Here is a 57,671-nt window from a genome sequence, read left to right as displayed (position 1 = left end):
GGTCTTCCAGGTCGATCTGGCGAATCTGGGAAAGAAAACCCTGACTAGGCATCAGGGCCGTGAGCGAAGGCAAGACCATCGCCTTGACGCCAAGGCGCACGCAGAGCGTAGCGAGGCGTCGCTGCGTCTCCATCGGCGCGGACGGGATCGCGATGATCACATGCTCGACCTTGAGCGTCTCCGTCCAGTGCGCGATCTCGTCGATCGTGCCGAGGACCTTGTAGCCATAGATCTCGCGGCCCCGCTTCGCGACGTCGTCGTCGAGCAGACCAACCAGGCGCCATTCACCCGAGCGCGACAACTCACGCGCGAGGCTCGCGCCCGCGCCCCCTGCGCCGAGAATCAGCACGGGCTTGCCGCGACCGACAAGGCCGCCGTACAGGTAGAACTCTTTACTGGCCCGGTAGATCGCTCGCGCACCGCCCATTGCGAGGAACAGCAGCATCGGCGTAAGCAGGAGAACCGAGCGCGGAATGATCGGCTTCGGCTGAAACATGACCGCGCCAATCATGACGACGAGCGCACCGACCACGATCGCCTTGGCGATGCGCATCAGGTCGGGCAGGCTCGCGAAGACCCACAAGCCACGATACAAGCCGAAGGTGCGAAACATCGCGCCGTAGACGGGAAGGACCCAGAGGAGCGCAACGCATGCGCCCTTAAAAAAGGCAACCGGTATTTCACCGTTGAAGCGGACGACGTACGCGACGAGCCACGCCGCCACTGCGGCTAGCATGTCAAAGAAGAAAACACCGAACGACAACCAAGATGCCTTGGATCGCAACATTGGCGGCAAACCTCGAAATTATTTCGCGTCGGATTCTGGGGAGCCTTCCCTATGAAGATCGATGACGATCTCCCGGGAGGCAAATCTCCATACCACGCACCTAAACTTGGCCATTGCTGCCACAGGGACCCGCTCCATGCCGCGGCGCCGCAGCAGTTATTATGCCTGCAAGCCTGACGGGGTACCAAACGATCGGAGCGCACCGCGCGCTGATCTTAATGCTTGTGCCGCGCGGCAGGAATTTCCCTGAAGAAACAAACGTCTCAGCCGTGTTACAGATGCGTCAGCATTTAAAGGGAAGAATCAACCGCAAAGCTCGGCTATCTCTCGTTAGAATTCTGAAAGCTTCGCCAACGCCTATCGATGACGACGGCACAGCACCCCAGAACGCCGTACCACGCCGCAAAAATCAGCCATTGCTGCCACATTGGCCGCCCCAGCGCCCATAACGCGACGATGACACCCGCGAACATCACGGCATACCAGTAGATTGCGGTGCGACTGTGACCGATACCCGAGCGCACCATGCGTTGATAGTAGTGCTCCCGATGCGCTTGCCAGAATCTTTCCCCACGACAGACGCGCCTCAGCAATGTAATCGACGCATCCGCAATAAACGGGGAAAAAATCAAGGCTGGAAACCAGAGCGGCCAGACGGCGCCGCGCCAGCCCCAGTAGCCGAGTGCGCCCGCCAGAAAGCCGAGCGTGATCGAGCCGGCGTCACCCAGGAACAATTTCGCCGGGTGAAAATTGAGGAACAGGAAGCCGAGTGATGCCCCGGCGAGGGCGGCGCCGGTCTGCGCCAACGCCAACGAAGGATGCCCTGTAGCCAGCGCCGCCGCCGCATAGGCCCCGAAACCAAACAGTGCCATGCCGCCCGCGAGGCCATCGGCGCCGTCCATGAAGTTGTACAGGTTGATCAGCCAGAGCATCAGGAAGCCGATGCCTGCGAGCAGCCACCAAGGTGCGTCCGCCGGCCAGATGACTACCAGCGCGACCACTGCCGCGAAATGGACGGCAAACCGGATGCGCGCGGGCAAATCGCGACGATCGTCGATCTGCGACACCAAGGCGAGCGCCACCGCTCCCGCCGCGATCAACCACATCTGCGATGCGTGCCATAAGAGCGCCGCGAGGCCGACCGGTACGATCCCCCAACCGCCCACGCGCGGAATCGGCTTGACGTGAAGCGAGCGATGATTCGGCACATCCGTCGCGATACGCCAGGCGAGACCGGTCGAAAGCAAGCCCCGCAGGATCAGAAAACTCGCCAGAGCCGATACCGCGGCAATGAGCAGCACAGTCGAACCGGATGTTCCGAATACGTCAAAAGCCTCCCTCATGCGCGCCCCTGCTCCTTGCGACATGCGCGATACCAGTCGGCCGTCGCGCGCAGCCCCTCGTCCAGCGTGTACGGCGGATGCCAGCCCGACAACTGTCGCCGGATCCCGGATGCATCGAGAACCAGACTTTCGGTGAGACGCTCGATCTGCGCGGTTCTTCCCGTGAGCCTGCCGGCGAGTTTGAGTAGTGACACGGGCACCGGTATGAGCCGTGCCGGGCGGCCGAGATGCCTGCCAATGGCACGCAGCAGGTCCGCGACGGAAGGCGCAACATCGTCTGCCAGATGAAAACAACCGTTTGCTGAGCGTGCGTCGGATGCGCAATGCATGAGCGCATCGGCCAGATTGTCGACGAACAGCAGGCTGCGCTGGGCATCCACGGCGCCCAACGGCAACGGCGTCCCGCGCCAGACGGTATCGAGCATCTTGCGGAAGTTGGCGCCGACGTCCGGGCCATAGACGAGCGGTGGCCGTACGATGACGACATCGAGCCCCGTATCCGTGCGCAGATCGGCCAGTGATCGTTCCGCGGCAAGCTTCGAGCGGCCGTAGGCGTCGTCGGGTTGCGCGAGCGCGTCTTCCCGCAGCGGTTCGCGCGTGCCCCCGCTCCCCGCGATTGCCTTGATGCTGCTCACGTAGATGAAACGCCCCACGCCATGGCGCTGCGCGGCGCGCGCGACGCGCAGGGTGCCTTCGACGTTGGTCGCATTGAAGGCTCGCTGCGTCTCGTCGCTCTCCGTTTCATTCATGACGTGCACGCGCGCGGCAAGATGCACGACACAGTCGACATCGCCGGACGGCGCCGGCCAGTGCATGTCGATATCGGCGAATTCTGGCGTGCCATGAACCCATTCCACGACGCCAGCCGGTGCCGTGCCGGCCCGGCGAACGATACCGGTTACGCGGTGTCCGTTTTCGACTAGGGTACGGCATAGGGCGCGGCCCACGAAGCCATTCGCGCCCGTTACCACGACATGCATCAGCGATGTTTCCAAGCAAGGCGGTTGAAAAAGGGACGAGAAGCCACCGACGACGACGTTGGTCCAACTCGACTATTCGATGCTCGATCAGCGAAGCCGTTAGTCTACAGGGCAATTCCTAATGCCTCCGCAAAACGCAAGAAAACCTCTAAACCGGCGCTCGAAGCGGAGCCTCACTCTCAACGGGCGCACGATCGCTCCAACTCCAGCCATCACTTGGTTCACATCTCACACACATTTATCATACATATCGGCAAACGATTGATATATCACGCTGTTTACTGCACAATATCGACCGCTTCGATCTGTTACTGCTGTTCCGACCAAACCGGACGCAATGACCATTTCAGAATAAAGCCGATTCAGGGGGTCTATGTTGGACGCAATCGAAAAACACCAATCAATCAAGAGTTTTGCCGCAAATAATACATATATTCTTGATTTATTGATTTTTTCTACCATTGCATTCATCTTACTCTGGATTAACTGGACTCTGATTAATGTGACTTCGCACGAAGTCGGGGATTTTGCGGCAAATAGTCTTTTAATTCAGAAAGCGAAGAAACTCAATCTTTTTGTTGGAAACTATTCCCGGGTCGGATTTAACCATCCTGGCCCCGCAATTCTTTATGTGCTCGCAGTAGGCGAACTGCTTTTTTTCGACTGGACACATATTCTCCCCTCTCCGCTTTCCGGCCAATTGGTTGCAGTTATTCTATATAACGCCGCCTGGATCACGATTTTTTTTCGGATGCTCAGGAAAATTCTCGGATCGACTCGTGACGCAGGTTTTGTAACCGCCGCCTTCTTGTGCATCGTCGCTTATCAGAATTTCCAGTTCTTTGCTGGAATGTGGTTTCCCGAACTCTACTTTTTCCCGTTTGCAGTCATGCTGATCTCTGCCTCTAGATTCGCATCGGGGAAAACTGACATGCTCATGCCGCTGAGTTTGAGCACTGGATTCCTGATTAACGGACATGTGTCGTTCGTTTCCACGCTTGGTGTCATCTTTGTGCTGCTCGCTCTCTATAACCACCTCGCCCATAACAAACTCGAACGCAACCAATATATTTTCGACCAAGAATACTGGAAGACGAATGCGCGGCCGGTCATTCGTGCAATTTTGGTGTTATTTTTATTTTTTGTTCCACTTATTGTCGAGACCGCTCGCCACTTCCCCGGCCCAATTGCAGATTATATAGCATTTGGCAAACAACATCATGCCAATACGCTAGATGTATCAATCGGATATACCGGACAATTTTGGGGACACGTTGCCATATTCGATTCGGCCATGTTAATCATGGTTGCGCTTCTCGCTGTCGGTATCTATGCAAAACGCCGCACAATTTCCGACGGCATTCTGGCCTTGTTGGCCACGCTGCTTTCGGCCACGGTGGCCATGCTTGTTTATTCGAAGTTCGGCGTGGATCAACTCGACCAGAGATATATCGGCTATTTTTATTATTCCGTTCCTGCCCTCGCTGCGAGCCTCGCGGTCGTTCTGGTCATGCGTGCCTCTACGTCCGCTTTTTTTGCGTTTTTGTTAATAATTGCAATACCTGCACTGCTGATCGTTACCGCAAAGAAGATAGACAACACTCCCGATTACGCGGGCTCCTATAACCAGCCAGATATAGTTAATCTGTATAATTCGCTCGAACAAATAAAGCAGAAAGGACGAATCGTACTCAACCTTGATAGCGGCGCAAACTGGGGCGATATATGGTCCAAAACCGTAGGATTGGCAATCTACTCGAAACGGCACGACAACGAATTAATTTGCATCAGAAAAAACTGGCATATTCTTTTTACGAAAGACGCGAAGTGCACACCGGATGAAATTGCAAACAACCAGCAATACGAGGTTTCCAGTCTGTCGACTGGCAATCGTGCCCCGACCGACATTGAAGGCGCCGGCCTGCTGCTGAGAAAATATCCGGACGATCTTTCAGGACTTGGTTTCGTCTCTGTCGGTAAAACACCGGACATCTTCGACTCCGTCCTCAATGACGGCTGGTCTTCGGTCGAGTCGGAATTTGTCTGGATGCAATCGAACGAGGCGCACCTGATGCTCAAAGTAAGAAAGGGATTCTCGGGAACATTGCAACTGGATCTCGGCGTATTTCTCCCTCGTCCGAGTTACGCCCAGCATCTCTCGATTTACGTCAACGATGCGCCGGCATACCGCACCATTTTTGACGCAAGTGCCCCCCGGCAGATGATTCGCATCCCACTCGGAACCGTAAAGAGTGATCGACTGGATGTAAAATTCGTCGACCCTGATGTCGTCTCGCCCAAGGCCGCCGGAGTTTCCAGCGATCCTCGGACACTTGGGATCTCGTTATATGGATTCGGCCTGGCTCATTGAGGACGGTTTACAAGCGCTTTCACAAACGTCTGCTAATGGTGTCCGTTTTCAGTAAACCACCGGTGGCAATTACATATGATCAGCAGACCGCTCGTTGTTGACCTCGATGGGACTTTGCTTCGCTCCGATGTCCTGATCGAATCCGGCTTCGCTTACCTGAAGTCCTCCCCGCTGCGCTTCCTCGATCCGCTTCGATGGCTGATGCAAGGAGGGAAACCTGCACTCAAGTCGAAGCTTGCCACCGAAACCGAACTCGACGTCAGCGTGCTCCCGTACGACCCTGAAGTCATCGAATGGCTCAAGCAGGAGCGCGCAAATGGCCGCACGATCGTGCTCGCGACCGCAAGTCACGAGAAATACGCGCAGGCGATTGCTCAACATCTCAAACTGTTTGACGAAGTCTTTGCGACGGACGATCAAGTCAATCTGTCCTCGCACAGGAAAAAAGACAAACTCGTGGCAAGATTCGGCGAGCAAGGCTTCGACTATGCGGGTAACTCCCGGGACGATCTCCCCGTCTGGCAAGCAGCCAGCCGGGCCTATATTGTCAACGCCCCGAACGTCGTCAGACGCTCGGCGGAGAAAACCGGCAACGTCGAGCGCGTATTCGAATACCGCCCCCCGGTCCTCAAGACTTGGGCGAAATCCCTTCGCATGCACCAGTGGTTAAAGAACCTACTGATCTTTGTGCCTCTCCTCGCCGGGCATATGCTGTCGTCGCCACATCTGATCGGAAATGCGGTACTAGCCTTTGTGGCTTTCGGCTTATGCGCTTCAAGCGTATATCTGCTCAATGATCTGCTTGATCTTGAAGACGACCGGCACCATCCGACAAAGTGCCGGCGGCCGCTCGCTTGCGGCGCGCTACCGCTCGTGTGGGGTCTCGTCGCCTTTCCGGCCCTACTCACCGGCGCTTTCGCGCTGGCTATCGTCGCGCTGCCGTGGCGCTTCTCGGTCGTGTTGCTTGGCTACTATGCAATGACGCTCGCCTATTCGACCGCACTCAAGAGACTGGTGATGGTCGACGTGGTCGTGCTTGCGATGCTCTACACGGTTCGCATCGTTGCGGGCACAACCGCGATCGGCACCGAGTTGACGTTCTGGCTACTGGCCTTCTCGATGTTCATCTTCCTCAGTCTCGCTCTCGTCAAGCGCTACGCGGAGCTACTGTCGATGAAGAAGCGCGGGCTAAGCCAGTCACGCGGACGCGGCTACGTTGCCAACGACCTCGAGATGGTCTCGTCTCTGGGTTGTGCTTCAGGATATCTGTCGGTGCTGGTGCTAGCTCTGTACATCCAGGATCCGAACACTGCACATCTCTACAGCCGCCCTCAACTGATCTGGTTAGCTTGCCCCCTCCTGCTGTACTGGATCAGCCGCACATGGATCATCGCGCATCGAGGTCACATGCAGGACGACCCCATCATTTTCGCGGTGCGCGACCGGCTTAGCCTCGTCGTGGTCGGGCTGTGCGGTTTGGTTTTCTGGGCCGCCGTCTAAGCGATGAGTACAGTGCTTTCGTGGGGGCGCTACCCCGTCCAGCCGCAGACGCCACATAATATCGTGTGGCGAAACGACTTGTTCAAGACATGGGCGGACGTCATCCGCGGACATCGGACGACGCTCGCATTCGGCAACGGCAGAAGCTACGGCGACAGTTGCCTCGCCGCTTCGGGCCATGTCCTGCGCTCCCGGTCACTGGATCGGCTGATCAAAGCGAATTGGGAAACCGGCGTACTGTGTGCAGAACCTGGAATCACATTAGAGCAGATTCTGGAAGTCGCGATACCGCGAGGCTGGATGCTGCCTGTCACACCCGGAACTAAATACGCGACCTTGGGCGGCGCAATCGCGAATGACGTACACGGCAAGAACCATCACCTGCGCGGCACGTTCGGTCGCCACGTGCGCCGCTTCATGCTGGCCCGGAGCGACGGAGCCATGCTCGAATGCGGACCCAGCACATATTCCGAACTCTATGCCGCGACGGTCGGAGGCCTGGGTCTCACTGGATTTATCCTGTGGGCGGAGATTCAGTTGATGCCCATTCAGTCCAGCCAGATCGACGTGACCAGCATCCGATTTGACAACCTGGACGAATTCTTCGCGCTCTCTGAGAAATTCGACCCCTCGCATGAATATAGCGTCGCCTGGGTGGACTGTCTGGGGCGAGGCGAACATCTCGGTCGCGGCATCTTTATGGTGGGCGATCACGCTGGACGGGGCCCACTAAAGGTGGATCGACGGGGAAAACGCACGGTGCCATTTACCTTTCCGGCGCCAATATTCAACAAGGTGACACTACGCGCCTTCAATGGCCTGTATTATCATCGCCAACTGACGCGTGAAGTCCGTACGAGCGTCAGCTACGACCGCTACTTCTACCCGCTTGATGGCCTGCTCGAGTGGAACCGGATTTACGGGCGTAAAGGCTTCCAGCAATATCAATGCGTCGTCCCGCGCCCGGTTGCCCGCGATGCCACGCACGAAATGCTGCGCGCGATTGCTGCAAGCGGAAGCGGGTCGTTTCTCGCCGTGCTCAAGCGTTGTGGCGATATCCGATCGCCGGGGCTGCTTTCGTTCCCGATGGAAGGCACATCGCTCGCACTCGACTTTCCACAGCGAGACGAGCAGAACCGGAGGCTGTTCTCCACCCTCGATACGATCGTACGCGATGCCGCGGGCAGAATCTATCCCGCCAAAGATGCGCATATGTCGGGCGAGGACTTCCGAACTGCTTACCCGAATTGGGAACAACTCGAAACACTGCGCGATCCCGCGCTGCTTTCTAGCTTCTGGGCTCGAGTAGCCCACACATGAGTATGCAGAACAAAATACTGATAGTAGGTGCAACTTCAGGCATAGCGATGGCCTGTGCACGAATCTGGGCAGGACGCGGCGCCCAGTTGTTTCTGGTCGCCCGCAACGTGGATCGCCTGCAGCAAGTGGCCGATGATTTGCGAGCCCGCGGCGCGGCGCTCGTGACCACACACGCACTCGATATTAACGACCTGGGGCACTCGCACGCAGCCATGCTCGAATACTGCCAGCACACGTTCAGCGGCGCACCCGACATCGTGCTGATCGCACCCGGCACGCTACCTGACCAGGCGCGTTGCCAGTCCGATCCCGCCATAGCCGTGCAGGAATTCAATACCAATGCCACCTCGGTTATCGCCTTGCTGACCCTCATTGCGAACACGCTCGAAGCAGCGCGGCACGGTGTAATCGGGGTGATTACGTCGGTTGCTGGCGACCGTGGTCGTCCGTCCAACTACTTGTATGGAAGTGCTAAGGCCGCATTGTCCGCGTTCTGCGAAGGCTTGCGTGCCAGGCTCTACAAGGTAGGGGTGCATCTTGTTACGATCAAACCCGGCTTTGTGGCGACTTCCATGACTGCCGGGTTACCATTGCCCGGCCCGCTGGTCGCCTCGCCCGACAAGGTTGCAAAAGACATCGTTCTTGCAATCGAGCAGAAGAAGGACGTGCTTTACACGCCCCGCTTCTGGGCGCTGATCATGCTGATCATTCGCTCGCTGCCGCAGTTTGTCTTCAAGCGCCTGTCACTGTAAAGGTTTGCAGCGAGCCCGCACTTCTTACGCAATAGCACGAAATCATGAATGACACCCGTATCGTCCTCCCCGGGGGAGCTGGCCTCGTCGGTCAGAATCTCGTTGCTCGCTTGAAGCAGCACGGATACACGAACATCGTCGTGCTGGACAAGCATGAAGCAAACCTGAAGGTACTGCGAGAGGTTCATCCAGACGTCGACGCTATTTACGCCGACCTCGCAGAGCCCGGCGAGTGGCATGAGTACTTTGAGCATGCGGACACGGTCGTCATGCTGCAAGCCCAGATCGGCGCTCCGACACGAGAACCGTTCGTGCGCAACAACATCACTTCCACGAAGAACGTACTTGAGGTGATCAAGCGCTACGCTATTCCCCATACGGTGCACATCAGTTCATCGGTGGTCAACTCTGTCGGGGACGATTGGTACACCGAGACCAAACGTGAACAGGAAGAGATTGTTGCCGCTTCAGGCATCAACTGCGTCATCCTTCGGCCGACCCTGATGTTCGGATGGTTTGACCGCAAGCACCTTGGCTGGCTGTCACGATTCATGCGTCGCATGCCTGTATTCCCGATTCCCGGCAGCGGCCGATATATGCGGCAGCCTCTCTACGTGGGCGACTTCTGCAACGTCATCATCAGTTGTATTCGATCCGCGACGGTCGGCCGTGCATTCAACATCACCGGGTTAGAGCGCATCGATTATATCGACCTCATCCGGCAGATCAAACGCGCGACGCACGCGCGCTGCGCGATCGTCAAAATCCCTTACAGCCTGTTCTATGTGCTGCTCAAGATTTACGCACTCTTCGACAAGAACCCGCCGTTCACCGCGGACCAGTTGAAAGCACTCACTGCCGGCGATGAATTCGAGGTCATCGACTGGGAAGGTATTTTCGGCATCAAGGCTACGCCGCTGGACAAGGCTATGACCGAAACCTTCAACGACCCGACCTACAGCCATATCGCCCTGGAGTTCTAACTCGATGAGTGCAGACCGCATTGCCGTTCTCGGAGCTGGCCCGATGGGGCTCGGCGTGGCCTATCAGCTCGTCAAGGATGGTCGCAAGCCCGTCATCTTTGAAGCGGACGACCGTGTCGGCGGTATGGCCGCATGCTTCGATTTCGGTGGCCTCTCGATCGAACGTTACTACCACTTTCATGCCATTTCCGATCACGCGTTCCTGCAGGTGCTGCAGGAACTTGGCCTCGAGGAAAAGATGCGCTGGCGCGAAACGAAGATGGGGTACTTCTACCAAGATCGCGTGCAGCCTTGGGGCAACCCCATCGCGTTGCTGAAGTTCAAAGGGCTCAGTCTAGTTGCTAAGTTGCGGTACGGACTGCATGCATTTCTATGCACGCGGCGCGACGACTGGAAACCGCTCGACAAGCTCGAAGCTACCGAATGGATCCGTCGCTGGGTGGGAGAAGAAGCCTGGGAAGTGCTGTGGCGCAGATTGTTCGATTACAAGTTCTACGACTACGCACGTAGCCTTTCCGCAGCATGGATCTGGAGCCGTGTTCGCCGTATTGGACGGTCGCGCTATAACATCTTCAAGGAAAAGCTGGGCTATCTCGAGGGCGGCTCCGATACCCTGCTCGAAGGCATGCGCCGGTATATCGAGGCGAATGGCGGCGAATTCAAACTCGGCACGCCCATCAGCAAGGTTTCCATTGAGCATGGCAAGGTTACTGGCGTCGAGGCAGGCGGCAAATCGTACGCCTTTGACAAGGTCATCAGCACCATTCCTCTCCCCTACGTTCCCCGCGTAATGCCCGATCTTCCCAAAGACATTTTGGCAAAATTCGCGAGTGTGAAGAATGTCGCCGTAGTTTGCGTAATTGCGAAGTTGCGAAAGTCTGTTACCGAGAACTTTTGGCTCAACACCAATGATCCGGACATGGATATTCCAGGGATAGTCGAATATACGAACCTGCGTCCGCTCGACAATCACATCGTCTACGTACCGTACTACGTGCCCGGAGAACATCCAGTCTATCAACAGCCGGACTCGGTATTTATTGATAAGGTGAAGGGCTACCTGATGAAAATCAATCCGACCATCACGCCAGACGATTTCATCGATGTTCGCGCAAGCCGTTACCGCTTCGCGCAACCGGTATGCGAGCCCGGGTTCGCCGATCGCCTGCCGCCGATCCAATTGCCCGTACAGGGCCTGCTCGTCGCCGATACTTCGTATTACTACCCGGAAGACCGTGGCATTTCAGAAAGCATTGGGCTGGCGCGCAATATGGCAAAAATGGTATGACGGAAATACTCCAATCGACGAAACACGGCATGGTCTCCAGAAAATTTCTGCTCTTCCTGCTGACTGGCGGCTTTGCTGCGGCTGTCAACTGGGGAAGCCGGATGGTGTACAACATATGGATGCCTTACTCAGCGGCGATCGTCGTCGCCTATTTGACGGGTATGGTCACGGCCTTCATCTTGGCCAAAGTGTTCGTCTTCACGGAAAGCACGCAATCCACAGTGCGCTCGGCGCTCTTCTTCACCCTGGTTAACCTGGTCGCGGTATTTCAGACTTGGGTAGTCAGCGTCGGTTTAGCCTACTACGTCTTTCCCAGGATCGGCATGCATTGGCATGAGCGAGACTTTGCCCATCTGGTGGGTGTCATTGTTCCAGTGTTTTCCAGTTACATCGGGCACAAGAAGTTTAGTTTCCGGCGTCAGGGCATTTGATCCTTCGCCCGCGTGTGCGGTCCGAGCGATATATCGTATTGGCGGCAGGCGCTCGACCAAGGACTGCTTATTTCCCGCCAGCCGCGCTCTTGCTTGATCAGCATTCCTCCCCCAGCTTCAATGACCGTAAGCAATTGAATAGTCACGTTTTTTGAGGTAAGTAATCAGAATGAGGTACGTAACTGTCTCCACAACGGGATGGCTGCTTTTGGTCGATTTACAGTCAGGCCGCGTTCAACCGTTGGAACACAGTCGTCCGGAGTATTACGGCATTTCTTGGTTTCCCGAAAATGAGGAACTTGTGCTCTCTCATAGTGGCTTGAACAACGCAGACCTAGTTGGGATTGCTGACTATGCGCAGTCTGAAAGAGGTTGGCTATCTAAAGGGGCGATGTCGAGTCGTCTTTTTTTGTCGCAGCCACATCAAATAGTTTGCGCCCCAGATGGTCATGTTATTTGCGCCAATACGGGGCGGAATGTCATCAGTGTCTTCGACTTCAAGAAGCCGAATCTGTTCCAGGAAGCCAGTATCAGTTCAGCACGTTGGGACCGCATCTCCCTAGACGACATCACCGGAGATCATCTGAATTCGGTCTTCTTGCGAGGCAACCATCTCTATGTTGTGGCGCATGCTCACTCCCGTGGTTCAAAGCTTGCGACCTTTGCATACCCGAACCTGGAACTGCTCTCAGTTGAGCCGCTGGGGGCAAGGACAGGCTTGCATAATATCTGGATCACCTGCGACGGTCAGCGCATCAGCTGCCATTCCGAGAACGGCAGCCTGATTGATCTGGATAGTCAAACGCCACTTTGGGAATCCGGCTCTGCAATGTACACGCGCGGATTGGCAGCAACCCGCGATTACGTTCTCGTCGGAGAGAGCCAGAAAACGAATCGCGATCTCAGGCGAAGCTCTCTTAGCGGTCTCTGGATTCTTGACAAACGTAACTGGCAAAGCGTTGACTATATCTGCCTAGGTCCCTATGGTGCAGTCCATGAAGTAAGAATTTTGGATGAGGCCGATGACGCACATCACGGTCATCCACTCAAAGATCTTGAATCACTTCTCGCAAAAAATGCGCACCAAGACCTAGCAAGGACGCGGCTGTCAGCGGCAGCCACGGTTTTTCAGAACAGACAGCTATGGTCGGACTACGAAGCGATATTCGGTTCGCCAGCCATGCAGGCCGACGGTGCAAAACAAGCAGGAGTCGATCAACTGTGTTTACTAATCAAACAAACACCATGCGAGTCAGAGTTAAGTTTCACGTTTGCATTTGAATCCCCTTCCGGCGCCCATGTATCAGCCGTTCTTGGTTACCATGGCAAAGGTAGCGATCAATGCATGGCTGCGTTTTTGTTGCAGCCGGCAGGGGAGACATCTACTCTTTCAGTCTGGCGACATGACGGCGGAAAATGGTTTCGCTTGCCCGATATTCAGGCTCACAATCTGCCGCTCTCGGGAACAATGCAACTAGCCACCACTAAAAATCAATCGATCTTGTCGATTAATAATGCAGAGACCATTACCTTGAATGCGGAAACTCTTGGCCTAGCGCGCTGTGATGAAGGATTAGGAATTCGATGGACTGGTGCATCAGTTCGACCAACGGTAGGCGAGCAGCGATCCTTGCAATTACCCACTTCCCTTTAGCGCGAACTCATAGCCAAGCTGGATATCGGTCAAACGTCGCATTCCTCTCCACGTGACAGTATTCCTACGATAACCACCGAACTTGGCGAGCTTGCTTACGTTGCCGCGGCGCGGTCGAGCCTGTGCGTTGCGGGATGTAGTGGACGATCCGTTCTTTCAGTTCAATTTCAGTCTGCGTGAACGCTATCTGCCGTACAGGTAACGGGATTCAGCGGTCCGGCTAGCGTGTGCACCTTGCCACACCTAGGCAGGAACTCACCGCTGCGGATGATTTTGTGATTGGCGATCTGGGTTAGCGCCTAATCCAAATAGGCGCGTGAACCGATTCAATGCGCAAGTGTCCTCAATTGATGCGTGCACGGCGCGGCTGTCTCTTTGCCGCTCCCTCAGCCACCGTCCATAACGGTCGGCGCGAGCAACTTATTAAAGCTGCTGCATGTCTCTGCCAGTGTAAGCAACTTCTTGTTCCATTCAATACGTCAACCTTGCCGAAGGCGTCTCGCTCGCCAATAGCGGACTTCGCGTCATCGAAGAGCACACATCCGGACTTGCCGGCCCTCAAACGCATATGCTCCCGCTCGTGCCGGATGCGTTCATCTCCAGACTCGCGTGTGGTACGTAGGCCGCCCGCCATTCGATCCGCCTGCGCGGAGGGGCGCAATGCCGAGTACTGGGTCGTCATCACCCACGACCGTGCTAACCAGCGCATGCATCTCTACGATCCCAACGCTACCCACTTCGCCAAGTCATGACGGTTCGAGTCAGAATACGACGCCAACCGCCTCGGCGCACATCGACACGATCGGAAACAAGAATCCGAGCCGCGCGAAACCGTGCGACCCTGAACGTCCGCGGTCGTCAGCGATGATTTCACCTGAAGCAAACCCATGGCGCGGGCAGAATCGGCTAGCGCGTGCTAACGGTTCCGGCTCTCAGTGTGCAACACGACCTAGCTCTTGGTTGTTCGTGGACTCTTGTGCATTTTGGGGCCCCGCTCAGATCGTTTGCCCAGGCAGATCCAGTGTCTGGTCAAACCAGCGATGATCAGGACTGGCATTCCAATCCGCGAGAACCTTCGCAAAGAATGCCCTTGCAACTGCAACGGGGCGCTCCTCATGCACGGCGCCGGCCAGTTCCACCAGGCTGCGCGCGTATTTTTCTGCAGAATACGTTTCAGTGGCCCACTGCCAGGCGCGTCCGCCCATTGACGCACGTTCGGAAGGCGACTTGGCTAACCGATCAAGTGCGGCGCCGATATCCGAGACTTCGTCGGTAACAGAGACCTTTGTAACGAAAGCATCGGGAATTTCACGGTAGAAGCCCGTGTCCGTCACGATAATCGGCTTGCGCCAGAGCATGGCTTCGATGGCGGACGCGGATGCGGCTTCCAGACTAGGCCAGCGCAGACAACTAACTATGTCGGCTCGCGCAAAGGCGTGTGCGAGCGTGTCATCGTCGACGGCCCCTGAGATCAATAGCTTCACCCCGAGCGCGTTTGCCAACCCCGAAAGCTCTAAAACGGCTTTGTGACTAATGGGTCCGACCAACCGGTAAGTAATCATGCGCCGGAGCGACGGACTTCTGGCAATTGCGCGGATGACGCTTGCGACGCGCTTGTTTGCGTTGATGTGGCCGACCGTAAGCAGAGAGAGGCGATTTTCGTCTCCCTCATTGCCGGCTTCCGGCAGCTGAGTGGCTGTCTTATTATAGGGCAGAGGAACGACCCTGATGGGGCCCGCGCACGCCGATTGAACACGCGGGAGGCCCCATTTGCTGTGGGTAATTACGGCGAGTGCCTGTGATGCAACCCACTCTGTTAGGGGAGCCTCGTCGGCTGTCTGCTCAATGAAATCCGAGCATTGCGCCATCTCGAAGAAACGAGACGCAATTGATTCCCCGCACCAATGCCGTAGAACACTTCTCCCTTTATCGGGGTTCTCTGAAGCCCAGGAGTGAAAAAGATGCGCGATGTAGAAGTCATGCAGGCAGACTACACCCGGTAACTCACTTAGCCATTTGATTGCGCCACAGTGAAAGTTGTAGTTGTCTCCGATTTGGTAGACACAAAAATGAGCTTGCGACGACTCACGTACAATCCGCTCCTCGTCCGTCCAGGGTACGACTTCTGCTGCGAAGTCGCGCCGATCCCCGCGCTCAGACGGTGTCCGCTCAGTCGCGACGACAATGACATGATGCCCCTGGTCAAAGAGTTCCTGCGTAAGCAGGCACGATACGCGAGCGATAGCCGATGCCTTATTGACTGGCGTAAAAAGGAGGAAATTCATTGCAGAAGAGCCTCCACAGTAGAGGGCCAGGTAATGCCAAAGCTCGTCCAGATGTCATTCGCGCCCTCGCCGTAGCTTTGGGTCACCGACGGCTTGGCAACGATCTCGTCAATAGCGCCTGCTAATGCATCTGGCACGGGTTCCGTCACCCATCCCGATCGCCCGTCTTTCGCCAGACCAAGAATTCCACCGCTGTCAGTCGTCGTAAGCAAAGCCTTTTTTGCTGTCGCCGCTTCCATCGCGACGTAGCCGAGCGAATCTTCGTCGAATGGTAAGTATGCAACGGCCGCCGCATGATTCAGGTACTCAGCGTATGTCTCGCGCGGCAGAAAGCGAAGGTCCAGCTTGACGCGATCGCTAAGGCCGTACTCACGTACCATTCGCTCGAGCTTTTGCGCATCTGCAGGGGTATCAGGCGGACCCGCGACAACGAGCTTCGCATTTGGACTAGCGTGTCGCATCGCCTCGATCAGCAAATGCTGTCGCTTCATGCCGTTAACACGGCCGCCTGCGAAGACGTAGCCTCGGTTTTCCTTATTGGAGAACAGCTCAGGATTGTTAATCGGCGGCAACAAGACATCCGCATCAAATCCGTTATATTTACTGAGGCGCTGCCTTGTCACTTCAGAATTGGTAAAAATCCGGCGACTCTCCGCGAAGGCCTGATTGTCCGCGTTCGTAATGAGCGCTTTCAATTCCTCACCGGCGGAACCGGGTGGAAGGTTTGTCTGACCGGCATCGAAAAGATCATAGGCTTGCCTGTATTGATGCAGGAGCCAAAGTGTCTTCTTCGGGTGCCTGATGTAGAAGGCTGGAAATTTAAGCGCAATAACGTGGTCGACATTCCACAACTCAAAAGCTCTGACCATCAGCATTTGAGAAGGGATGCGTGTCGCAGGCTCCCATTGAAACGGAATCCGCATGACCTCCGCATCATGTCCATTGATGATCAGATTGCGCTGCAAATTGGCCGCAAGCTCTTCGGCACCACCCCATACGAACGGCGCCATGTTGTTGACGATCAACACCTTCATGCGAGAAGTCTCTCTATAACGTGAGACCACGAGATTTTCACTTCTTCAAGTCTATTCTGTGCGTTTTGTCCCATCGTTCTTGCGAGTTGCCGATCAATGAACAGCCGGTCCATCACGTTGGCCAGTGCTTGCGGCTCCGGCTCGCACACGAATCCATTCAAGCCGTCGGTAACGAGTTCGACAACGCCCCCTGAATCTGTCGTGGTGATGATGGCCTTCGACGCGTGGCTCGCTTCAACACTTGGATAGCCATATGAGTCCTCGTCTTCCGGCAAGTAAGCTGCTGCCAGGCAATCGGCGAGAATCTCCGCCTTTTCGTCTTCCGTGATCCATCGATCTTCGAACGAGACCTTATTCTCGACTTGCAGCGACGCAATTTGCCGGCGGAGTTCATCTGGATAGCCGGGGCCCGCACTGGAGCCGCAAATTCGCAACCGTACGGGCGTCATCGTTTGCGCTATTGCGCTGATGAGCAAATGTTGACGCTTGTGGTGCTCCACCCGACAGACATAGACGATCTCGTCGTTGTAGTCCCGACAGAAGAAGCGCTCAGGTTTGAATACAGGAGGGTACAAAACCTCGCTGCTCACGTTGTTGTAGCGTTTTAGTCTTTCGGAAACGACCCTAGAGTTCGTGAAAACGTGCTTAGCCTCCAGAATGGCTGCCGTGTCGGCTTCGTGAAGCGCCTTCCTGAACCCTCTATGCTTCTCGTCATCCGGACAACCTCTGTACAAATCGTTATCCCACAGATCGTAGAACGCACGGATGTGATGGATAAACCACAGGATCTTATGGTGATGCCTGATCAGATGCGCCTGAGGCCTGAAGCAGATGACACGATCAGCCGAAGACAGGTCGACCCATCGAAACGCTGCCATTTGCTGGTACAGCGTGTCGGGCGAGTCGACCTCCGGCAGATAGACGATTTCCACGTGATGCCCTTTCTCGCGAAGGGCATGTTCGAGCCATTCGACGATATTTCTCGCGCCGCCCCGAATAAACGGAACGAAGGTGGATACCAAGGCGACCTTCATTTATTTGCCAAGTGCGTTGCGTAGTGCGCTAGCTATCCGGGCGACGTCGCTGCGGCTAAGGCCCTGATGCGTCGGCAGATTGATACCGCGCTGCGACCAAGTGTCGGCAACGGGGTAATGCGTCGATTCCAGGTACGGGGGGAGCACATGCATCGGATAGAAGACTGGCCGCGTTTCGATGCCTTCTTCGTCCATGATTTTCATCACGGAGTCCCGGCGCTGGGCGTCACCCGCCTTGAGCGATACTGTGTACATCCAGTAAACGTGCCTCGTGTCCGGGTCCTGCTTCGGCAGCACCAGGTCGTTTGCAAGGTCGGTGAGCTCCTCGTTATACCAGCCGGCAAGCTTGCGACGAAATGCGAGCGCCGGTTCGATGTTCTCCAACTGAGCCAGGCCGAGCGCCGCCTCGATATTTGTCATGCGGTAGTTATAGCCGACGACGGGGAACCAGTAGCGACGCTTGAGATCCATACCCTGGCCGCGGAAGAGTCGCAGGCGTTCAGCGAGCTCGTCGTCATCCGTCGTGACCATGCCGCCTTCGCCTGTCGTGATGATCTTGTTCCCGAAGAAACTGAAGGTCGCACAAGTGCCCAATGAACCGACCTTACGCCCGTGCACCTCCGCGCCGTGCGCTTCAGCAGCGTCTTCGACAACCCACAACTTGTGCTTGCGAGCGATCACGCTGATTGCGTCCATGGCGGCCGGGTGGCCGTACAGGTGAACCGGGATGATGCCCTTCGTACGCGGCGTGATCTTCTTTTCGATCTCCGCCGGGTCGATGTTCATGGTTTCCGCCTGCACATCGACGAGCACCGGCGTCGCGCCACAATAGCGAACGGCATTTGCTGTTGCGATGTAAGTTACGGTAGGAATAATCACCTCGTCACCCGATTGCAACCCGAGCGCCACTAAGGCAAGATGTAGCGCAGTCGTACCGTTGTTAGTCGCAATCGCATGCTTGACGCCACAGAACTCTGCGAAAGCCCGTTCGAAGGCGCCGATGTACTTTCCAGCGGAGGAGATCCAGGTGCTGTCAATGCAATCGAGAACATACTTGCGCTCATTGCCGTTGAGAGTAGGTTGAGCTACCGAAATTCTGTTCATTGCGTAATGTTTACTTGGAATTGTGGCGCAGTGCCAACGCACGGTGAGTTTCAGCCGGCTTTCGTGTGCTTGCGAGGCTAGTCGCTACACTGCCGGACCTTGTATAACATCGGAATTTCTGTTGAATCGGTCCTGCTCCTTCCTTTGTACCTGACTTCCCGGGTTTCGACCATCAAACCCGTCGTTGCCACACGGGCTTCCGAACAAAGCCCACGACAGTCGCATAAAGCGATTAGTTGTCGGCTCAATGGGTTATTCGCGCCATGACTGGCATTCAGCCCCAGCGGGTGAGCGCGATAGCTATCGTTGACGGCGCCCTTCCAGCGACCGGTCATGGGATATCCGTACCGCATGCACGCCTGGATCCTTCAGGAAGGCGGCGATTCGGAGCGTGCCCGCACTTCGTGGCCAGTATAATGTATAGATAGTCACAATATTGTGGCGTGTAGTGTGTGCCACGCCCGCCTGCGCTTGCGGCCCGTGCCCCCGCCCCCTTACGCTGCGATCATTAGACCCGCCGCCTTACACGGCCTTGCGGACGAAGCCGTGTGGCAGATGTGTGTGCGTCAACTAGACAGTCGCGCTGCATCAGCCACACTCGCTTCCGAACAGCGTCCCGCGAATCACTCTTGACTTCGTCGCAATCGAGGTAATCGCAGGCGACGTGAACGGTACGCAACGCGCGACGTGGATTTTCGATCTGCGTAGGCGCACGCAAAGTGCTCTGCGATCATCCCGCAAGAAGCCGTCGTCAGCGTTTCGACTAAAATCCTGTACACGATTTCGTAAGCAATGCCTCCTGCATAAGCTGGTAACAGACTTGGCAGGCAGTGCGACGATATAAACCGCCAAAGTATGCCTCGACGCACTTCGGTAATATTTACTTGCGCACCGTTGGTACCGACCTCACTAGCCAGCTTTTCCTCTCGCTTCAGGACACTCAGGTGGTCACGACTGCAGCTAAAATCCAGTCTCGAAAGTTGCGGCCGGCTGCGCAACCGTGCCGCCGGCGCACATCGGCGTATTACACTCCCCGGACGTTGATGACTGAGCATTCGCAACCTATTGACATTAATTTCGGATAGTTATAGTGAAACACTCGTCCTCAGTCGCACTCAGCGACATCACCGCTGCCATACGCCGATTCCCGCTCGTCGGGATGCTCGGCTGGCAGGATGTTCGGCAGCGTTATCGACGCTCCGCGTTGGGACCACTCTGGCTGACCATCAGCATGGGCGTGCTGATCGGTACCATTGGCGTTGTCTTCGGTTCGATCTTCAAGACACCGCTTAAACAGTTCTTACCGTTCCTTTCGATAGGCATTATTCTCTGGGGCTTTATCTCGACGGTCATCACCGAAAGCTGCTCCGGCTTCATTGCGGCCGAAGGCATCATCAAGCAGCTGCCGATACCACTCTTCGTGCATATTTTGCGGATGATGTGGCGCAACATCCTGATCCTTGGCCATAACCTGGTGATCTTCCCGCTCGTTTTGCTCGCCGTGGCGACGCCACCGCAACTGAGCATCTTCGTGGCGATCCCCGGCTTTCTGCTCCTGCTTCTGAACCTTGCATGGCTCGGCTTGATGCTTGCGCTGGTCTGCACGCGCTTTCGCGACCTTGCGCAGATCGTCAGCAGTGCGCTGCAAGTGGTGTTCTATCTCACGCCCATCGTCTGGGCACCCAAGACCCTCGCCTCGCCTTACGCTGCCTACTTGCTGAATCTCAATCCCATCTATCACCTGATCGAAATCGTGCGCGCGCCGTTGCTGGGCGGTCTACCAACAGCACTAAACTGGGCATGCGCGGGCTCCATGGCAATCATCGGATGGGCTATCACCCTCCTCGTCTACGGTCGCTACAAGCGACGCATCGCGTACTGGCTATAACGGCAGGCATCATGGCATCAATAGAATTCGAAAACGTAAACGTCGATTTCGCGATTTACAATGCAACTGGCAGATCGCTTAAGAAACGGCTCATGCAAGTGGCGACGGGCGGCCAGATTGGAGCGGATGGAGATGGGCGAGTCATCGTTCGCGCTCTTCAGAACCTCACATTTCGCCTTTCGGATGGCGATCGAGTTGGCTTGCTCGGACACAATGGCGCGGGCAAGAGCACTCTGTTGCGACTGCTTGGTGGCATATACGAACCCTCTTCCGGATCCGCACGGATCAACGGCGAGATCGCTTCTTTGATCGACATCTCGCTGGGTATCGATCCCGAAGCCAGCGGCAGAGAAAACATCTACATTCGGGGCGCGCTGCTTGGCGTACCCCGGGCGGAGATGAACAAGCAGATTGAGGAAATCATCTTGTTCTCGGAGCTCGGCGATTTCATCGACATGCCGCTGCGAACCTACTCGACCGGTATGCACCTACGCCTAGCGTTCTCAGTTGCAACGATCGTGCGCCCTGAGATCCTGTTGATGGACGAATGGCTGGCTGTCGGCGACGAAGGATTCAAACACCGAGCTGAAGAGCGAATGAATGAAATGGTAAGAGCCACTAACATTCTCGTGCTGGCCTCACACTCTCGTGAACTCATTCTCCATACATGTAACCGGGTACTCTGGCTGGAACACGGGACGATCAAGATGGACGGTGACCCCGGCACCGTCACCGACGCTTATTTCGGGCGGGAGACGGCCGCCCATGGTTGAACGTAACCGATTGACTCCGTCGCTCAAAGTACTGCTGAAGAACGTCTTGCGCCCCTTTGCGAAAGTGATCTACCGCTGCGTGCGACCGTTTGTACGCCCTGTCGCGCATCGAACCAGGACGTTTCTCACCGCTGGCCTGAGAGAAGATCTGAACCGCATTCAAAACCAATTGGTGCAATTCCGGCAAACCGATCTCGACGAAGACCGGGCGCATGCTGCGGGGTTGCATCACGCCATTCAGACATGCAAGGAAATCATCCTGCATGCCCAACACGCGCATCTCGACGAAACTCGGGCGTTTGCTGCGGGGTTGCATCAGGCCATTCAGGCAAGCCGCGAGACCATCCTCGAAGAGTCCTCATCGGCACGCACGGAGTCGAAAAAGCAGCTGTTCCGGGAGTTGTCCGAGGTGATTTCGCGGTTGGATCGCATCGAACAGTACTCTTACGCGTCAGCAAGGCGTGTGGCCGTGCATAGCGAGTCGGGGACCGTCCTTCTAAAGTCGCAAGTCGGCTATGTGCTTTGCTCGGATTCAGACCATGCCGTATTAGCAGGGTTACTCGATTCCGGAGATCTGGAACGAGGCACGCGCCTGCTCATCGAAAGGTTTTTGGCTCCCGGAGACGTATTCGTCGATGTGGGCGCGCACCTCGGGCTACTTTCGCTCGCCGCAGCGCGCGCAATGCATGGCCAAGGGAAAATCATCGCGTTCGAACCTTTTCCCGAAACCCGCAAACTCATGGAGCGTTCGTTCTGGATCAATGGACTTAGCCGGATGCTCGAGCTTCACGAGGTTGCGGTGTCCGATCATGACGGCACATCCGCGCTCTTTTTGGGAGAGGTAAGTGGACATCATTCGATCTTTGCCCTGCATGAAGCCGGACCAGAAGCATCCCCCAAGATTGAGGTCGATTTGGTCACGCTTGACTCAGCCGTGCCCTCCGACCTAACCGTCACGCTGATCAAGATCGACGTGGAAGGCGCTGAACTCGACGTCATCAGAGGCGCGAGCGCGACCCTGCAGCGCAATCCGGATGCCGCGCTGATTGCGGAGTTCGGTCCTTCTCACTTGCGACGAACCAGCCATACCATCGATGAATGGCTTGCCGCGTTTGAAAGTCTCGGCTACCAGTTTCGCCGAATTAATATAGAGACAGGCGAACTCGAAGCCGTCACGCGGGGTGAACTGGTCGCAGCGGATAGCACCAATCTGTTTTTCGCACGTCCCTCGGCAACCGCATGGGCAAGGCTAGGGGTCGACCGTTGAAAGATAAAATCGTCGTAGTCGGTGCGGGCGGTCACGCAAAGGTCTGCATTGAAATACTCAGGGAAATGGGTGAAACCGTCGCCTATTGCGTAGGCGACTCTGACGCCCTTGATCACTGTGTCGGTGTACCGGTCCTGAGAGGGGATGAAAATCTCAGGGATCTTCATGCGGCGGGCTACCGCCGGGTATTCGTGGCAATTGGCTCCAATCATTTGCGCAACCGCCTTGCGACCTTTGCCATCGATATCGGCTACAAGTTGACGAATGCAATTCATCCGAAGGCCATCCTCTCGCCTAGTGTGCGTTGGGGCGAGGGCGTCGCTGTCATGGCCGGTGTGGTGATCAATGCGGAGTCCACTATCGATTCGCTGGCAATCATCAATACGGGTGCAACGATCGACCACGACTGTAACATTGGTAAAGCTGTGCATATCGCTCCGCAATGCGCCCTTGCTGGCAATGTCAAAGTCGGCGCGTTCTCGTTCCTTGGAATTGGCAGCAAGGTCATTCCCGAGCGAACTATTGCCGAGAATATCAATCTCGGTGCAGGAAGTGTCGTAATCACCGATCTCCGTGAAAGCGGAACGTTTGTCGGCGTGCCCGCACGACGACTAAAAAAATGAGCGAAGGGGACGGACTTATGACGAACAAATTTTCTGTCCCGTCTACATTGTTCGTGAGCGCGAAACGCCGAAACCCGCGCGGGCGGGGATCACGCGCCAGGGACAGCAACGAACGAGACTGTTGCCGTAAAGACAATTGACAAGGCCTACTTCCACGCAAATAAAAACAACAATGCGTGCGTGGCGCTCGAAACGCGCAGCTACATTTGTCATTTCCAGCGTCAGTGCCGCGCTGTTTGCGGTGGTGGCATTGTGGTATCCGTTCGGGTTCGCCATGGGAGCCATGCTCGAAGAATGGGGCTCCTTTGACCTCTTCAATCGGTTGCCGGACTACTGGGCGTCATTCCCCGGCCAGCCCTTGGCCAACCTCTGGTTAGTGCGGCCGCTCCAACTCACGCCGTTCGTCGTGGCCAAAGCGCTCGCGCCGCATTCGTTCGCGGGCATGCACCTGCTGTTGATGCTGGGCTGCTCGCTCAAGGTCGTGACGTCGGCCTGGATCGGCTACTTTGTTTTCCGCTGCCGCATGCTGGCGATCGCCTTTGGACTGCTAGTGCTCGTCTTTCCGGCGGACACTCAGCAGATGAGTTTGCGCACCATGCACATCTCACTGGCCGGAGGGCTCATGCTGGCTGGCATCGCGACCTGCGTTTACGGCCTAATGGCCCACAACGTACGCCAACGGATGCGACTGATCGCGTTTTCGATGGTGCTTTGCGCAACCGGGGGCCTCATCTATGAGGCGTACCTGCCGTTCTATGTGTTTCCGGCGTGTCTGATCTGGGCGCGATACGGCACACGGCGGACATGGTTATTGCTACGCAGGCGATGGGGATTGGTCACGCTTTGGCTCGTCGCACCGGTGGCCAACGCGGCGTACCTCTTCTATGCGCTCTACTTATTCAAAGCGGGATACCAGACTGACCTAGCCGAGGGAGGTATCCTGCATTCGCTGGTGCGCAACGCAAAATATCTGTGGGAGTCGGCCGGCTACCGCCTGTTCTCCGAGTCCTGGTCTTCGACCGTGCGAATTCTGCTCACGGAGACTGTGCGATATGCCTACATCGGAGGAATATTCGCCGTCGCGCTTTGCATACTCGCGCTGAGTGGCGCCCGTACGCCGATCACGGTAGATCGCACGCGAAGCGTCCGCACGCTCCTTATCGGCATCGTCGCCGCGATACTGGGATATCTGCCATTTGAGCCAGCCGTCTCGCATGTCCTCATCACACAACGCACTTTCATGGGCGCCACACCCGGCGCGGCGCTAGCCGTCATCGCCATGTTTTGGCTGCTGTTCGGCAACCGCACGATCATCACTGCAATTGTCGCGGCGCTCGCGATCTCACTTGGGTTCGTCCAGCAATTGTATGCATTTGACAAGTACACGCGCGCCTACGTCAACACTATCCGGCCATACACATCCTACGTTGCGGATCATGCAGATCCGAGTCGTCGCATCCACCTAGTGTTCGACACCTCAGGGCTGACTGGCTGGCTTGGAGGGGTGTTTTTTTCAACAGTCAAGGATGGCGCAAACGTGAGACGGGAGCGCACCGACGACCAATTCTTCCTTTGCAAGGATCTCCCGCCCAACGATTCCATACCGTTCTGGCAGTGCAGTAATCAGGACGGTTTCTGGAAGTTGAAGCTGAACGATGGTCCCAATGAATCGCTGAAAGTCTATGCCAAAGACGTGGATGTGATTAGGATCGACAGTACATTCGACACAGGTTATCGTTCGCGCAAAAAGACCTGGATTGACTTCAGCATGCCATCGGCAAGCTGGCCTCTATTCCGCCAGCCCGACGCAGCTGAGTACGTCTGCCACGCCGATTCGATGTGGGGATACTCGCAGTTCTGTCGTGGCAATGGTTGGTCCGATGGATTGCGGATCAACCATCAGAACTCGTTTGGATCGATCGCGCCCGAGGCGTCGTTGATCTTTCCGCTGGCGCCCCTGCACTACGACTACACCCTAACCGTCAGAACATTGGATGTCGACAGCCCTGTCGCACGTACGATGCATGCGAGCGTAAACGGACATGCTGTTGCACTGGAGCAGGTCGGCCCTTATATCTGGCGGGGCAGCGTCAGTACTTCATCGCTCGTAGCGGGTATGAACACGATTGTCTTCGCCGACGTGCTTCCAGTGGATCAGAAGATTGGTCTGATGGTGACGGAAGTGACGATGGGCCCACAACGCAATACTCCTCACACCGTGCCGCAGCCGGCTCAACCCGTAGACCATCAGTAACCGTTCAGCTTGCCGCCTGACAGCTCCACATGGCCAGTGCTTCAAATCCGATTGGAGTTCCTGGTACAGCTTGTCTACGATCCAAGCAATCGCTTCGAATGTCCACACCTGACCGAGATGGAATGGACAACCTTCACGCCGCGGAAGCCGGGTCCTGCCGGGTAGGCCGCTGATGAGGTCTCCAGAGCCGATCGGCATCAATGTTGTCCGCGCTCTTATAAATTGATAAGGCCCGAGCCTTGTCACCTCACTCGTTACAACCGCGAATCTGCGCAGTTCGAAGTCTCATCTGCGCTGGAACTGCAGCAACCATTCTGTCCACCGAACTGACGAAATCTGCTGCAAACGGGACCAGTCGAATTTCAAGGAGTCAACCACCTGCCGTGGGGCCCTCATGCAAGGAGGCCACCGAGCCGTTCAAGCAGCGGAGTAGTCATGCTTGCCCAGCCGTGCTCCTTCTCGACGAACCTTCTCGCGCGAGCTGCCATTTCAACCGCTCCCGCCTCGTTGCCCATGAGCGACTCAATCTGATCAACAAATTCCTGCGGTGTGTTCGCTATCACCAAATCCCGACCGGCCTCGGCATGCAGTCCCTCATGTCCAGACGACGTCGCCACGACAGGCAACCCCAGCGCCATATACTCAAGAATCTTGTTCTGCACGCCTGCCCCGATACGCATCGGGCACACACCGATTGCACCGTCTCTGGCGGCGTCCGCCACTGATGCAACACGCCCTGTCACCTCGACTCCGTCATAGGCCCGGAACCGCTCGGCAAGCGCGGGGGAAATCGAACCCACAATCCTGAACCGGTAGTCCGCACGCTTGCGCAGCAAGGGCAACACCTCCTGCGCAAAGAAGTGGCACATGTCCTCGTTCTGGACCGTCCGCATGTCGCCGATGAAGATCAGCACTCGGCTTGCCGTACTTCGCACCGAATACGGCAACCCGGACAGGTCGACTCCGTTCGAACACACCATCACGTTCTCGGCGTTCGAACCGGGAAAGAGGTAATCCTTATCAGTCTGCGAGACCAGCACGGACAAATCGAAGTCATTGACGATTGTTCGCTCGTACTCACCCAGGCGCTGCGCTTCGAGACTGAGCACGCGCGACTTGAGCCCCCGTGCGTTCTTGAGCTGCTTGACCCGGCTGTAGTTCAGCGAGATCGCATCGGTCATTTCGAGTATGCGCGGCTTGTCCGACTTGCGCACGTACTCGGCACAGCGCACCAGATGGACGAGTACGCCGTCATGCGAGGGCAACAACCGTTCGACTGCCGCGGCAAATGCCCGACTCCGGTAGTAGGCGACCTGCAACGGCGTCCGCGTGGGCAGCGCAAGCAGCGTATTCATGTACGAACGCGCCTTCGACAGAAAGACTCGTTCGACCCGGTCGAATACGCCGTCGTCAGGCAACTCGCAGTCCACCTCTTCGCGTGTCTCGCACAGGCTCAGCAGCGTCAGCGAGTACTGGCGCGACAACGCCTTACACAGATGATAGATCCTCAGCTTGTCTCCGCCGATCACCGGATAAGGAAGCCTGGGTGTCAGCACCAGCAGTTTTTTCTTGTCTGTGGTCACAACAAATGTCCCCAGAATTGCTGAATCAACGGAGCGACGCTCGTCTCCGAAAACAGACGCGCGCGCTCGACACCGTCGCGGACTCTCGCTTCGAACGTTTCGCCGCCGGTCCATATCCCCCGGATCTGTCCGGCGATATCGTCAACCGACCAGGGGTCGAAACTCAGGCCGCAGCCGCCGACGATCTCAGGCATGGACGTCGTGTTGCTGCACGCGACTGGCGTACCCGAAGCCATCGCCTCCAGCACCGGAATGCCAAATCCTTCGGACAACGAAGCGAAGATGAATGCGCGTGCCTGCCGGTAGTGCTGCTTCAGCTCCCTCTCGGAAACATACCCGAGCAACTCGACATGGCCCGCAAGTCCCAGAGCAGCTGCGCGTTGCAAATAATGTTCGTGATGCGCGGATTTGATCCCGGCGATGCGCAACCTGACGTCCTCGTCGAGCTTCGGCCTCGCCAATGCGAAGGCCTGCAGGAGACGATCGACGTTCTTGCTGGGCACCTCGCCCGCCACGGTGAACAGGTACGGCTGGCGATCCGCCTGACTCAGCGGGCGAACGAACCAGTCGTCCGAAATCGAGTTCGGAATCACGTGTACGTCCAGCTCCGACAGTCCGAACTGCTCCACCAGCTCCCGCTGAGTGAATCGGGATACGGTCAGCACGACGTCGGCGCGGCGAGCGAGCCTCGGCACCACATGCCGCCTGTACACACGCCCAAACGTCTGATACGGGGATCTTGCCGGAGGCAGCACGCGCCAGGGCTGGAGATAAATCAGATCGTGGATGACCGAGATCAGCCGGGTCCGCCCCGTTGATCGCAATGGCCCCGTGTTGTACGGACACAGCAGGTAGTCCAGCTTCTGTGACTCGCACAGTCGCGGCAACTCGACCTGCTCCCACCACGGAAAGAAACCGCTGCCACCGCTGACACATGGCCAGTCCGTCGTGGTCACGCCGCTCGGGGCGAGACCCAGCACCGACGCACTGACCGGTTCGATCAACCGACGCGCGAATCGCCCCATGCCGCGGTAATTGCCCACCATCCAGGTGATATCGACCCCTAACTTCACGCTGCATTCTCCCGCGCGGATTGAATCAGGAGCGACATGAACCATCCAGGACAGATCGATAAACCGCAACGGTCTTCTCGGCACATGCCTGCCACGTCAGCTCGCGCGCCCTCGCCAGCCCAGCCTCGCGGAGTGCGTCGGCATCGCGTGTATGTTCGGTCACCTGGCGCATGGCATCGGCAATGTCACCTGCGTTGCTGGGATCCACCATAATGGCGGCATCTGCCGCCACTTCGGGAACGGACGTCGTATTAGACGCAATGACCAGAAGACCCGAAGCGAACGCTTCCACAACCGGTAGTCCGAATCCTTCGCACAGCGACGCAAACACCAGCGCGCTCGCCGATTGCATCAGGGCACGCACGTCGAAATCCGGCAAATACTGCAACCAGCGCGCACTGCCTTCGGTTTCACTCGCACGCAGGCGGGCGACAAGGTTTTCGCACCCCCACCCGGCGCGGCCCACGACAACCAATGGCACATCCCGACGCAACCCGGCCGGCAAACTCGCATGCGCGTCGAGGACCCGCTCGATATTCTTGCGCGGCTGCAAGGTGCCCACGCACAGGAAGAACCGCTCGGGCAAGTCCAGGCGCTTCAGCACCTCGTCACGGGCAGACTGGTCGATTTGTTCAAAAAATCGCGGGTGCACACCCAGCGGAACGACGGAAATGCGTTCTGGCGCGATGCCGAAGTGCTCCACGATCGAGCGTTTCGAATACTCGGAAATCGTGACCACATGGTCCGCCCACGCGCCCGAGCGCCGCAACAGCCAACGGCGCAGCGCGGCCAGCTTCACCGACGTCCACTCGGGATTCGACAGCGGAATGGCATCCATCAAGGTCGCGATCACAGGTATCGCAGACAGTTTTGGAATCAGGTGATCGGTTGCATGAAACACGTCCACGTCCTCTGCGACGAGGTCCTTCTCGGCGCCGCACTTCCAGGGGCTCACGGCGCCCAGTGTCGCCATGACCGCGTGGCGGCCGAGATTCACGGGCGGGCTGGCACCCGGCAACACGTCCTCGCCGACGAACGTGCGATAGCCGACGGGGACGAGATCGACCTCGCCCCCGACAAGCAGGGCGCGCCCCAGTTCCCGGGTGTACGAGCCAATGCCGTCCACCCCGCCGTGCGCAATGCTACGGGCCAATGCCGTCGTACCAAAACCAACCTTCACCCATGCCCCTTTTTGTACATCCAGCGCGGTGTGTCTTTCCGCATTATTCTTTTAAGCAACGACGACGGGGTCACCTGCTGCAGCAAACAACCGTGCAAAAACGCGGCTCATGCAGCCGACGAGCCCCGTCACCGGCGCCCGAGATGCCTCAGAACGAGAAGCCGCGCTCGTTGCGACGCAGGTCCGCTTCGACCATCATCGCGCACAGCTGCTCGAGCGTGGTCTTCGGCTCCCAGCCCAGTTGCTTCTTTGCCTTCTCCGGATTGCCGATCAGCAGATCGACTTCAGCGGGACGGTAAAACTTCGGATTGATCTTGACGAGAGTCTTGCCGGTCGCAGCATCGATCGCGGTCTCGTTCTCGTCGCGCCCCTTGAACTCGAGGTCGACGCCGGTCGCCTTGAATGCCATGCGCACGAAATCGCGTACGGTCTCCGTACGATTCGTGCCCAGCACATAGGTATCCGGTTCGTCAGCCTGCAACATGCGCCACATGCCTTCGACGTATTCCTTAGCGAAGCCCCAATCGCGCTTCGCGTCGATATTGCCCAGCTCGAGCACGTCGAGTTCGCCGAGCTTGATCTTTGCGACGGAGTCGGTGATCTTGCGCGTCACGAACTCGCGGCCACGCAGCGGCGACTCGTGATTGAACAGAATGCCGCTGCAACCGAAGATGTTGTAGCTTTCGCGATAGTTCACCGTGATCCAGTGCGCGTAGAGCTTCGCGACACCGTACGGGCTGCGCGGGTAGAACGGCGTCGACTCGATCTGCGGAATGGCCTGCACCTTGCCGAACATTTCGGACGTGCTCGCCTGGTAGAAGCGGATCTTCGGGTTGACGATACGGATCGCCTCGAGCAGATTCAGTGGGCCAATGCCGGTAATTTCCGCCGTGGTGGCCGGCTGGTCGAAGGACACGCCGACGAAACTTTGCGCGGCGAGGTTGTAGACCTCGGTCGCTTCCGTAGTTTGCAGCAAGCGAATGCTCGACGACAGATCCGTCAAGTCGTATTCGATCAGATGAAGGTTTGGATGCTTCGCGATACCCAACTCTTCGATGCGCCAGAAGTTCACCGAACTTGTACGGCGGTAGGTACCATAAACCGTATAGCCCTTTTCGAGCAGGATCTGAGCAAGGTAGGCACCGTCCTGGCCTGTGATGCCAGTAATAATAGAAGTCTTCATAATCCTCTCAAATTCGCTTCAACGTAACTCTGCAACGCATAAAACACGTACCTTTGGCTCATCAGCCTTCCAGCAACGCCCGAAACGCCAAGATTCCTTTTGACTACACCTTCTGTGCGAGCATCATTGCACTCTGCTGCCACGACAAGAACGGCATTTCGGTCGGCATTGGAATGGTTCCGGCCTCCTTGCCTGCCATCCATTCGCGAACCGAAGCGGCAAGCTGTGAAGGTTCGTCCGCCCTGAAGTACCAAGCGTACTCGCCCGCCACTTCCCTGAAGACCGGAATGTCGCGCGCCATGATCGGCACTCCATGACGTGCCGCTTCAATCAAGGGAAGTCCGAAGCCCTCGCCGAAGGAAGCGGCAATCAGACAATCGCTCGCCCCGTACACCTTCTCGAGATATTCGTCGCTGATACTCTCCAGCCAGAACAACCTGCTTTCCCGCTCAGTGTGTGCGCGAATGCGGTTCGCCAAGGCGTCCATCATCCACCCTTGCTTGCCGACAATGACGAGATTGGCGTCGATACCCCTCGCCCACAACTGTTCGAATGCATCGAGTACCTGAGCATGCCCCTTGCGCGGCTCCAACGTTCCTACCATCAGGAAACTCAGACGCGCGTCGAGATTCGTCAATACGTTCCCCGCATCGTTTGGCATTCCCTTCGTCGGAACGGAATTCTCAATATCCGCCCCGAGATGGAACCAGTTCAAACTAAATGGGCGTTGCCTCATTACCTTCCGCTCCGCCACCCACGTATCAAGCTCATCGGCAACCGCTTTCGAAATGCAGATCGCTCCGTCACTTTGAGCCACCACGTCCAACCAACGCACATAGTGATCGACGACGTGTTGCTCGAAATGGTTGTCTCTCAGCGGCAGGAGATCATAAACAACAAACTTGACTCGCACACCCTGCTCACGCAGACGCTGATAAAAATCGGCATAGTGCGGTGCGACCGCCGGCGCGAGATCCAGCCCGAGGAAAATGTCGCCGACACCGTATTCCATCGGTTCGTCGTTCACTCGGCTGTCGTCTCCACCCAGAAAGCGAGCCATATATTTCCGAGCGTACCGATAGGGCTGGTCCGCCGTCGCATAGACGGGTTCCACGCGATATCCCTCGGGAGACTTCTTCTGCCATTCCCGGAGAATACTGCGCACGACCCGTTGAATACCGCTCCTGGCATCGCGTTGGACCAATTCAGAAATGTCTACGAGCAGTTGGCGAGTAGTCGCCGCCCCATCCAGAAGCCGGGACTTCAGCTCCTGGGCGCTTTCCTCCCAGGTCGACCACGATATGCTCGACGGTTTTGGGTACGAACCTGTCTTGTACAGTTCGAGCCATTGAGTCAACGCCGTGCTCAACTCGCCGGCCGAGTCCCCCTTGAAATAGTAGGCCCCTTCGCCCGCCACTTCGCGAAAGACCGGAACGTCACGCGCAATGACAGGAAGTCCGTAGTATGCCGCCTCGATCAACGAGAGGCCGAAGCCCTCATTGATACTCGCAGCAACTAACCCGCTCGCGGCTTTGTACAGACTGACCAGATAGTTGTCGTCGATCCCGGCCAGCCAGAACAGACGTTTGCCGAACTCGGGATGAGTGCGCATCTGTTCCGCAAAAGCGTCCATCTTCCATCCGAGGCGGCCCACAAACGTTACGCACACGTCATGTCCTGCCGACCACAGCGCATCAACGGCCTCCAGTATCTGAACCTGCCTCTTTCGCGGCTCGATCGTCGATACACACAGGAAACTCGGGCGGCCTTGCATCGCTGCAATTACGCCACCGGCATCTGGCGGCAATGCGCCTTCCACTACCTCTGGAAAATCAACGCCAATATGCACCCATGAGCTCTCGAAATTCTGAGACCTCGGTATTTCGTTTTCCCGAATCCAGTTCTGCAGCGCGTCGGAGGTCGCCTTCGATATACATATCGCGCCATCCGTCGATGCCATCACCGCCAGCAGTCTTTCATGCAGCGCCTTTAAGTTCGGATCAAAGAAATATTCTGGAAACTCGATGGGCAGCAAATCATAAAGCAGGAATTTGACACAAACCCCTTGCCTTCTGAGTTGTTGATAAAATTGCGCGTGCGCGATCTGGACCGAATGCTGCATATCGAGCCCCAGAAAGACGTCACCGCGCTGCCACTGCACGTTGGTATCCTTGACCGCATCATCGGCTGACGCCCCAAGGAATTTCTGGGTAAACCGGCGCGCGTACCGATACCCGCCGTCGAGCGTCGCGTAGACGGGCTCGATCCGATAGTCCTTAGGCGGATCGTTCAGCAGACAGCGCAGATAACTCCGAACGACCCGCTGCACTCCCGTGCCTGCATCATTCTTGCAGAACTCCGAAACATCGACCAATATTTGGCGAACGTATCCGGTCTTCTGGTTCTGCGCAAGGCAAGCGGCGAGCGGCACGAGCATATCCGATGCATTCGCTCGAGCGACCTTAGCTGCGACCAGCTCGAACAGGCGCTCCTGCTCACGTGATTGCTCGAACCATGTCTTGCTGCAAGGTCGCTCGATTTTCTCCCATTCGGCAATCGCTCTGCGACCGACTGCATCCCAGGAAAACTTCTTCGACTGCGCAAGACCATGCTCACGCAGTTTCTCGCGAAAGTCTGCATCGGTAAGAACCTGAGCGATTTTTCTGGACATGGCCGGCACGTCCATCGGATCAAACATTGCATCGCCCCACCCCATGACTTCCGGCAAGCTGCCTGCACTCGCACAAATTACCGGCACTCCGCAGGCCATTGCTTCGAGCGCGGGAAGACCAAACCCTTCGTGCCACGACGGGAAGACAAATGCGTCACAGATTGCGTACAACGAACGCAGGTCATCGTCACTCACGAAACCCGCAAACTTAAGCTCCGACTCCGTCAAGCCCGCCTCATCTGCGTGAATACGCAATTCGGCCATAACGTCTTCTGGAATCTTGCCAACAAGCACCAGCTGCACGTTGGCACGAATACCCTGCGCAAGGGTCGCATAGGCTTCTATCAACCGGGGAAGATTCTTGCGTTCGTCCGCCCCCCCCGTATACAGCAGAAAAGCACCGTTGATGCCGAATTTCTGGCGCAGACGTCCTGACTCCTGAGCATCCACGGACCTAGGCTTAAAGGAATCCTCAATCGCGGAAGAGACCGCAACGATTTGCTCGGCTGGATAGTCCAGATATTCGATACCTTCTTGCCTGGAGAATTCGGAGTTCGTCAACAGCCTGGCTGCCTTTTTCAGGTAGCCAAGCTTTCGATAGTAATGGCGCGATGTGACCGGGTGAGGCTCGAGATATCGCTTTGCATGAACAAGCGGAATCAGGTCATGCAACGTAATGGTAACCGGCGCATTCTGATCGAACTGACCAATGCTGGACACCCCATATCCGGTCACGCCTTCAAAAAGGCTGCCTACATGGACAACATCCGGGCTCAAACTCGACAGGAACGCTTCCCAACTAAGTTCAGCGATCTCACGACGGGTTATATTCGCGTCGCTGACTTCCTCTACGGGGCCCAGCGCGTGCCAAACCCGAATATTTTCCTGAGGCAGCAGCCCTTCGAACTCCGCGCGAATCGGCTCAATGGATTCGCGCATCATGCCGTTGAGTGCAAGGATGACCTCATGCTTGCCTCGGGTACGCGCCACTCCCTTGGCGAAACCCAGTACATAACGGCCAATTCCCCGGAATCGACTCTCGGTCTGCGCACCCTGCATGTCGATAACAATGCGCATCAATTCTTCTCCCGCTGCGATCTATCAAATTCGGCAATCAGAACGGCGTGAATACGATTCGCATGCTCATCCAGATCCTCAACACGAATGGCCCCAATGGTAGTGTCAACAGGTTGAGTGAACATTGCCGCTGCCACAATACGCACAAGGCGAGCTTTCGCTCGTGGCATTCGATTCAGCACGGTCACTGCTAGCTGGCGCAACCAAGGGCGGCTGCTCGCATACCGCGCGCCACTCTGCAGCGATGATTTAACTACCCGCCTTGCCGGCACCAATGCCTTGCCCCGCAATCCAAGAATGAACCACCTCATGGGCGCGGTGACGTGCCATGACGTACTGCGATAGACGGCCTGCAATTGGGCGTTTGCGTCCTGGGCTCTGGCTTCAGCGTCGCGCAGCATCGCCACGGTGCGCTCCAGTTGCGCCTCGAGTAACTGATACCGGTCCTCAGCATGATGCAATTGCTCTTCGACGACCTGAGTGCTCGCTTGTCTCGCAAGGTCTTCCGCCCGAAGTGCCCGCGATTCCATGTCTTGCAACAAGCGCTCCGAACGAACGCGCTGCTCATCGGCAAACCGGAATCGTTCCTCGGCGAGCTGCAATCGCCCCTCGGCAATTCCCAACCGCCCCTCGACGGATTGAAGCCGATCACCCATCGGCAAGACGCGTGCAATGCTCGATTCGAGCTTCGCGTCGTAACGACTAGCCAATGCAGCGAGTGTCAGACCGTAGTCCGCAGCAAAGGCATCGTCAAACGCCCCCTGCGTCGAGTCCGCATCTTTCTGCGCCACAATCGCATAGTCAGGGCTCGCTCCACCCACGACATCCAGCAGGTGAATCTGCGCGGCAGCGTTGCGAAGTTCCGGGGACTCCTGCAAACGGACCACCTTGACGCGATCGAACCCGGCATGTTCTGCAACAAAGGAGAGCAGCAATGCCGGGATAGGCTTCTGGTGCGACGGATCCAGGAAGAAATTGGACGTCGCCACCGCAAGATTCTCCGGATTCGGCGTCTCGAGAATCAACAGGCCGCCGGGCAAGAGCACGCGCATTGCCTCGTCGACGATCCTGCGCAATTGCTCGAAGCTCACGTGCTCGACGACGTGGAACGCCGAGATCAACGCGCAACTATTCGAATCGAGCGATGCAAGATGCTCAATCGCATCGCCCTGAATCGCTGGCAGATTGCGCTCCCGACAGGCTTCCAGCATGTCTGCATCCAGGTCCGCGCCCGTCGGGGCGAAGCCGGCTTCGCTCATGAGCTCCAGCCACTCTCCACGGCCGCAACCCAGGTCGAAGGTTTTCGCCCCAGGATACAGCGCCGCCAGCGGCTGGAAGAACGGCACGTATTTCGCCAGCCGACTTTTGATCAGCTCGCGCGAGCCCCGGTACCGATCTTCAAACGCACGATAGAAACTATCCACTACGACACGCTCCTCACCGTCGTCTGCAGCCACGCCACTCCGACAAATTCGTCCATCTTTACGTTGACGACGTTGAACACCAACGCACGATCGCGCCATTGATAATTATTGGCGAGATGGACATTCCCGGTATGCAGCGCCACAGCGACCGAATAACTCCCCACGCCAAGATTGGCCATGAATTCGAAATTCAGTTCTAGCGTCTGGCCAGCGGCCAGATCGACCAACACCTGCTTCAAGTGATAGGTGTTCGTTCCGAACACCGTCTGCCCCAGCCGATCCTTGATCATGTACCCGACCACCAGCTCGGGTATCGCATGCACGCATTTGACCTTGACTTGCAGTGCGACCGGTTGCCCGACTCCAGCGACCTCGATGGGTTTTCCAGATACGTCAAGCAGCGCGACCTCCTCGATCACGGCTTCGCCTGTTCCCGAAACGGTTTGCACCGTTCCGTCATCGAGCGCCTCCTGCTTGACCTTGTGATTCTTGCGCTCTGCGAGCATCGCGTTGTAGTAGTCCATGACCGACTCAGGCGACCCTTCCATCTCCAGACGCCCGGCATTTAGAAGAATCGCGCGATCGCAGATGGCCTGGATTGCTGCCTTGTCATGCGCCACGATAAGCAACGTCGTGCCCTGCTTGCGAAACTCCCGAATGCGATCAAAGCTCTTGTGCTGAAAGTAGGCGTCGCCGACCGAGAGCGCCTCATCGACGATCAGCACGTCGGGCCGACGGGCCGTCGCCACACTGAAGGCGAGACGCACCTGCATGCCGCTCGAATACACGCGCACCGGCTGATCGATATATTCGCCGATCTCTGCAAACGCCTCGATTTCCGGTATCAGCGAGAGAATCTCTTCTACGCTGTAACCCAGCAGTTGCCCGGCCATCATGACGTTCTGGCGCCCGGTGAAGTCGGGATGGAACCCCATCCCCAACTCCAGCAACGCGGCGACGCGCCCTGTCATGCTCACGCTGCCGATGGTCGGCTGCGTGGTGCCGACAATCATTTTCAACAAGGTGCTTTTGCCTGCACCGTTGATGCCGATGATGCCTAGCGCTTCACCGGAACGAACGGAGAAGTTTATGTCCTGCAGCACCCAGTGCGGTGTGTGATGCGGCTTGCCGCGCGGATCCATCCACTCGACGAGACGCGACCAGCGTGTCGGGTACTGTTTGTAGGCCTTGCCAAGATTCGTAACCGTAATGGTGCCCATCAGAGTTCATCCACCATTTCGCCTGCACGTTTGCGAAACAAGCTGAAGCCTGCAAGGCACAACCCAATGCCTAGGACGGTAACGAACCAGAGCTGTGACCAGTCAGGCCATTTGGATTGCATCATTACGACCTGGAAAGACTCGACCAGCGGCGCCATCGGGTTGAACTGCATTCCAGACTGGATTTGCTTCGGCAAAATGTCTACCGAGTAGACGATCGGGGTCAACCAGAACCAGAAGTTCAGCACAATATTAAAGAACTGCCCGACATCACGGAAAAACACGTTCAGTACGCCCAACGTAATGCCAAGGCCAATACCGAACAACGTCAGCAGGACCAGCAGGGGAATGACCGCGAGAAACGTTACGCCAGGGAAATTACCCGTGATCAAGAGGAACGCCGTGAACAATCCGAACACAATCAAGAAATTGACGAGCGAATTGACCACCACGATCACCGGCAAACACAACCGGGGGAAGCTTAGCTTCTTGATCATGTTCGCGTTTTCGATGAACGTGTTCTGTGCGCGACTGACGATTTCGACGAACATGCCCCAAGGCAGGACACCGGCACACAAATGGATGCTGTACGCAAAATTGCTATCCACGCCAGGCAGCCGTGCATGCATGACCCGCGCGAAGATCACCGTATACACGACGATCATCGCAAGCGGATTGAGCACCGTCCAGGCAGCACCCAGCAGCGAGTTGCGGTACTTGGACTGAAACTCCCGCTTCACACTGCCGATAATGAAGCCGCGATAGGCCCAAAGGGCTCTCACCATCCCTAGCATCAAGCCCGTCCGTAGACGTCCTGGAATCGAACGATGTCGTCTTCGCCCAAATATTCACCGCTCTGGACTTCAATCATCACAAGGTCCAGCACGCCCGGGTTTTCGAGGCGATGCTTGTGTCCGGCAGGAATGTAAGTCGACTCGTTGGTATGAACGAATATTTCCTTGTCGCCGTTGACGACTTTGGCCATCCCGCACACAACGATCCAGTGTTCGCTGCGGTGATGGTGCATCTGCAGGCTTAGACTTGCACCAGGCTTGACCTCGATGCGCTTGATTTTGAAACGCGGGCCTTCTTCCAGCACCGTGTAAGTCCCCCACGGGCGGCTCACGGTGCGATGCAGTTTGTATGCATCGTGATTCTGCTTCTTCAGGCGCGCCACGACCTGCTTCACGTCCTGCGCGCGATCCGGATTCGCGACCAGCAAGGCATCCGGCGTATCGATGATCATCAGGTCGGCAACGCCAACTGCCGCCACCAGGCGATCCGGGCTCTGCACATAGGTGTTGTGGCTATCGACAAAGATCGCTTCGCCGACCGCTCGGTTGCTGTCCTCGTCCGGTGCTACCAGATCGCGAATTGCGCCCCACGAGCCGATGTCGCTCCAACCGAACGTGGACGGCACCACCGCCACGTTCGACGAGCGCTCCATCACTGCGTAGTCAATCGAAATGTCCGGCACCGCCTGGAACGACTCGGCAGGAATTTCGAGCATCTGTACCGACGGCTTGCTCGCCTGCAACGCCGCCCAACATGCATCAGTTGCCGCTGCGACGTCGGGGGCAGAGCGAGCCATCTCGTCTAGAATGACGCCCGCCTTGAAACAGAACATGCCCGAGTTCCACAGGTAGTTGCCCGCGGCCACGTATTCCGCGGCCTTCACCGCGTCCGGCTTCTCGACGAAGCGCAGCGCCGTGCGACCGTCTCCAATTTTCTCTCCTGCTTCGATGTAGCCAAAACCGGTGTCCGGACTCGTCGGCACGATGCCGAACGTGACCAGCTTGCCTCGATTCGCCAATTCGACTGCACTAGCAACCGCTGCGGCAAACCCCGCTTGGTCCTGAACCAGATGATCTGCCGCGAGAACCAACATCAACGCATCGCGTCCGTACTTTTCCGCCACGTAGCGCGCTGCCATTGCCGCGGCAGGGGCCGTGTTTCGGCCCATTGGCTCAAGCATGAACGTGCCCGACTGCAATTCTCCAAGCTTCGCACTGGAGAATTCGTCCTTGCTCATGAAGTAGTAGTCGCGGTTGGTGACCGTCAGGATCTCACCGCGTTGCAATTGCGCATCGACCCCCAGCACCGCCGCCGCCCGACGGTACGTCTTCAGGAGCAAACTCTCACCATCGGCGAGCTTCATGAACGGTTTGGGGTGCCCTTCACGGGAAACTGGCCAAAGTCGCGTGCCAGCACCGCCGGACAGGATGACGGGAATTAACATCACATTCACTCCAGATTTAGTATCCGTTAGCGAAGGAAACCCTTCGCCACTTCTATCGATGCACCGCCAACATGGTGTCAGCCGATCAGGCCAAACCGGGCTGGGCAAGAATTATAGCTGGCGAACTCCAGTCGCCTGAAACGATTGGTAACAATCGCCCCCCGAATAGAATCCACTCGACAGGGACCTGTCACCTCTGAAAGCCAGACCTTACCTAATGGCAATCTCGACATCGACAAATGCGCTGGAATTGCCCTCGTCGAGCCAAGCGATACCCTCCTGCACCAAGGTCACATGCAGAACGTACCGCCCACTAGCGGATGGCGCCACGATAGACGCCTGCATTTCTCTTTCTTCACCCGGCATCAACGATGCATGCAACCTCGTTCGCTCACCATCGAACACCACAACCTGCGAACGCTGGGCATCAAACCAGTGATACGAAACATGCACCGGATTCGGCGCACGACTGGACAACTGGTAGCGGGACCGGTTGGACAACCGCACGCGAACGGAGAAAGATTCCTCCACGGCGATTTCTGACGGAGCACCTTGCACCGCCACCTCGATCTGGGTCCTCGCCCGCTCATGAATTGGCACATGCCAAGACTTTTTGACCAATTCGTCCGATCGCTCAAAGCGCTCGGTCAGCAGAGAGCGCATCATGCCACCCAAGCGGTCCTCGAATAGTTGGCAACCCCAAGCGTAGAGTTCCTGGTCCAGCGGGATCAACTCATTGATCGCTTCGAGCTCCTCCGCTGAAAGCGTATGGGTTCCCGGGCGGTCGGATGCTGTATTGAGTTCTGGAATGGAATATTCGGGAGAAAATCCCATCGAGTGAACAAGAAGACTCATGGAATCACGCATGCGCTCAGTGATTCCAAAAAATGCAAACGATTCAAGCCGTCTCTTGGCACGATCCAGCAGTGTCCGGTCATGCCTGCGTGCAGCAAATTCCTGTACAGCCGCGCGCCCATAACCAACCGGATCACGGGTCAGCTTCTCGAAGTCAAAGTCGGCAGCCAAAAAGAGAGTCTGCGTATTGACGATATCCCAGTTCGTATGCGGATCTCGAGCAAAGTCAAGCAGCGACCATCCTTCATCATTCATTTGCTGATGGCGATACGTATCTGCATGACGGCGGGCGTGCAGATACCACGAAACAGTCCGCTGAACTGGGTCTCGCAGCATCGTGATATAGGTCAACGCTCGCGCATCATATCCCCCCAAGCCGTACCAGTGATGCCCGCGAAACAACCTGTATCGGTCCATAGACCCCGCGGGCAGTGCGTACAGCTCCTCGAGCACCTGCGCCGGACAAACTTCGCCCGTGTCAAACTGATCCTCCAGATAGGATATGAGCGAAGAGCCTCCCGTTTTAGGGATATGGAGAAAATAAACAGGATTCGTATGCATCGTCACAAATCGAAAATGAAGGCCGCGGTTCTTCTGTTGGACTCGCACATGCTTCCATTACCTCAACCTTCTCAAACTGCTGTGTGATCTACTCAGCCAAACACAACTGCAGCGCATCTTGCCAATCCGGCATCCGCAAACCGAACACCTCAGTCAGCTTGTCCAGCGACATTCTCGAATTGGCCGGCCGCTTCGCAGGCGTCGGATAGTCGCTTGCGGGAATCGGCAAGACCGTCGGCGCATCCGCGCCCATCGCAGCCGCGAATATCGCTTCGGCAAAGCCGTGCCACGACGTCGCTCCGGCCGACGTCAGATGGTAGGCGCCGGAACGACGCACCCACCAGTCGATGTCATCTGCCGCTGCACCTTGCGCGACGATGTGCGACGTCGCAGCCGCAATCGTCTCCGCCCATGTCGGCGCGCCGATCTGATCCGCAACGACTCGTAATTCTTTCCGCTCGCTGCCCAGCTTCAGCATCGTCTGCAAGAAATTCTTACCGCGCCGGCCGTACACCCAACTCGTTCGCAGGATCAGGTGCGCGCATCCCGACGCCGCAATCGCGCGTTCGCCTTCGAGCTTCGTTTCCCCATACACGTTCTGAGGATTCGTTACGTCGGTTTCCACGTACGCGCTCGATTTCGCACCGTCATACACATAGTCGGTCGAATAGTGGATGAGCGCGCCACCGGCACGCGCAGCCTCTTCCGCGAATACGCGCGGCACGTCGACGTTCAAGCGTCGCGCAGCCTCGATATCGGTCTCGGCCTTGTCCACCGCCGTATACGCGGCCGGATTCACAACGAGCGACGGCTTCAGGTCGCGCACGAAGGCCCGCACGCGATCGAGATCGGAGAGATCGAGCGTCGACCTGTCGCACGGCACTACGCGGCCAAGCCCCTGCAGCGACCGTAGCAACTCGAATCCAACCTGGCCGCTCACGCCCGTCACGAGGATCGTCATTTCCCGACTCATACCCGCCTCAAGCGTAGAGTTCGGCTTCGGCCAGACGCACACCGGCCGCGTCCTTCGCCGCCAGCACCGGCTCGTCCTCGATCGGCCATTCGATGCCGATATCCGCATCGTTCCAGATGATGCTGCGCTCGTGCTCCGGGTACCAGTAGTCGGTCGTCTTGTACAGGAACTGCGCGGACTCCGACAACACGACAAAGCCATGCGCAAAACCCGGGGGCACCCACAACTGCCGATGATCGTCGACCGACAGATTCACGCCTACCCACTTGCCAAAACGCGGTGAGCTCTTGCGGATGTCGACCACCACGTCGAACACTTCACCTTCGACCACACGCACGAGTTTCCCCTGCGCATGCTCGAGCTGATAATGCAGCCCGCGCAGCACCCCACGCGACGAGCGCGAGTGGTTGTCCTGCACGAATTCGACGCCCTCCTCCACGTGCTCGGCGAACTCGCGCGCATTGAAGCTCTCGTAGAAGAACCCGCGCGCGTCACCGAACACCTTGGGCTCAATGATCTTGACTTCGGGCAGTGCCGTCGCCGTTACCTGGATAGCCATGCAACCTGATGAGTGAGAATGTTCTGGAGGTACTGCCCGTAGCTGTTCTTCGCCAGCGGCTTTGCAAGCTTCAACACCTGCTCCGCATCGATCCACTGCTTGCGATACGCGATCTCCTCGGGACACGCGACCACGAGACCCTGGCGCTTCTGCAGCGTCGCAATGAAGGTCGCCGCCTCGATCAGCGAATCGTGCGTGCCGGTATCGAGCCAGGCGTACCCACGCCCCATGATTTCGACACTGAGCGCGCCGTCAGCAAGATAGCGCGAATTCACATCGGTGATTTCGAGCTCGCCGCGCGCCGAAGGCTTGATGTCGGACGCGATATCGCACACGCGGTTGTCGTAGAAATACAGCCCCGTGACCGCATAGTTCGAACGTGGCTTCGCGGGCTTCTCTTCGATCGATACCGCACGGAACGACTGATCGAATTCGACCACGCCATAACGCTCGGGATCGTGCACGTGATAGGCGAACACCGTCGCGCCGCTCTCTTGCGCATTAGCATGCTCGAGCTGCTTTGCGAGATCATGTCCGTAGAAAATGTTGTCGCCAAGGATCAGCGCCGACGGATCGTTGCCAACGAATTCCTTGCCGATGATGAACGCCTGCGCGAGTCCATCGGGCGACGGTTGCACCGAGTACTGGATATTCATCCCCCACTGGCTGCCGTCACCGAGCATCGCCTCGAAGCGCGGCGTGTCCTGCGGCGTCGAGATGATCAAGACGTCACGAATGCCCGCCATCATAATCGTCGAGAGCGGGTAGTAGATCATCGGCTTGTCGTACACCGGCAGCAGCTGTTTCGACACGACGTGCGTGATCGGATACAGCCGCGTTCCAGAGCCGCCCGCGAGAATGATGCCTTTACGTGCCATCGCTTTGTTCCTCACCCGCGCTTTGCGTAATTCGTCTCGACCCACTTGCGGTAGTCGCCCGACACCACGTCGTCGACCCACGCCTGATTGTCGAGATACCAGCGGACTGTCTTCGCAAGCCCGGTTTCGAACGTCTCAGCGGGCTTCCAGCCGAGTTCGCGCTCGAGCTTGCGCGCATCGATCGCGTAACGGCGGTCATGGCCCGGACGGTCAGTCACATAGGCAATCTGATCTCGGTACGAACCCGCTGCCTTCGGGCGCAGTTCATCGAGCAAGTCGCACAGTGTGTGCACGACTTCGAGATTCTTCTTCTCGTTCCAGCCGCCGACGTTATAGGTCTCACCAACCTTGCCGCGGGCGAGCACTTCGCGGATCGCGCTGCAATGGTCGCTCACGTAGAGCCAGTCGCGCACGTTCTGGCCGTCGCCGTACACCGGGAGCGGCTTGCCGGCGAGCGCGTTGGCAATCATCAGCGGAATCAACTTTTCCGGAAACTGGTACGGGCCGTAGTTGTTGGAACAATTCGTCGTCAGCGTGGGCAGGCCGTATGTGTGATGGTAGGCGCGCACGAGATGGTCCGATCCCGCCTTGGTCGCCGAGTAAGGGCTATTCGGCGCATACGGGGTGGTTTCGGAGAATTGCGGGTCGGTTGCCGAAAGCGAGCCGAACACTTCGTCCGTAGAGACGTGCAGGAAACGAAACTCGGCCTTTTCGGCTGCGGGCAGGTCGCTCCAGTACTGGCGAGCGGCTTCGAGCATCGTGAAGGTGCCGACGACATTGGTCTGAACAAAATCAGCCGGACCATGAATGGATCGATCGACGTGGCTTTCGGCAGCGAAGTGCAGCACCGCGCGCGGCTTGTGCTCGACGAAGAGCGTGTCGAGCGCTGAGCGGTCGCAAATATCCACGCGCGCGAATATGTGCTTCGCATCGTCCCGCAACGATTTCAGCGTCCCGAGATTGCCCGCGTACGTGAGCTTGTCGACATTCAATACGGCTTCGTCCGATTGACTCAGCCAGTCAAGCACAAAGTTGGCGCCGATAAAGCCGGCACCGCCCGTAACCAGAATCATGGAACTCCTTGTATTGCGCGAGTGCGGAAGCAATTCTGGCGTCAATCTTTACACCAGATGACCTGAAAGCTAACTGTAGAAATAGCCTTCGTGCGGGAGAAGCGCCCGATCCAGCAGATTCAGCCTTACCTACCCCCGCAGATTCTGGTTCTAATTTTATCGATAGAGAATTATAAGGATACCGTGTACGAACGCTACCCCCCTAACATCTTGAAACAGCTTGACAAATTCGTTTGGCATTTTTCGTGCCATGCCGGGGTCGAATTGTTCATCCGCCATGCATTAGCCTGTTTCCGCGGCGTCACGCGACGGCACTCATCTTGTGATACCGTCATTGCCTCGCGCCACGCCGTACACCGCCAGCCATCCAACGAATGAAAGAGCAAGCGCCGCATCCCGCCCCTCTCGCTTTTGGCGACCTTCAGGGTTGCCTCTCACCATTTCGCGAACTGCTCGCCAAGGCCGCGCCCTCCCCGGACACGCCGCTCTGGTTCGCGGGCGACCTGATCAATCGCGGTCCCGCGTCGCTCGAAACGTTGCGCGAGGTGATCGAACTCGGCGATCGCGGGGTGGCGGTGCTGGGCAATCACGACCTGCATTTGCTGTCCGTTTCGGCGGGCATTCGCAAGGCGAAGAAAGACGACACCATCGGCGACATCCTGGGTGCGCCCGACGCCGAAGACCTGCTGCACTGGGTGCGCCATCGCCCGATCGCGCACTACGAGAACGGCATGCTGATGGTGCATGCAGGCGTGTTACCTCAGTGGGACGTCGATCTCACGATGGAACTCGCGCACGAACTCGAAAAAGCGTTGCGCCGTGACAACTGGCGGGAAACGCTTGCCGGTCTCTATGGCAACCAGCCGAACCGCTGGTCCAAGGATCTCAAGGGTATCGAGCGCCTGCGCGTGACCTGCAGCGCGCTCACACGCGTGCGTTTTTGCGACCGCGACGGCGTGATGGACTTCTCAACCAGCGGCGGCCTCGACTCCGCGCCGCCAGGCTTCATGCCGTGGTTCGACGTGCCGGGCCGGAAAACCGAAGACATCACCGTGGTGTTCGGCCATTGGGCGGCGCTTGGCCTCACCCTGCGCAGGAATCTGGTCGGGCTCGACTCGGGCTGCGTCTGGGGCGAGGAGCTTTCGGCAATCCATCTCGTCGGCGATCCGGGCAAACGCATCCTCACGCAGGTGCCCTGTGAGAGTTGTCGCGCTATTACGAACGATTAACGCACTAACGCACCCACGAGCGCGTAGGCACACGCCTTCTGGCGTCAAGTCGCCTGCGCCACGCCATGCGGTTGCGCCGCCGCCTCACCCCGCATCGCCTCCAACGCCTGCCCCACCGCTTCCTGCGCCCGCGCCGCCAGCTTGCGCCGGTCATCCCCCGCTTCGATCGCCTCACCAACATAAACGTGAGCGGTCAGCGGCCCGGACTTGAGCATCGCGTCGAGCGAGTCTTTCAGCGAAAGGTCGTCGATATACGCCGGCGCCACCGACTGCCGCCCCTGCGCATCCTCATACAAAATGCACAGCGGCTGCACAGGCCGCCCAGCCGATACCGCCGCCTGGAACATGTTCGAGTGAAACGGCTTGAGCGCGAGGCCATCCGAGGTCGTGCCTTCGGGAAACACACACATCAACTCGCCGCGCGTGAGGCGCTCGGCCAGCTCATGCATGATGCGTTTCGCATCGCTGCGCTTCTCGCGCTCGACGAACACCGTGTCGAGATTCTGCGCGAACCAGCCAATGAGGGGCCAGTTGCGGATCTCGGCCTTCGAGACGAACGGCGTGGGCCGCCAAGCGTTGATCACGTAGATGTCGATCCACGAGATATGGTTGCTCACGACGAGCGCGCCCGCGTCGAGCCGAGCCGCGTCGTTGTGCACGACGAGCTTCAGGCCGCACAGCTCGAGCATCTTGAGGGACCATGCACGGTTCATGGCGTGGCGCTGATCGGCACTCGCACGCGGAAAGCGCAGTGCGACGGTGCAGGCGCCGCGCAGCAGATGCGCGAGCAGGCGGGTCTTGCGAATGAAGAGGCTCATATTTGACGATAGGCTGAATCGCGAGATCCTAGCAGACCTGCGTGACACAAATCTGTCATGCGCTTGCAACTCGATCGAACCCCCGCTCGAAGCTAACGCGCCCCGCCACGAGCGTTGCGCGCACCACGGCGGGCAGTTCGTAGCCGAGGAACGGCGTGTTGTGTCCCTGGCTTTTCAGCGCACGCGGCTCGACGCGCCAGTGCGCATGAGGATCGAACACGCAGAGATCCGCGCTCGCGCCAACGGCGAGCCGCCCCGCGTCGCGCTGCATCACAGCAGCAGGCGCCGATGTCACATGGGCAAGCGCCTTCGCGAGCGGGATGCGCGCGTCCTGCGCCCATTTCACGGTGAGCGAGAGGAACAGCTCAAGCCCAGTCGCACCAGGCGTCGCTTCGGCGAAGGGCAGCAGCTTTTCGTCGTCGTCCACGGGCGTGTGCTGCGAGCAGATCGCGTCGATCGTGCCATCGGCGAGACCCGTGCGAATCGCCTCGCGATCGCGCTGCTGGCGCAGGGGCGGGTCGAGCCGGAACTGGGCGTCGAAATAGCCGATGTCCATGTCGATCAGATGCACGTGATTGGCCGTCACGTCGCAGGTGACGGGCAAGCCCTCGGCCTTCGCCGCACGCACGAGTGCCACGCCCGCCGCCGACGAAAGATGCTGCACGTGCACGCGCGCGCCCGTCACGCGCATCAGTTCGAAGAGCGTATGCAGCGCGATCGTCTCCGCGCTCACCGGCACGCCGGAGAGGCCGAGGCGCGAAGCCAGCGCGCCGCTCGCGGCCACGCCGCCCTTCGAGAGGTACTCGTCCTGCGGCCGCAACCACACGGCGTAGCCATAGGTGCTCGCGTACTGCAGCGCGCGCAGGAGGACCTGGGTATCGGCGATCGGCGTGTCGGCCTGCGTGAAGCCGATGCAGCCCGCTTCAGTCAGCGACACCATCTCGGTAATCACCTGCCCTTTCAGGCCCACGGTGAGCGCACCCAGCGGATGCACGTGCGCACGCGCGAGCTTGTCCGCACGATGCTTGAGCATCTCGACGAGGCCGGCCTCATCGAGCACGGGGTCGGTGTCGGGCGGGCACACGAGGGTCGTCACGCCGCCCGCGAGCGCCGCGTTCATCTCCGAGTCGAGGGTCGCCTTGTGCTCGTAGCCTGGCTCGCGAAGCCGCGCGCTCAGGTCGACGAGACCAGGCGCGACCACGAGGCCGCGCGCGTCGAGCGTGCGGTCCGCCTGGAAGTCCGCGGGCGCCGCGCCAAGCGCCGCGATCTTGCCGGCTTCGATGTACACGTCCTGCTGCTGTTCCGTCCCGGCTGCCGGATCGATCAGCGTGCCGCCTTGAATATGGATCTTCATCTGCTGCCCTTGTCGTTCTTGCCGCGTGAGCGCTTCAATCGTTGTTACCGGCGACGATGCCCATCACCGCCATGCGCACCGCAATGCCGAAGCTCACCTGATCGAGGATCACCGACTGCGGACCGTCGGCGACCTGCGAGTCGATCTCCACGCCGCGATTCATCGGCCCCGGATGCATGACGATTGCGTCGGGCGCGGCAAGCGCGAGCCGCTCGGGCGTCAAGCCCCAGCTCTTGAAGTACTCCTGCGCGGAGGGCAGCAGCGCGCCGCTCATGCGCTCGTTCTGCAGGCGCAGCATGATGATCACGTCGACGTCCTTCAGGCCTTCGTCGAGGTTATGAAACACGCGCACGCCCATCTGCTCGAGGCCGCCCGGCAACAGCGTGCGCGGGCCGATGGCGCGCACCTCGGGCACGCCGAGCGTGGTGAGCGCGTGGATGTCCGAGCGCGCCACACGCGAATGCAGGATGTCGCCCACGATCGCCACGCGCAGGTTCGTGAAGTCGCGCTTGTAGTGGCGGATCGTGTACATGTCGAGCAGGCCCTGCGTCGGGTGCGCGTGGCGGCCGTCGCCGGCGTTGATCACGTGTACGTGCGGCGCGCAGTGCTCGGCGATCAGGTACGGCGCGCCGCTCGACGCGTGGCGCACGACGAACATGTCGGCATGCATCGCCGAAAGATTGCCGATGGTGTCGAGCAGCGACTCGCCCTTGCTCGTCGATGAAGCGTTGATGTTCAGGTTGAGCACATCGGCCGAAAGACGCGCGGCCGCGATCTCGAACGTGGTGCGCGTGCGCGTGGAGTTCTCAAAAAACAGGTTGAACACCGACTTGCCGCGCAACAGCGGCACCTTCTTCACGTCGCGGTCGGTCACGCTCACGAACTGCGTGGCGGTGTCGAGTACATGCGTGAGGATCGCGCGCGACAGGCCCTCGATCGACAGCAGGTGTTTGAGCTCGCCGTTCTTCGTGAGCTGCGGATTGCCCTTGAGGAAGCCGTAGCGAAAACGCGTATCGTCCGCTGGGGACGCTGCGGGCGTGGGCTGTGTGTTCATCGCGTGAATCCTGGATGTGATGGGCGGCGTGTGGCCAGCGTGCATGCCTGCGCATCTGCCGTCGCTGCCGCCGAATGGGTTCGATGCGCGCGTCAGCTACCGCTGCTCTGCTCGACTTCAAAGGCGAAGCGGCCGTCGGGGTTGTGCGCAAGTACGAGCGTTTCCTGTGCGCCGACGCTCACTGCGCCGCCGGTGAAACGCGCAGACACCGGCAGCTCGCGACCCCCGCGCTCGGCGAGCACCGCGAGTTCGACGGAGGCCGGGCGGCCGTAATCGTAAAGCTCGTTGAGCGCGGCGCGCACCGTGCGGCCCGTGTAGAGCACGTCGTCGACGAGCAGGATGTGGCGGCCTTCCACCGCGAACGGCAGCGCCGTTGGGCTCGCCTTGCTGTGCAAGCCCTTTTTCGCGTAATCGTCGCGGTGCAGCGCGACGTTGAGCACGCCCCATTCGTGCGTCCCGACGTCCTGCGCGAGCCGCTCGGCGATCCACGCGCCGCCGCTATGAATGCCGACGATCGCCACGCCACCGGGCGCGCCAAACGCATCGGCGTGATACGCCGCGCGAATCTCGTCGAGAAGGGCGAAGTACAGCGCTTCAGCGTCGGGAGTAATCATCAGGCAACTCGCATCGGGCAACTCGCGGGCTAATCAGAGCGGGAGTTCGTCGAGGTACTGCTGGAGAATCACGGAGGCCGCTTCGGCGTCGACATGTTCGACGCGTTCGCCGCGCTCGCGCAGCTGTGCTTCGGCATCGACAGACGAATAGCGCTCGTCCACCCACACCACCCGAAGGCCGAAGCGGCCGTTGAGCTGGTTGCCAAAGCGCTTCGCGTGCTGCGTCATGATGTGTGGCGTGCCGTCCGGATGGCACGGCAAGCCGACCACGAGCGCATCGGGCTGCCATTCGCGCAGCAACTCGCCTATCGCTTCGAAGCGGTAGTCGCGACTCTTGTTGGGAATGACGGTAAGCGCCCGGGCACGGCGCGTGAGCGCATTGCCGAGCGCCACACCGATGCGCTTTTCGCCGTAATCGAACGCAAGCAAGGTGGCCTCGCCAGCCCCTCGCCCCGCGGCCACGCTCATGCGTGGCCCGCCTCGCCCGACAGCATCGTCGAGGAAATGCCGAGTAGCGCGAGCGCCGCTTCGAAGCGCTCTTCGGCGGGCACGTCGAATACGATCTTCGGATCGGCCTCGACCGTGAGCCAGCCGTTCTTCGAGATTTCGTCTTCTAGCTGCCCCGCGCCCCAGCCGGCATGGCCGAGCGTGAGCAGAAAGCGCTCGGGGCCGCTGCCGTTGGCAACGGCTTCGAGCACGTCCTTCGACGTGGTCATCTCGAGCCCGCCTGGCACCGACATCGAAGACGTATAGCTCGTGCCCTCGGCGGGCGCGTGCAGCACGAAGCCGCGCTCGGTCTGCACCGGGCCGCCGAAATAGACGGGCACGTGCAGGAGCGGCTCGATTTCGAGCTTGAGGTCGATGCGGGAAAAGAGTGCCTCGAGATCGATGTCGGTGGGCCGATTGATGACGAGACCGAGCGCGCCGCGCTCCGAATGATCGCAAAGGTAGACCACCGTTCCTGAAAACGTGGGGTCCGCCATGTTCGGCATGGCGATCAGGAACTGGTTGGTCAGATTGATGCGATCGGTACTCTTGGACATGGTTTGAATTCTAGCAAAGACGATGCGCAATGGCGGCGCGCTGCCAGGCCGGAAGTCGGGCGCCCGATGGCCGCCTCGCTCTGCCAGCCGCTACGCGTTGCGCATTGCAGGGAATGGCTCACTCTAACACGCGCGCGCTGTGCCCTTGCAAGGCACTGGGCCGATGGCGCAAGGCCGGTGCCCGGTGCCTCGGCAGCCATACGCGCGCCGTGGATCCGCACGCCCCGTGCATTCAGTGCGCAATGGATTGCACTGCGGGCTGTGTCGCGGTTTGCGCCGCGCCGCCGACGATCGCCGCCCCAAGCGCACGCACCGCGGGCGTGGCGTCGGGCTGCGCGATGCCTGCAGCGACCTTGTGCAGCATGGCGCGCAGCGCCTCGCTGGCGTGCTCGATTGCCTCGGCGCCGGGCGCCTGTACCGACGGCGCGCCCCGCGCCTCGAGGGCCGAGAGCGTTGCCGCATGCGCGGTGCGCCGCCAGGCGAGGCCCAGCGCATCTGCGAGCTGGCCGACATGACCGAGCCCGAGCGCCCAGGCCGCAGCGCCGATGCGGTACGCCGCGTCGGCCGCGACCAGCGCGTCGGCGGGCTCCGTGGCAGCGCCCGCCCGACGCAACGTCAGCGTGCGCGAGTGCGTGCCGAGCGCGATCATCGCCGCATCGGCGGTCTGCAGAAAATCTTCATACGCGTTGCCGTTCACGACCAGCGCGCCCAGCTCGCGCGTGGGCGCCACGCGTGCCGCGAGCGCGCCGGCCTGCGCGCTGCCGGCTTCCCACAGCGCCTCCGAGGCTTGCGTGCCGGCAATGTGCCATTCCACGGTCAAGCCGTAGTCGTGCAGCAGATCGACGTCCGCGGTGTCTTCCGCGGCGGCCCCGAAGAGCGCGTAGTCCCGCCAGAGCAACGCCAGCGTCGAGCGCACGAGCGTTTGCGGCGCGAAGCGCAGGCCGCGCGCGTGCTCGCCGATCAGCAGATTGCAGCGCGCGTAAAGCCGCCGCACACCCTCGTCGCCCCACGACGCCACGCCACGTCGCAGCGCACGTCCACACGCGGATGCAAGCCGCCAGAAGTCGTAGGGATCGGGACTCGATAGCTCGGCCATGCAGGCGTCCATCTCGTCGAATGCCGCGAGCGCGAGCGCGTTGGCCGCACGGCTGCCGTTGCCGACGTGCGATTTCAGCGCATGCAGCAGCGCCTGCTCGAAGCGCGCGCGCACCTGGCCGAAGCGCTGGGCCGGCTGCGGATGCAGCGAAGCAGGCGCGAGCGGCCGGCCCTGCAGCGCCACGTCCTCATAGGTGAGCGCGATGCCCGGCACGTGCTCCGCGAGCGCGGCTACGAGCGCATGCTGCCGCGCAAAAAGCGCGGCCGAGCACGCCAGCTCGCGCAGATTGCGGCGCTCGAGCGCGGCGACGAGTTCCTTGAGCGCCTCGCTGAACAAGACGCGGAATTCAGCGCCCTGCGCTTCCTCGGGTGCGTGGAGCGGCCGCACGGGCAAGCCCGGCGGCGGCTCTACGGGCACGGGCGCAGCGAGCGCGAGCGGGGAAGCGAGGAGCAGCGTATCGGCAAAGCGCGCGGCGGCAAGCCAGCCGGCGTCGTGCAGCGTGCGGGCAGCCTGGCGCAGCGGCCGGGCCACATCGCGCTGCTCCTCGAGCGCGTCCAGCGCCTGGGCGAGCGCGCCGTGCGCGAACGGCACCGTGCCGCCGCGCGGATTCGGCAACGCTTCGAACCGCACATCAGAGCTTGAAGGATGACTCATAGGGCAGCGCCGAAAACGTTAGCGGGCCGACCAGGCGGGCAATCTCGACTATGGCGTCGACGCTGACGTCGACAACCGCGACGGCAAGCGCAAATACGGTGCCCGCTGTTGCGACACCGCACTCCACACCCGCCACACTTCCGGAATCTGCAGCCAGACTGCGCGCCGGCTATCGCCAGCTACCTGAACAATGCGCTCAGATCTGGACCATCTCGAAGTCTTCCTTGCGCGCACCGCACTCAGGACAGGTCCAGTTGATCGGGACATCCTCCCAGCGCGTGCCGGGGGCAATGCCTTCGTCTGGCAAACCGGCTTCTTCGTCGTAAATCCAGCCGCAGATCAGGCACATCCAGCTTCTATATTCCATTCTTATGCCGCGTCGAAAAGTCCGAAACCAGTCGGAAAAAAAATCGGGGAAACGAGAGCCATGATGGTACCTTGTTGCCGTTTCCATGCCTAGCAAGAGGAAATCTGGCCTGCACGGGATCAAACGGAATGCGTTGACGCGGGCGGCGCGTGCAGCGCGGAGAAATCCTCGCGCGCGCCGGGGTCATCCGTCCCCCGGATTCGTCGATAAGCCGCATAATTAAAGCATTCGCTTATGACGGCACGGTACGCCGCGCCCGAAGTCCAATCCATCTCGCCACGTTCATGCCCAGCGACACCCCTCCCATCGTCCTCACCTTCGGCCTTTCCGACCCGACCGGCGGCGGCGGACTTCAAGCCGACCTGCTCACGCTCGCCAGCATGGGTTGCCACGGCGTCACCGCGCTGACCGGCTACACGGTGCGCGACTCCGCGGGCTGCGACGAAGTGACTGGGCTCGACCCGGAAACCGTTGCCACGCAGGCGCGCATGCTGCTCGAAGACATGCCCATCGCGGCGTTCAAGGTCGGCGCGGGCGCGCGCGCCGAGGTCGTGAGCGCGATCGCCGAGGTGGTCGCCGACTATGACGACTTGCCGCTCATCCTCGCCCCCGACTTCACGCTCGACGACGAACACGTCCTCGCCGCCGACGAACTGCGTGAAGCGATGGCCGACCTGCTCGTGCCGCAGACCACGCTGCTCGTGGCGGACTCCGCCACGCTGATCGCGCTCGCACAGCCGGACGGCGACGCGGAAGCGCCCAGCGTCGACGCGGCCATTGCGCACCTGCTCGCCACCGGTTGCGAGTACATCCTGGCGATGGAAACGGGCACGCATCGCGTAGTCAACACGCTGTATTGCGAAGATGGCCAGTTGCGCCAGGATCTGTGGGACCGCTCCACTCAGCCGATGATGGGCGTGACCGACACGCTCGGCGCCGCCATCGCCGCGCTGCTTGCCAATGGGCAAGAGCCGCCAGAGGCCGTGCGCGAAGCGCAGGAATATGTGTATCAGGCCGTGCAGAACGCGTTCAGGCCGGGGATGGGCGCGTGGCTGCCCGACCGGTTTTTCTGGGCGCGCAGCAACGACACGGACGCCGACGAAGCCTCGCCCGGCGAAGCGAAGCAATAAGACTGCTGCTTGGCCTTCCTGCGCGGAGGCCAGCCGCGCGAACCGCATAGACGAAAAAAACCCGCATCGCTGCGGGTTTTTTCTTTTCGGGCTAGGGAAACACCCCTCACGGGGCGCTCCCTGCACGTCGATGTAATTTCGGCAAAAGCCCAAATTACATGTCCATGCCCATGCCGCCCATGCCGCCGGGCATGCCGCCAGGCATCGGAGCATCTTCCTTCGGCACTTCAGCAACAGCTGCGTCCGTCGTCAGGAGCAGGCCGGCAACCGAAGCTGCGTTTTGCAGTGCGGTGCGCGTAACCTTCGTCGGGTCGACCACGCCGGCTTCGACCATGTCGACGTACTCGCCGGTCGCTGCGTTGTAGCCGTAGTTGCCCTGGCCAGCGGCAACTGCTGCCACGACGACCGAAGCTTCTTCGCCGCCGTTCGTGACGATCTGGCGCAGCGGCTCTTCCATGGCGCGCAGGACGATCTTGATACCGGCGTCCTGGTCTGCGTTGGCGCCCTTCACGCTGGCGATTGCCGTGCGTGCACGGATCAGCGCAACGCCGCCGCCCGGGACGATGCCTTCTTCAACGGCAGCGCGGGTTGCGTGCAGCGCGTCTTCCACGCGTGCCTTCTTTTCCTTCATTTCGACTTCGGTCGCAGCGCCGACCTTGATCACTGCGACACCGCCTGCCAGCTTGGCAACGCGCTCTTGCAGCTTTTCACGGTCGTAGTCCGACGTCGCTTCTTCGATCTGCGTGCGGATTTGCTTCACGCGCGCTTCGATGTTCACGGCTTCGCCTGCGCCGTCGATGATCGTCGTGTTTTCCTTGCCCACTTCGATGCGCTTGGCTTGACCGAGTTCGGCCAGCGTTGCCTTTTCGAGCGTGAGGCCGGTTTCTTCAGCGATGACTTGACCGCCGGTCAGGATCGCGATGTCTTCCAGCATGGCCTTGCGACGGTCGCCGAAGCCCGGAGCCTTGACGGCGACGGTCTTCAGGATGCCGCGGATGTTGTTGACGACCAGCGTTGCGAGCGCTTCGCCTTCGACGTCTTCAGCGATGATCAGCAGCGGACGGCCAGCCTTCGCGACTTGTTCCAGAACCGGCAGCAGATCACGGATGTTCGAGATCTTCTTGTCGAACAGCAGGACGAACGGGCTTTCCAGCACGGCGACTTGCTTGTCCGGGTTGTTGATGAAGTACGGCGAGAGGTAGCCGCGGTCGAACTGCATACCTTCGACGACTTCCAGCTCGTCTTGCAGCGACTTGCCGTCTTCGACGGTGATGACGCCTTCTTTGCCAACCTTGTCCATCGCTTCAGCGATACGGTCGCCGATCGACGTGTCGCTGTTTGCCGAGATCGAGCCGACTTGAGCGATTTCCTTGTTGGTCGTGCAGGGCTTGCTGACCTTGCGCAGCTCTTCGATTGCTGCTGCGACGGCCTTGTCGATGCCGCGCTTCAGGTCCATCGGGTTCATGCCCGATGCGACGTACTTCATGCCTTCGCGGACGATCGACTGGGCCAGAACCGTAGCCGTCGTCGTGCCGTCACCGGCGTTGTCGCTGGTCTTGGAAGCAACTTCCTTGACCATTTGCGCGCCCATGTTCTGGAGCTTGTCCTTGAGCTCGATTTCCTTTGCGACCGAGACACCGTCCTTGGTGACCGTCGGGCCGCCGAACGAGCGCTCGAGCACCACGTTGCGGCCCTTCGGACCCAGCGTGACCTTCACTGCGTTGGCGAGAATGTTCACGCCTTCAACCATCTTGGAACGGGCGGAATCGCCGAACACGACGTCTTTAGCTGCCATCTTCTAACTCCTTGAATTCTTGAATAGTGAGCGGTGGAATGAACTTACTTGTTCACCACGGCCATGATGTCTTCTTCACGCATCACGAGCAGTTCGTTGCCATCGACCTTGACGGTCTGGCCAGCGTACTTGCCGAACAGAACGCGATCGCCGACCTTCACGTCGAGCGCGATCAGGGCGCCCTTGTCGTCGCGCTTGCCCGGGCCGATGGCCAGGACTTCGCCTTGATCCGGCTTTTCTGCCGCTGCGTCCGGGATCACGATGCCCGAAGCGGTCTTGGTTTCTTGATCCAGGCGCTTGACGATCACGCGATCATGCAAAGGACGAAGGTTCATGGATAGATCCTCTCTTGATTAGGACTTGAAGCGACTCAAGAAAACCTGGCTGCCGGCAACCCGCCAGCCAGAGATGTTGTTCGCACCGGAGTTGTTAGCACTCTCATGCGGTGAGTGCTAATTATATGGACGGGGAGTGACAAATTCAAGAAGGGGCGGAATGGCGAATTTCCATTGAAATTGATTCAACCGCAGAGACACTCTTGCTAGTTCAGGTTGGAACTATTGGATGTCGGGCTTCCGTGCCATATCTAAATATTTTCTAATAAAAACAATAGGATAGATCGCCTCAACATTCGACCCCATAAGAAACCACATGACTCTGGAAGCAACGGCATCCAGCAAGCGGGCCCCCAGCCCGCCGGGTCCTCCGGGACGCCTCTCGGGGAAATCCCCGATCTTGCCATGATCCGGCACTATTTAGACGCGCAACAGGTTTGTTCGCGCCCTACTGCTCGCAGGCAGCGCATATGTGCGGTAGACAACACTGGCAAGTTGCGTATGAACGGAAAATCACACATATGATCTTTCGAGCGGCTGCGCCCGGTCGGGCACCGCCGCTCTCCTGCGCATGCAGATCGTGAGTTCCGCGAGGCTTCGCCGATCGCTTCAACGACGATCCTGAACATGCCGAAATGGCGTCGCCATGACGGTGGAACGACAGCATGTCAGTTCAGATGACTCGTAACCAGAGTTTCCCCACACCATGCAAATTCTGCGGCGGGACGCTCTATCAGCACGTCGATTCCTGCCCTTATTGCGGCACGGATCGCCCGCTCGACGCGGCTGCGCACGCGCGCCCGAAAGCCACCTTAAGAGTCATCGGTTCCGCGGCAGCGCCTATGCCTGCCGTTGCAAAGGTGTCGCTTGCCGGCGCGGCCGCATCCCATCGCCCGGCGGTGCACGCAGACTATTTGCACCACTATCAACTCGAGGAACACCGGCCGTTCTGGCGCACCGGTAAAGGGCGCTTCGTGAAGGGCGTTTTGCTCGCCTGGTTCATTGTCGCAATCGCATACGCTGCGTTTCTGCTATACGGCGAAAGGCGCGGCCAGGAAAGAGAAGTACGCGTCACGCGCGCGAGCCTCGCTGAGAAAAGCTTGCCAAGCGCGAATGCCACACTTTCACGTGGCGCGAACAATCAGGCAGCGCGCGAGATACAGCGCGACAGCGCACCTGCGGAGCAACGCCGCGATGCTGCGCTGCAAAGCGCGGACCGATGTGCCTCGCAACGTGCCTGGGATTGCGTGCGAGAACAGGCATCGTTGGTGCTCGCGATAGATCCGGCCAGCCTGCACGCGCGATCGCTGATGGAGCGCGCCATCCTGGCGACGGGCTGGTCGCCGCTTCGTACGCCGATCGGCCCCGCGCAATCGGACGCGGCTGTGCCGCGGCCGCGCGATGCAAGCAGCGTTCCGCTGCCGTCGTCGCGGGATTGGGGCGCCGCTGCGCCGGCCGCGCCGAACGCCCCGGCCACAGTCGCGTCACCTCCCCCGCTGCCGAGCGCGAGTGGCACGCCAGCTAACGGACATCCAACGGACGTCGAAAGTGCGGATACGAGCGTCACGTCGGCAGCTGCGAATCAATCCGCTGCCGCCGGCGCCACCGTCCCTGGCAGCAACGACGACGGCGTCGATACCCAGGAACGCGCGATTCGCCAACTTGGGTGGAAGGACGCCCCATCCTCCGAAGGCACGCATTGAAAACGATTACAGATTAAATCGAAGTCTGCTGTAGAACGTATCCAAGGCGGGAGAGAGACCATGCTGAAAACGATGCTCGCAGGACTGGCGGCGCTGATTGCCCTGCTCTTTTCGACACTCGCGCTCGCCGCTGCCGCAGACGCGAACTACAAGATCGTGACTGGCCAGGAGCGCGGGACGTACATTCAGATCGGCCAGGACCTGGCGAAATGGGTCGCGCAGCCGGCGGGCATCGATCTCGAAGTGATCCCATCGAAAG

Annotated in this window: 46 protein-coding genes and 1 pseudogene (1 of these 47 running past the window's edge); 16 read left to right on the top strand and 31 right to left on the bottom strand. The window is 58.9% G+C overall.

Translation table 11 applies throughout. The annotated features are described in order from the left end of the window. From ACOJB8_RS34130 to ACOJB8_RS34120, 3 genes are all read right to left on the bottom strand, one after another. Positions 1 to 787, bottom strand: the 5' end (the start) of a protein-coding gene (locus tag ACOJB8_RS34130; RefSeq protein ID WP_475016554.1) for a polysaccharide biosynthesis protein. 1,097 nt of this gene lie to the left of the window's left edge; the window shows 787 of its 1,884 coding nt (coding positions 1-787); it begins with the start codon at positions 785 to 787; its stop codon lies beyond the left edge, outside the window. Positions 788 to 1,107: 320 nt separating this feature from the next. Beyond that, a complete protein-coding gene (locus tag ACOJB8_RS34125; RefSeq protein WP_475016553.1) occupies positions 1,108 to 2,130 on the bottom strand; it encodes an MraY family glycosyltransferase in 1,023 nt (340 codons plus the stop codon). Next, a complete protein-coding gene (locus tag ACOJB8_RS34120) occupies positions 2,127 to 3,113 on the bottom strand; it encodes an NAD-dependent epimerase/dehydratase family protein (protein ID WP_475016574.1) in 987 nt (328 codons plus the stop codon). The genes ACOJB8_RS34125 and ACOJB8_RS34120 overlap by 4 nt, the downstream gene beginning before the upstream one ends. 370 nt (positions 3,114 to 3,483) lie before the next feature. Here ACOJB8_RS34120 and ACOJB8_RS34115 point away from each other — a divergent pair, with 370 nt between their 5' ends. The 8 genes from ACOJB8_RS34115 (at position 3,484) to ACOJB8_RS34080 (ending at position 13,409) form a co-directional block, all read left to right on the top strand. Further along, the gene (locus tag ACOJB8_RS34115) at positions 3,484 to 5,481 is read left to right on the top strand and encodes a hypothetical protein (RefSeq protein WP_475016551.1); all 1,998 of its coding nucleotides are present in this window, start codon (positions 3,484 to 3,486) and stop codon (positions 5,479 to 5,481) included. A gap of 75 nt (positions 5,482 to 5,556) precedes the next feature. Then, the gene (locus ACOJB8_RS34110) at positions 5,557 to 6,981 is read left to right on the top strand and encodes a UbiA family prenyltransferase (RefSeq protein ID WP_475016550.1); all 1,425 of its coding nucleotides are present in this window, start codon (positions 5,557 to 5,559) and stop codon (positions 6,979 to 6,981) included. Positions 6,982 to 6,984: 3 nt separating this feature from the next. Then, on the top strand, positions 6,985 to 8,301 hold the full coding sequence (locus ACOJB8_RS34105; RefSeq protein WP_475016549.1) for an FAD-binding oxidoreductase: 1,317 nt from the start codon (positions 6,985 to 6,987) through the stop codon (positions 8,299 to 8,301). Beyond that, the gene (locus ACOJB8_RS34100) at positions 8,298 to 9,053 is read left to right on the top strand and encodes an SDR family oxidoreductase (RefSeq protein ID WP_475016547.1); all 756 of its coding nucleotides are present in this window, start codon (positions 8,298 to 8,300) and stop codon (positions 9,051 to 9,053) included. Before ACOJB8_RS34105 ends, ACOJB8_RS34100 begins: the two co-directional genes overlap by 4 nt. 44 nt (positions 9,054 to 9,097) lie before the next feature. Beyond that, positions 9,098 to 10,036, top strand: a complete 939-nt coding sequence (locus ACOJB8_RS34095; RefSeq protein WP_475016545.1) for an NAD-dependent epimerase/dehydratase family protein — start codon at positions 9,098 to 9,100, stop codon at positions 10,034 to 10,036. A gap of 4 nt (positions 10,037 to 10,040) precedes the next feature. Further along, positions 10,041 to 11,324 (top strand): NAD(P)/FAD-dependent oxidoreductase, encoded by a 1,284-nt coding sequence (locus tag ACOJB8_RS34090; RefSeq protein ID WP_475016543.1) that lies wholly within the window; start codon positions 10,041 to 10,043, stop codon positions 11,322 to 11,324. Continuing rightward, a complete protein-coding gene (locus ACOJB8_RS34085; protein WP_475016541.1) occupies positions 11,321 to 11,755 on the top strand; it encodes a GtrA family protein in 435 nt (144 codons plus the stop codon). The genes ACOJB8_RS34090 and ACOJB8_RS34085 overlap by 4 nt, the downstream gene beginning before the upstream one ends. 208 nt (positions 11,756 to 11,963) lie before the next feature. Beyond that, positions 11,964 to 13,409 carry a hypothetical protein gene (locus ACOJB8_RS34080; protein ID WP_475016540.1) on the top strand — a complete coding sequence of 482 codons (1,446 nt, stop codon included), beginning with the start codon at positions 11,964 to 11,966 and terminating at the stop codon, positions 13,407 to 13,409. Positions 13,410 to 14,404: 995 nt separating this feature from the next. Here ACOJB8_RS34080 and ACOJB8_RS34075 read toward each other — a convergent pair. From ACOJB8_RS34075 to ACOJB8_RS34060, 4 genes are read right to left on the bottom strand one after another with little or no spacing between them, the layout of a single operon-like run. Next, entirely contained in the window at positions 14,405 to 15,694 is a 1,290-nt protein-coding gene (locus tag ACOJB8_RS34075) for a glycosyltransferase family 4 protein (protein WP_475016538.1), read from the bottom strand. Beyond that, positions 15,691 to 16,728, bottom strand: a complete 1,038-nt coding sequence (locus tag ACOJB8_RS34070; RefSeq protein ID WP_475016537.1) for a glycosyltransferase family 4 protein — start codon at positions 16,726 to 16,728, stop codon at positions 15,691 to 15,693. The genes ACOJB8_RS34075 and ACOJB8_RS34070 overlap by 4 nt, the downstream gene beginning before the upstream one ends. After that, complete coding sequence (locus ACOJB8_RS34065; RefSeq protein WP_475016535.1) at positions 16,725 to 17,762, bottom strand: glycosyltransferase family 4 protein; 1,038 nt, start codon at positions 17,760 to 17,762, stop codon at positions 16,725 to 16,727. The genes ACOJB8_RS34070 and ACOJB8_RS34065 overlap by 4 nt, the downstream gene beginning before the upstream one ends. Next, the gene (locus ACOJB8_RS34060) at positions 17,763 to 18,866 is read right to left on the bottom strand and encodes a DegT/DnrJ/EryC1/StrS family aminotransferase (protein WP_475016534.1); all 1,104 of its coding nucleotides are present in this window, start codon (positions 18,864 to 18,866) and stop codon (positions 17,763 to 17,765) included. Between the two features lie 1,090 nt (positions 18,867 to 19,956). Here ACOJB8_RS34060 and ACOJB8_RS34055 point away from each other — a divergent pair. From ACOJB8_RS34055 to ACOJB8_RS34035, 5 genes are all read left to right on the top strand, one after another. Next, complete coding sequence (locus ACOJB8_RS34055) at positions 19,957 to 20,754, top strand: ABC transporter permease (RefSeq protein WP_475016532.1); 798 nt, start codon at positions 19,957 to 19,959, stop codon at positions 20,752 to 20,754. Between the two features lie 11 nt (positions 20,755 to 20,765). After that, positions 20,766 to 21,527 carry an ABC transporter ATP-binding protein gene (locus tag ACOJB8_RS34050; RefSeq protein ID WP_475016530.1) on the top strand — a complete coding sequence of 254 codons (762 nt, stop codon included), beginning with the start codon at positions 20,766 to 20,768 and terminating at the stop codon, positions 21,525 to 21,527. After that, positions 21,520 to 22,794, top strand: coding sequence for an FkbM family methyltransferase (locus ACOJB8_RS34045; protein ID WP_475016528.1), 1,275 nt, complete (start codon positions 21,520 to 21,522; stop codon positions 22,792 to 22,794). The genes ACOJB8_RS34050 and ACOJB8_RS34045 overlap by 8 nt, the downstream gene beginning before the upstream one ends. Beyond that, positions 22,791 to 23,417 carry an acetyltransferase gene (locus tag ACOJB8_RS34040; RefSeq protein WP_475016526.1) on the top strand — a complete coding sequence of 209 codons (627 nt, stop codon included), beginning with the start codon at positions 22,791 to 22,793 and terminating at the stop codon, positions 23,415 to 23,417. The genes ACOJB8_RS34045 and ACOJB8_RS34040 overlap by 4 nt, the downstream gene beginning before the upstream one ends. 172 nt (positions 23,418 to 23,589) lie before the next feature. After that, complete coding sequence (locus tag ACOJB8_RS34035) at positions 23,590 to 25,671, top strand: hypothetical protein (RefSeq protein ID WP_475016524.1); 2,082 nt, start codon at positions 23,590 to 23,592, stop codon at positions 25,669 to 25,671. 392 nt (positions 25,672 to 26,063) lie between these two features. Here ACOJB8_RS34035 and ACOJB8_RS34030 read toward each other — a convergent pair whose 3' ends face one another. From ACOJB8_RS34030 to rfbB, 14 genes are all read right to left on the bottom strand, one after another. Beyond that, positions 26,064 to 27,254, bottom strand: a complete 1,191-nt coding sequence (locus ACOJB8_RS34030; RefSeq protein WP_475016523.1) for a glycosyltransferase — start codon at positions 27,252 to 27,254, stop codon at positions 26,064 to 26,066. Next, positions 27,251 to 28,327: a glycosyltransferase family 4 protein gene (locus ACOJB8_RS34025; protein WP_475016521.1), complete on the bottom strand. Its 1,077-nt coding sequence runs from the start codon at positions 28,325 to 28,327 to the stop codon at positions 27,251 to 27,253. Before ACOJB8_RS34025 ends, ACOJB8_RS34030 begins: the two co-directional genes overlap by 4 nt. Before the next feature lie 25 nt (positions 28,328 to 28,352). Next, complete coding sequence (locus ACOJB8_RS34020; RefSeq protein ID WP_475016519.1) at positions 28,353 to 29,507, bottom strand: glycosyltransferase family 4 protein; 1,155 nt, start codon at positions 29,505 to 29,507, stop codon at positions 28,353 to 28,355. Positions 29,508 to 29,655: 148 nt separating this feature from the next. Next, positions 29,656 to 30,690: a GDP-mannose 4,6-dehydratase gene (gene gmd / locus ACOJB8_RS34015; protein WP_475016517.1), complete on the bottom strand. Its 1,035-nt coding sequence runs from the start codon at positions 30,688 to 30,690 to the stop codon at positions 29,656 to 29,658. Between the two features lie 103 nt (positions 30,691 to 30,793). Beyond that, positions 30,794 to 34,438, bottom strand: a complete 3,645-nt coding sequence (locus ACOJB8_RS34010; RefSeq protein WP_475016515.1) for a glycosyltransferase family 4 protein — start codon at positions 34,436 to 34,438, stop codon at positions 30,794 to 30,796. Next, a complete protein-coding gene (locus ACOJB8_RS34005) occupies positions 34,438 to 35,862 on the bottom strand; it encodes a class I SAM-dependent methyltransferase (RefSeq protein ID WP_475016514.1) in 1,425 nt (474 codons plus the stop codon). Before ACOJB8_RS34005 ends, ACOJB8_RS34010 begins: the two co-directional genes overlap by 1 nt. After that, entirely contained in the window at positions 35,862 to 37,082 is a 1,221-nt protein-coding gene (locus tag ACOJB8_RS34000) for an ABC transporter ATP-binding protein (protein ID WP_475016512.1), read from the bottom strand. The genes ACOJB8_RS34005 and ACOJB8_RS34000 overlap by 1 nt, the downstream gene beginning before the upstream one ends. Beyond that, positions 37,082 to 37,876 (bottom strand): ABC transporter permease, encoded by a 795-nt coding sequence (locus ACOJB8_RS33995; RefSeq protein ID WP_475016510.1) that lies wholly within the window; start codon positions 37,874 to 37,876, stop codon positions 37,082 to 37,084. The genes ACOJB8_RS34000 and ACOJB8_RS33995 overlap by 1 nt, the downstream gene beginning before the upstream one ends. Beyond that, positions 37,876 to 39,321, bottom strand: a complete 1,446-nt coding sequence (locus tag ACOJB8_RS33990; protein ID WP_475016508.1) for a mannose-1-phosphate guanylyltransferase/mannose-6-phosphate isomerase — start codon at positions 39,319 to 39,321, stop codon at positions 37,876 to 37,878. Before ACOJB8_RS33990 ends, ACOJB8_RS33995 begins: the two co-directional genes overlap by 1 nt. A gap of 210 nt (positions 39,322 to 39,531) precedes the next feature. Continuing rightward, on the bottom strand, positions 39,532 to 40,737 hold the full coding sequence (locus ACOJB8_RS33985) for a sulfotransferase family 2 domain-containing protein (protein ID WP_475016506.1): 1,206 nt from the start codon (positions 40,735 to 40,737) through the stop codon (positions 39,532 to 39,534). A gap of 88 nt (positions 40,738 to 40,825) precedes the next feature. After that, positions 40,826 to 41,710, bottom strand: coding sequence for a dTDP-4-dehydrorhamnose reductase (rfbD, locus tag ACOJB8_RS33980; RefSeq protein ID WP_475016504.1), 885 nt, complete (start codon positions 41,708 to 41,710; stop codon positions 40,826 to 40,828). Between the two features lie 7 nt (positions 41,711 to 41,717). After that, complete coding sequence (gene rfbC, locus ACOJB8_RS33975) at positions 41,718 to 42,269, bottom strand: dTDP-4-dehydrorhamnose 3,5-epimerase (RefSeq protein WP_475016503.1); 552 nt, start codon at positions 42,267 to 42,269, stop codon at positions 41,718 to 41,720. Further along, entirely contained in the window at positions 42,254 to 43,147 is an 894-nt protein-coding gene (rfbA, locus tag ACOJB8_RS33970; protein WP_475016501.1) for a glucose-1-phosphate thymidylyltransferase RfbA, read from the bottom strand. The genes rfbC and rfbA overlap by 16 nt, the downstream gene beginning before the upstream one ends. Before the next feature lie 11 nt (positions 43,148 to 43,158). Then, on the bottom strand, positions 43,159 to 44,220 hold the full coding sequence (gene rfbB / locus ACOJB8_RS33965; RefSeq protein WP_475016499.1) for a dTDP-glucose 4,6-dehydratase: 1,062 nt from the start codon (positions 44,218 to 44,220) through the stop codon (positions 43,159 to 43,161). Positions 44,221 to 44,594: 374 nt separating this feature from the next. Between rfbB and ACOJB8_RS33960 the strand changes: the two genes are divergently transcribed. After that, a complete protein-coding gene (locus ACOJB8_RS33960) occupies positions 44,595 to 45,449 on the top strand; it encodes a symmetrical bis(5'-nucleosyl)-tetraphosphatase (RefSeq protein ID WP_475016498.1) in 855 nt (284 codons plus the stop codon). A gap of 44 nt (positions 45,450 to 45,493) precedes the next feature. Here ACOJB8_RS33960 and ACOJB8_RS33955 read toward each other — a convergent pair whose 3' ends face one another. The 8 genes from ACOJB8_RS33955 to ACOJB8_RS33920 all read right to left on the bottom strand — a co-directional run bounded on the left by ACOJB8_RS33955 (position 45,494) and on the right by ACOJB8_RS33920 (position 52,449). Next, positions 45,494 to 46,267 carry a lysophospholipid acyltransferase family protein gene (locus ACOJB8_RS33955; RefSeq protein ID WP_475016497.1) on the bottom strand — a complete coding sequence of 258 codons (774 nt, stop codon included), beginning with the start codon at positions 46,265 to 46,267 and terminating at the stop codon, positions 45,494 to 45,496. 55 nt (positions 46,268 to 46,322) lie between these two features. Then, the gene (locus tag ACOJB8_RS33950) at positions 46,323 to 47,621 is read right to left on the bottom strand and encodes a dihydroorotase (protein WP_475016495.1); all 1,299 of its coding nucleotides are present in this window, start codon (positions 47,619 to 47,621) and stop codon (positions 46,323 to 46,325) included. A gap of 34 nt (positions 47,622 to 47,655) precedes the next feature. Continuing rightward, complete coding sequence (locus ACOJB8_RS33945) at positions 47,656 to 48,675, bottom strand: aspartate carbamoyltransferase catalytic subunit (RefSeq protein WP_069267687.1); 1,020 nt, start codon at positions 48,673 to 48,675, stop codon at positions 47,656 to 47,658. A 92-nt stretch (positions 48,676 to 48,767) separates the two neighbouring features. Next, positions 48,768 to 49,289 carry a bifunctional pyr operon transcriptional regulator/uracil phosphoribosyltransferase PyrR gene (gene pyrR, locus ACOJB8_RS33940; RefSeq protein WP_475016492.1) on the bottom strand — a complete coding sequence of 174 codons (522 nt, stop codon included), beginning with the start codon at positions 49,287 to 49,289 and terminating at the stop codon, positions 48,768 to 48,770. Between the two features lie 33 nt (positions 49,290 to 49,322). Further along, positions 49,323 to 49,757, bottom strand: coding sequence for a Holliday junction resolvase RuvX (gene ruvX / locus ACOJB8_RS33935; RefSeq protein WP_342947778.1), 435 nt, complete (start codon positions 49,755 to 49,757; stop codon positions 49,323 to 49,325). Next, the gene (locus tag ACOJB8_RS33930) at positions 49,754 to 50,332 is read right to left on the bottom strand and encodes a YqgE/AlgH family protein (protein ID WP_028202127.1); all 579 of its coding nucleotides are present in this window, start codon (positions 50,330 to 50,332) and stop codon (positions 49,754 to 49,756) included. Before ACOJB8_RS33930 ends, ruvX begins: the two co-directional genes overlap by 4 nt. A gap of 232 nt (positions 50,333 to 50,564) precedes the next feature. After that, complete coding sequence (locus ACOJB8_RS33925) at positions 50,565 to 52,082, bottom strand: hypothetical protein (protein WP_475016490.1); 1,518 nt, start codon at positions 52,080 to 52,082, stop codon at positions 50,565 to 50,567. 196 nt (positions 52,083 to 52,278) lie between these two features. Then, on the bottom strand, positions 52,279 to 52,449 hold the full coding sequence (locus ACOJB8_RS33920; protein ID WP_008342674.1) for a rubredoxin: 171 nt from the start codon (positions 52,447 to 52,449) through the stop codon (positions 52,279 to 52,281). Between the two features lie 284 nt (positions 52,450 to 52,733). Here ACOJB8_RS33920 and ACOJB8_RS33915 point away from each other — a divergent pair, with 284 nt between their 5' ends. Further along, a complete protein-coding gene (locus ACOJB8_RS33915) occupies positions 52,734 to 53,579 on the top strand; it encodes a hydroxymethylpyrimidine/phosphomethylpyrimidine kinase (RefSeq protein ID WP_069267691.1) in 846 nt (281 codons plus the stop codon). Positions 53,580 to 53,733: 154 nt separating this feature from the next. Here ACOJB8_RS33915 and groL read toward each other — a convergent pair whose 3' ends face one another. Together groL and groES are read right to left on the bottom strand one after the other, a co-directional pair. Further along, a complete protein-coding gene (gene groL / locus ACOJB8_RS33910; RefSeq protein WP_042262253.1) occupies positions 53,734 to 55,374 on the bottom strand; it encodes a chaperonin GroEL in 1,641 nt (546 codons plus the stop codon). 44 nt (positions 55,375 to 55,418) lie between these two features. Then, complete coding sequence (groES, locus tag ACOJB8_RS33905; RefSeq protein WP_028202123.1) at positions 55,419 to 55,709, bottom strand: co-chaperone GroES; 291 nt, start codon at positions 55,707 to 55,709, stop codon at positions 55,419 to 55,421. A gap of 1,763 nt (positions 55,710 to 57,472) precedes the next feature. Between groES and ACOJB8_RS33900 the strand changes: the two are divergent. After that, positions 57,473 to 57,671, top strand: a pseudogene (locus ACOJB8_RS33900) (TAXI family TRAP transporter solute-binding subunit); the annotation flags it as partial.

Source organism: Paraburkholderia sp. BR10141 (genome assembly GCF_056155635.1).
Note: the sequence above shows the minus strand (reverse complement) of the source record. Positions and strands in the feature narration are given on the sequence as shown.

What these genes read in the sequence shown, in the direction of transcription:
- ACOJB8_RS34065 (WP_475016535.1), bottom strand. Translation starts at nt 17,762, where the DNA reads ATGAAGGTCGCCTTGGTATCCACCTTCGTTCCGTTTATTCGGGGCGGC.
- ACOJB8_RS34075 (WP_475016538.1), bottom strand. Translation starts at nt 15,694, where the DNA reads ATGAATTTCCTCCTTTTTACGCCAGTCAATAAGGCATCGGCTATCGCT.
- ACOJB8_RS33955 (WP_475016497.1), bottom strand. Translation starts at nt 46,267, where the DNA reads ATGAGCCTCTTCATTCGCAAGACCCGCCTGCTCGCGCATCTGCTGCGC.
- ACOJB8_RS33920 (WP_008342674.1), bottom strand. Translation starts at nt 52,449, where the DNA reads ATGGAATATAGAAGCTGGATGTGCCTGATCTGCGGCTGGATTTACGAC.
- gmd (WP_475016517.1), bottom strand. Translation starts at nt 30,690, where the DNA reads ATGAAGACTTCTATTATTACTGGCATCACAGGCCAGGACGGTGCCTAC.
- ACOJB8_RS34060 (WP_475016534.1), bottom strand. Translation starts at nt 18,866, where the DNA reads ATGAACAGAATTTCGGTAGCTCAACCTACTCTCAACGGCAATGAGCGC.
- ACOJB8_RS34095 (WP_475016545.1), top strand. Translation starts at nt 9,098, where the DNA reads ATGAATGACACCCGTATCGTCCTCCCCGGGGGAGCTGGCCTCGTCGGT.
- ACOJB8_RS34100 (WP_475016547.1), top strand. Translation starts at nt 8,298, where the DNA reads ATGAGTATGCAGAACAAAATACTGATAGTAGGTGCAACTTCAGGCATA.
- ACOJB8_RS34110 (WP_475016550.1), top strand. Translation starts at nt 5,557, where the DNA reads ATGATCAGCAGACCGCTCGTTGTTGACCTCGATGGGACTTTGCTTCGC.
- ACOJB8_RS33985 (WP_475016506.1), bottom strand. Translation starts at nt 40,737, where the DNA reads ATGCATACGAATCCTGTTTATTTTCTCCATATCCCTAAAACGGGAGGC.
- ACOJB8_RS33915 (WP_069267691.1), top strand. Translation starts at nt 52,734, where the DNA reads ATGCCCAGCGACACCCCTCCCATCGTCCTCACCTTCGGCCTTTCCGAC.
- ACOJB8_RS34115 (WP_475016551.1), top strand. Translation starts at nt 3,484, where the DNA reads ATGTTGGACGCAATCGAAAAACACCAATCAATCAAGAGTTTTGCCGCA.
- ACOJB8_RS33960 (WP_475016498.1), top strand. Translation starts at nt 44,595, where the DNA reads ATGAAAGAGCAAGCGCCGCATCCCGCCCCTCTCGCTTTTGGCGACCTT.
- ACOJB8_RS33945 (WP_069267687.1), bottom strand. Translation starts at nt 48,675, where the DNA reads ATGAACACACAGCCCACGCCCGCAGCGTCCCCAGCGGACGATACGCGT.
- ACOJB8_RS34000 (WP_475016512.1), bottom strand. Translation starts at nt 37,082, where the DNA reads ATGGGCACCATTACGGTTACGAATCTTGGCAAGGCCTACAAACAGTAC.
- ACOJB8_RS34090 (WP_475016543.1), top strand. Translation starts at nt 10,041, where the DNA reads ATGAGTGCAGACCGCATTGCCGTTCTCGGAGCTGGCCCGATGGGGCTC.
- ACOJB8_RS33995 (WP_475016510.1), bottom strand. Translation starts at nt 37,876, where the DNA reads ATGCTAGGGATGGTGAGAGCCCTTTGGGCCTATCGCGGCTTCATTATC.
- pyrR (WP_475016492.1), bottom strand. Translation starts at nt 49,289, where the DNA reads ATGATTACTCCCGACGCTGAAGCGCTGTACTTCGCCCTTCTCGACGAG.
- ACOJB8_RS34010 (WP_475016515.1), bottom strand. Translation starts at nt 34,438, where the DNA reads ATGCGCATTGTTATCGACATGCAGGGTGCGCAGACCGAGAGTCGATTC.
- ACOJB8_RS34070 (WP_475016537.1), bottom strand. Translation starts at nt 16,728, where the DNA reads ATGAAGGTGTTGATCGTCAACAACATGGCGCCGTTCGTATGGGGTGGT.
- ACOJB8_RS34105 (WP_475016549.1), top strand. Translation starts at nt 6,985, where the DNA reads ATGAGTACAGTGCTTTCGTGGGGGCGCTACCCCGTCCAGCCGCAGACG.
- ruvX (WP_342947778.1), bottom strand. Translation starts at nt 49,757, where the DNA reads ATGAGCGTGGCCGCGGGGCGAGGGGCTGGCGAGGCCACCTTGCTTGCG.
- ACOJB8_RS34045 (WP_475016528.1), top strand. Translation starts at nt 21,520, where the DNA reads ATGGTTGAACGTAACCGATTGACTCCGTCGCTCAAAGTACTGCTGAAG.
- ACOJB8_RS34085 (WP_475016541.1), top strand. Translation starts at nt 11,321, where the DNA reads ATGACGGAAATACTCCAATCGACGAAACACGGCATGGTCTCCAGAAAA.
- rfbC (WP_475016503.1), bottom strand. Translation starts at nt 42,269, where the DNA reads ATGGCTATCCAGGTAACGGCGACGGCACTGCCCGAAGTCAAGATCATT.
- ACOJB8_RS34125 (WP_475016553.1), bottom strand. Translation starts at nt 2,130, where the DNA reads ATGAGGGAGGCTTTTGACGTATTCGGAACATCCGGTTCGACTGTGCTG.
- ACOJB8_RS34050 (WP_475016530.1), top strand. Translation starts at nt 20,766, where the DNA reads ATGGCATCAATAGAATTCGAAAACGTAAACGTCGATTTCGCGATTTAC.
- ACOJB8_RS33950 (WP_475016495.1), bottom strand. Translation starts at nt 47,621, where the DNA reads ATGAAGATCCATATTCAAGGCGGCACGCTGATCGATCCGGCAGCCGGG.
- groL (WP_042262253.1), bottom strand. Translation starts at nt 55,374, where the DNA reads ATGGCAGCTAAAGACGTCGTGTTCGGCGATTCCGCCCGTTCCAAGATG.
- ACOJB8_RS33990 (WP_475016508.1), bottom strand. Translation starts at nt 39,321, where the DNA reads ATGTTAATTCCCGTCATCCTGTCCGGCGGTGCTGGCACGCGACTTTGG.
- rfbB (WP_475016499.1), bottom strand. Translation starts at nt 44,220, where the DNA reads ATGATTCTGGTTACGGGCGGTGCCGGCTTTATCGGCGCCAACTTTGTG.
- groES (WP_028202123.1), bottom strand. Translation starts at nt 55,709, where the DNA reads ATGAACCTTCGTCCTTTGCATGATCGCGTGATCGTCAAGCGCCTGGAT.
- rfbD (WP_475016504.1), bottom strand. Translation starts at nt 41,710, where the DNA reads ATGAGTCGGGAAATGACGATCCTCGTGACGGGCGTGAGCGGCCAGGTT.
- ACOJB8_RS34035 (WP_475016524.1), top strand. Translation starts at nt 23,590, where the DNA reads ATGCGTGCGTGGCGCTCGAAACGCGCAGCTACATTTGTCATTTCCAGC.
- ACOJB8_RS33925 (WP_475016490.1), bottom strand. Translation starts at nt 52,082, where the DNA reads ATGAGTCATCCTTCAAGCTCTGATGTGCGGTTCGAAGCGTTGCCGAAT.
- rfbA (WP_475016501.1), bottom strand. Translation starts at nt 43,147, where the DNA reads ATGGCACGTAAAGGCATCATTCTCGCGGGCGGCTCTGGAACGCGGCTG.
- ACOJB8_RS33930 (WP_028202127.1), bottom strand. Translation starts at nt 50,332, where the DNA reads ATGTCCAAGAGTACCGATCGCATCAATCTGACCAACCAGTTCCTGATC.